Annotated in this window: 46 protein-coding genes; 28 read left to right on the top strand and 18 right to left on the bottom strand. The window is 66.0% G+C overall.

Features of this window, described 5'->3' with window-relative positions; genetic code table 11:
• Positions 1-148 precede the first annotated feature (148 nt).
• The 5 genes from VFC51_00515 to VFC51_00495 all read right to left on the bottom strand — a co-directional run bounded on the left by VFC51_00515 (position 149) and on the right by VFC51_00495 (position 4,695).
• Positions 149-916 (bottom strand): SRPBCC family protein, encoded by a 768-nt coding sequence (locus VFC51_00515; GenBank protein HZT05488.1) that lies wholly within the window; start codon positions 914-916, stop codon positions 149-151.
• 309 nt (positions 917-1,225) lie between these two features.
• Positions 1,226-1,936: a hypothetical protein gene (locus VFC51_00510; GenBank protein HZT05487.1), complete on the bottom strand. Its 711-nt coding sequence runs from the start codon at positions 1,934-1,936 to the stop codon at positions 1,226-1,228.
• A 157-nt stretch (positions 1,937-2,093) separates the two neighbouring features.
• A complete protein-coding gene (locus VFC51_00505) occupies positions 2,094-2,288 on the bottom strand; it encodes a hypothetical protein (protein HZT05486.1) in 195 nt (64 codons plus the stop codon).
• 72 nt (positions 2,289-2,360) lie between these two features.
• Entirely contained in the window at positions 2,361-2,885 is a 525-nt protein-coding gene (locus VFC51_00500; protein ID HZT05485.1) for a cupin domain-containing protein, read from the bottom strand.
• 100 nt (positions 2,886-2,985) lie between these two features.
• Positions 2,986-4,695: an ABC transporter substrate-binding protein gene (locus VFC51_00495; protein ID HZT05484.1), complete on the bottom strand. Its 1,710-nt coding sequence runs from the start codon at positions 4,693-4,695 to the stop codon at positions 2,986-2,988.
• A gap of 572 nt (positions 4,696-5,267) precedes the next feature.
• Between VFC51_00495 and VFC51_00490 the strand changes: the two genes are divergently transcribed.
• From VFC51_00490 to VFC51_00470, 5 genes are all read left to right on the top strand, one after another.
• Positions 5,268-6,275, top strand: coding sequence for a hypothetical protein (locus VFC51_00490; protein ID HZT05483.1), 1,008 nt, complete (start codon positions 5,268-5,270; stop codon positions 6,273-6,275).
• Positions 6,276-6,386: 111 nt separating this feature from the next.
• On the top strand, positions 6,387-6,773 hold the full coding sequence (locus VFC51_00485; protein HZT05482.1) for a hypothetical protein: 387 nt from the start codon (positions 6,387-6,389) through the stop codon (positions 6,771-6,773).
• A 74-nt stretch (positions 6,774-6,847) separates the two neighbouring features.
• Entirely contained in the window at positions 6,848-7,204 is a 357-nt protein-coding gene (locus VFC51_00480; GenBank protein ID HZT05481.1) for a hypothetical protein, read from the top strand.
• 534 nt (positions 7,205-7,738) lie between these two features.
• A complete protein-coding gene (locus VFC51_00475; GenBank protein ID HZT05480.1) occupies positions 7,739-9,289 on the top strand; it encodes an ABC transporter substrate-binding protein in 1,551 nt (516 codons plus the stop codon).
• 9 nt (positions 9,290-9,298) lie between these two features.
• A complete protein-coding gene (locus VFC51_00470; protein HZT05479.1) occupies positions 9,299-10,492 on the top strand; it encodes a Rieske 2Fe-2S domain-containing protein in 1,194 nt (397 codons plus the stop codon).
• Positions 10,493-10,569: 77 nt separating this feature from the next.
• Here VFC51_00470 and VFC51_00465 read toward each other — a convergent pair whose 3' ends face one another.
• Complete coding sequence (locus VFC51_00465) at positions 10,570-11,529, bottom strand: heme-binding protein (GenBank protein HZT05478.1); 960 nt, start codon at positions 11,527-11,529, stop codon at positions 10,570-10,572.
• A 316-nt stretch (positions 11,530-11,845) separates the two neighbouring features.
• Here VFC51_00465 and VFC51_00460 point away from each other — a divergent pair, with 316 nt between their 5' ends.
• The gene (locus VFC51_00460; GenBank protein HZT05477.1) at positions 11,846-12,418 is read left to right on the top strand and encodes a VOC family protein; all 573 of its coding nucleotides are present in this window, start codon (positions 11,846-11,848) and stop codon (positions 12,416-12,418) included.
• 2 nt (positions 12,419-12,420) lie between these two features.
• Positions 12,421-12,987 carry a VOC family protein gene (locus VFC51_00455; GenBank protein HZT05476.1) on the top strand — a complete coding sequence of 189 codons (567 nt, stop codon included), beginning with the start codon at positions 12,421-12,423 and terminating at the stop codon, positions 12,985-12,987.
• Positions 12,988-13,273: 286 nt separating this feature from the next.
• Here the strand turns inward: VFC51_00455 and VFC51_00450 are convergent, their stop codons facing one another.
• Positions 13,274-13,969 (bottom strand): dienelactone hydrolase family protein, encoded by a 696-nt coding sequence (locus VFC51_00450; GenBank protein ID HZT05475.1) that lies wholly within the window; start codon positions 13,967-13,969, stop codon positions 13,274-13,276.
• 160 nt (positions 13,970-14,129) lie between these two features.
• On the opposite strand from VFC51_00450, the gene VFC51_00445 reads away from it, so the two are divergent.
• Positions 14,130-14,486, top strand: a complete 357-nt coding sequence (locus VFC51_00445; protein HZT05474.1) for a hypothetical protein — start codon at positions 14,130-14,132, stop codon at positions 14,484-14,486.
• Positions 14,487-15,312: 826 nt separating this feature from the next.
• On the opposite strand, the gene VFC51_00440 is transcribed toward VFC51_00445, so the two are convergent.
• The gene (locus VFC51_00440) at positions 15,313-15,990 is read right to left on the bottom strand and encodes a TetR/AcrR family transcriptional regulator (protein HZT05473.1); all 678 of its coding nucleotides are present in this window, start codon (positions 15,988-15,990) and stop codon (positions 15,313-15,315) included.
• A gap of 51 nt (positions 15,991-16,041) precedes the next feature.
• On the opposite strand from VFC51_00440, the gene VFC51_00435 reads away from it, so the two are divergent.
• Positions 16,042-16,470, top strand: coding sequence for a nuclear transport factor 2 family protein (locus VFC51_00435; GenBank protein HZT05472.1), 429 nt, complete (start codon positions 16,042-16,044; stop codon positions 16,468-16,470).
• 63 nt (positions 16,471-16,533) lie between these two features.
• On the opposite strand, the gene VFC51_00430 is transcribed toward VFC51_00435, so the two are convergent.
• On the bottom strand, positions 16,534-18,270 hold the full coding sequence (locus VFC51_00430) for a peptide ABC transporter substrate-binding protein (GenBank protein ID HZT05471.1): 1,737 nt from the start codon (positions 18,268-18,270) through the stop codon (positions 16,534-16,536).
• Between the two features lie 146 nt (positions 18,271-18,416).
• On the opposite strand from VFC51_00430, the gene VFC51_00425 reads away from it, so the two are divergent.
• The 4 genes from VFC51_00425 (at position 18,417) to VFC51_00410 (ending at position 23,783) form a co-directional block, all read left to right on the top strand.
• Positions 18,417-19,172: a glucose 1-dehydrogenase gene (locus VFC51_00425; protein ID HZT05470.1), complete on the top strand. Its 756-nt coding sequence runs from the start codon at positions 18,417-18,419 to the stop codon at positions 19,170-19,172.
• Between the two features lie 130 nt (positions 19,173-19,302).
• Positions 19,303-21,009 carry an ABC transporter substrate-binding protein gene (locus tag VFC51_00420; GenBank protein HZT05469.1) on the top strand — a complete coding sequence of 569 codons (1,707 nt, stop codon included), beginning with the start codon at positions 19,303-19,305 and terminating at the stop codon, positions 21,007-21,009.
• 200 nt (positions 21,010-21,209) lie between these two features.
• On the top strand, positions 21,210-21,731 hold the full coding sequence (locus VFC51_00415) for a CoA-binding protein (protein ID HZT05468.1): 522 nt from the start codon (positions 21,210-21,212) through the stop codon (positions 21,729-21,731).
• 306 nt (positions 21,732-22,037) lie between these two features.
• On the top strand, positions 22,038-23,783 hold the full coding sequence (locus tag VFC51_00410) for a peptide ABC transporter substrate-binding protein (protein ID HZT05467.1): 1,746 nt from the start codon (positions 22,038-22,040) through the stop codon (positions 23,781-23,783).
• Positions 23,784-23,949: 166 nt separating this feature from the next.
• Here the strand turns inward: VFC51_00410 and VFC51_00405 are convergent, their stop codons facing one another.
• On the bottom strand, positions 23,950-24,465 hold the full coding sequence (locus VFC51_00405) for a YceI family protein (protein HZT05466.1): 516 nt from the start codon (positions 24,463-24,465) through the stop codon (positions 23,950-23,952).
• A 208-nt stretch (positions 24,466-24,673) separates the two neighbouring features.
• Between VFC51_00405 and VFC51_00400 the strand changes: the two genes are divergently transcribed.
• Both VFC51_00400 and VFC51_00395 read left to right on the top strand, forming a co-directional pair.
• On the top strand, positions 24,674-25,300 hold the full coding sequence (locus tag VFC51_00400; GenBank protein ID HZT05465.1) for a hypothetical protein: 627 nt from the start codon (positions 24,674-24,676) through the stop codon (positions 25,298-25,300).
• 166 nt (positions 25,301-25,466) lie between these two features.
• The gene (locus tag VFC51_00395) at positions 25,467-25,976 is read left to right on the top strand and encodes a DUF3500 domain-containing protein (protein HZT05464.1); all 510 of its coding nucleotides are present in this window, start codon (positions 25,467-25,469) and stop codon (positions 25,974-25,976) included.
• 28 nt (positions 25,977-26,004) lie between these two features.
• Here VFC51_00395 and VFC51_00390 read toward each other — a convergent pair whose 3' ends face one another.
• On the bottom strand, positions 26,005-26,910 hold the full coding sequence (locus VFC51_00390; GenBank protein HZT05463.1) for a hypothetical protein: 906 nt from the start codon (positions 26,908-26,910) through the stop codon (positions 26,005-26,007).
• 387 nt (positions 26,911-27,297) lie between these two features.
• Between VFC51_00390 and VFC51_00385 the strand changes: the two genes are divergently transcribed.
• Positions 27,298-27,522: a PspC domain-containing protein gene (locus VFC51_00385; GenBank protein ID HZT05462.1), complete on the top strand. Its 225-nt coding sequence runs from the start codon at positions 27,298-27,300 to the stop codon at positions 27,520-27,522.
• Between the two features lie 83 nt (positions 27,523-27,605).
• Positions 27,606-28,028: a nitroreductase family deazaflavin-dependent oxidoreductase gene (locus VFC51_00380; protein ID HZT05461.1), complete on the top strand. Its 423-nt coding sequence runs from the start codon at positions 27,606-27,608 to the stop codon at positions 28,026-28,028.
• A gap of 61 nt (positions 28,029-28,089) precedes the next feature.
• Here VFC51_00380 and VFC51_00375 read toward each other — a convergent pair whose 3' ends face one another.
• Positions 28,090-28,353 carry a hypothetical protein gene (locus tag VFC51_00375; protein ID HZT05460.1) on the bottom strand — a complete coding sequence of 88 codons (264 nt, stop codon included), beginning with the start codon at positions 28,351-28,353 and terminating at the stop codon, positions 28,090-28,092.
• A 338-nt stretch (positions 28,354-28,691) separates the two neighbouring features.
• Here VFC51_00375 and VFC51_00370 point away from each other — a divergent pair, with 338 nt between their 5' ends.
• The 3 genes from VFC51_00370 to VFC51_00360 all read left to right on the top strand — a co-directional run bounded on the left by VFC51_00370 (position 28,692) and on the right by VFC51_00360 (position 30,604).
• The gene (locus tag VFC51_00370) at positions 28,692-29,159 is read left to right on the top strand and encodes a CHRD domain-containing protein (protein HZT05459.1); all 468 of its coding nucleotides are present in this window, start codon (positions 28,692-28,694) and stop codon (positions 29,157-29,159) included.
• A gap of 127 nt (positions 29,160-29,286) precedes the next feature.
• Positions 29,287-29,730, top strand: a complete 444-nt coding sequence (locus VFC51_00365; protein ID HZT05458.1) for a VOC family protein — start codon at positions 29,287-29,289, stop codon at positions 29,728-29,730.
• 103 nt (positions 29,731-29,833) lie between these two features.
• Positions 29,834-30,604, top strand: a complete 771-nt coding sequence (locus VFC51_00360; protein ID HZT05457.1) for a VOC family protein — start codon at positions 29,834-29,836, stop codon at positions 30,602-30,604.
• On the opposite strand, the gene VFC51_00355 is transcribed toward VFC51_00360, so the two are convergent.
• On the bottom strand, positions 30,605-31,015 hold the full coding sequence (locus VFC51_00355; protein ID HZT05456.1) for a hypothetical protein: 411 nt from the start codon (positions 31,013-31,015) through the stop codon (positions 30,605-30,607).
• Positions 31,016-31,125: 110 nt separating this feature from the next.
• Here VFC51_00355 and VFC51_00350 point away from each other — a divergent pair, with 110 nt between their 5' ends.
• Entirely contained in the window at positions 31,126-32,313 is a 1,188-nt protein-coding gene (locus VFC51_00350) for a M24 family metallopeptidase (GenBank protein HZT05455.1), read from the top strand.
• Positions 32,314-32,356: 43 nt separating this feature from the next.
• On the opposite strand, the gene VFC51_00345 is transcribed toward VFC51_00350, so the two are convergent.
• Both VFC51_00345 and VFC51_00340 read right to left on the bottom strand, forming a co-directional pair.
• The gene (locus VFC51_00345) at positions 32,357-34,066 is read right to left on the bottom strand and encodes an ABC transporter substrate-binding protein (GenBank protein HZT05454.1); all 1,710 of its coding nucleotides are present in this window, start codon (positions 34,064-34,066) and stop codon (positions 32,357-32,359) included.
• 68 nt (positions 34,067-34,134) lie between these two features.
• The gene (locus VFC51_00340; protein HZT05453.1) at positions 34,135-35,886 is read right to left on the bottom strand and encodes an ABC transporter substrate-binding protein; all 1,752 of its coding nucleotides are present in this window, start codon (positions 35,884-35,886) and stop codon (positions 34,135-34,137) included.
• A 185-nt stretch (positions 35,887-36,071) separates the two neighbouring features.
• Between VFC51_00340 and VFC51_00335 the strand changes: the two genes are divergently transcribed.
• Positions 36,072-37,790: an ABC transporter substrate-binding protein gene (locus VFC51_00335; GenBank protein ID HZT05452.1), complete on the top strand. Its 1,719-nt coding sequence runs from the start codon at positions 36,072-36,074 to the stop codon at positions 37,788-37,790.
• A 46-nt stretch (positions 37,791-37,836) separates the two neighbouring features.
• Here the strand turns inward: VFC51_00335 and VFC51_00330 are convergent, their stop codons facing one another.
• Both VFC51_00330 and VFC51_00325 read right to left on the bottom strand, forming a co-directional pair.
• Positions 37,837-38,259, bottom strand: a complete 423-nt coding sequence (locus VFC51_00330) for a cupin domain-containing protein (GenBank protein HZT05451.1) — start codon at positions 38,257-38,259, stop codon at positions 37,837-37,839.
• A 146-nt stretch (positions 38,260-38,405) separates the two neighbouring features.
• Positions 38,406-39,614, bottom strand: a complete 1,209-nt coding sequence (locus VFC51_00325) for a CaiB/BaiF CoA-transferase family protein (GenBank protein HZT05450.1) — start codon at positions 39,612-39,614, stop codon at positions 38,406-38,408.
• 128 nt (positions 39,615-39,742) lie between these two features.
• On the opposite strand from VFC51_00325, the gene VFC51_00320 reads away from it, so the two are divergent.
• Genes VFC51_00320 through VFC51_00305 form a run of 4 tightly spaced genes read left to right on the top strand, consistent with a single transcriptional unit; the run spans position 39,743 to position 44,654 of the window.
• Positions 39,743-40,900, top strand: coding sequence for an acyl-CoA dehydrogenase family protein (locus tag VFC51_00320; GenBank protein HZT05449.1), 1,158 nt, complete (start codon positions 39,743-39,745; stop codon positions 40,898-40,900).
• A gap of 60 nt (positions 40,901-40,960) precedes the next feature.
• On the top strand, positions 40,961-42,076 hold the full coding sequence (locus tag VFC51_00315; GenBank protein ID HZT05448.1) for an extradiol ring-cleavage dioxygenase: 1,116 nt from the start codon (positions 40,961-40,963) through the stop codon (positions 42,074-42,076).
• A gap of 38 nt (positions 42,077-42,114) precedes the next feature.
• The gene (locus VFC51_00310) at positions 42,115-43,404 is read left to right on the top strand and encodes an aromatic ring-hydroxylating dioxygenase subunit alpha (protein HZT05447.1); all 1,290 of its coding nucleotides are present in this window, start codon (positions 42,115-42,117) and stop codon (positions 43,402-43,404) included.
• Positions 43,405-43,451: 47 nt separating this feature from the next.
• Positions 43,452-44,654 carry a Gfo/Idh/MocA family oxidoreductase gene (locus VFC51_00305; protein HZT05446.1) on the top strand — a complete coding sequence of 401 codons (1,203 nt, stop codon included), beginning with the start codon at positions 43,452-43,454 and terminating at the stop codon, positions 44,652-44,654.
• A gap of 51 nt (positions 44,655-44,705) precedes the next feature.
• On the opposite strand, the gene VFC51_00300 is transcribed toward VFC51_00305, so the two are convergent.
• Positions 44,706-45,200 (bottom strand): Lrp/AsnC family transcriptional regulator, encoded by a 495-nt coding sequence (locus VFC51_00300; GenBank protein HZT05445.1) that lies wholly within the window; start codon positions 45,198-45,200, stop codon positions 44,706-44,708.
• Between the two features lie 146 nt (positions 45,201-45,346).
• Here VFC51_00300 and VFC51_00295 point away from each other — a divergent pair, with 146 nt between their 5' ends.
• Together VFC51_00295 and VFC51_00290 are read left to right on the top strand one after the other, a co-directional pair.
• On the top strand, positions 45,347-46,528 hold the full coding sequence (locus VFC51_00295; protein HZT05444.1) for a citrate synthase: 1,182 nt from the start codon (positions 45,347-45,349) through the stop codon (positions 46,526-46,528).
• 94 nt (positions 46,529-46,622) lie between these two features.
• Positions 46,623-47,319 (top strand): thiamine pyrophosphate-binding protein (locus tag VFC51_00290; GenBank protein HZT05443.1); only part of this gene is annotated, 697 nt, incomplete at its 3' end.

Here is a 47,319-nt window from a genome sequence, read left to right as displayed (position 1 = left end):
GGTGGGCAGGTCGTCGATGGGGAGCTGGCCGATCTGGACATCCGCGGTTCGTCGCATTCGCCATCCCTGCGGTCCTCTGGCGGACGACACCAAGGCGCATGTCCCCATAGGGACAGCGCCTTCGTTCAGGTGGCTGCTGCGAGAATCATCAAGGCCTGGTCAGCGAGTGTGCCTCCATGTCCCGCAGTCCGCCGGCGCGCCAGCCCTGCTCAGCACGGGCGCGGATGCCACGCAGCATGGCCCGCTCCATCACGAAGTGCGGCACCTCCATCACCAGCATATAGGCCAGCCCCACCAGCCAGCGCGGCCGGCCCCCGATCCGGAACCGCTGGATTAGTCGGGTACGTGTCGCACCCTCCGGCTCCAGCACGAACGCCCACGTGGCAGACGCTGGTTGCCGGGTGCGCGGGTCCAGAATCTGCCAGAGGAGCAGGCGTCCTGGCTCAACTCCCGCCACGACAAGCGTATCCTGCCCCGGGGCGAATCGTACGATGTCTCCTATCGCCACAGCCTGCCATTCGGGATGGATGCGATCAGCGTTGTGGAACTCCAACCCGGCCAGGTTCTCCAGCCAAGTGTAGCTATAGAGTCCGCCCCGATCCTGGCCCATTTGCGCCAGCCACGGCCACACGGCCTCCACCGGTGCACCGATTCTGATCGCGCGCGTCGATACCCAGGCCGGCTCGGGCACCAATTCGTCCCCCGGCAGCGCACGGGCGACCTCATCCCCCGAGGCTCCCCAGTGCAACACCCAGGACCGCGCCAGGATCAGATAGAGCCACGGCGCCAGCGCGGCGAGCACCTCGGGCCCCGGTCGCCGACGGCCGCCTCTGTCACACGTGAGGAGCCGCCGCGCCATAGCAACAGTTGACGCCACGGCCACGGCGTCTGCCACCAGAGCGGGACCCATGGTCACGAGTGCGCTTCGGAAAACGGATGGAGGGCGAGGGAAGGAGACGGATTCGGCCGCCATAGTCGCCTCACATAGACAGTCGCTTCGTACCAGTCGTGGCCTACCGGGAGGTCGCTGCGATGCAAAAGGACAGGAGGTGGTTCACTCCCACCCCCCGTCTGCGCTGCCGGGCCAGGCGTGGATTTACTCGACCAAGTCCCACTCGTGGGCGTTACGACTGTAGGTACCATACGCCCAGCCAGCATCGCCGCCGCCAGCGAGGTCGTCGAAGTCCACCACGTCCCGCCGGGCCACCACCGCCGACACCCGATACTACAGCAGCTCGATCCGCAGATCGTCCAGCATGAGATCCTGAAGCCTGGCGACGATCGGGCCTCGATCCTGCTCGCGGAGCGTGGCGCGGACCTGGCCCGCGAGGCGGTCGAATTCGGGATCGCACCAGTGACCACGGTTGTTGCCACTGAACGAGTTATCTTTCGTGGGGGCCAGCGAACACCCCAACCGAGTGAGTGTTCCCGGCGGCTGGCCAATCCAACTATCGCCCGCTTCGGTCCGCTGCTGCCGCCCGGGCGTCCATACGGTCTGCTCCCCGGCCATGACGGAACAGGACTCCCAGCCCGGGTGAGCGTGCACGCCAACACCCTGAGTTGCGCCGACCGTGACGCCTGGCGCCGTCGTTCGGTAATTGACGAGCAACTGATACGCCTCTGCCGACGGCACTTCGAGCGGGCCGATTTCGGCGAGAAGTGTGCCGCCCGAGGGTGCTTCGCCAGCGCGCCCGAGGGTAAAGAGCCAGACCAGCCCCTCGGCCTCGCCGACGAGGCCCGTCTCCCCGGCTGCTTCCTCGGCTGCGTCGCGCGAGTCGAAGGTCTGCGCGGCCCAGTACAGGGGACCGTCTGGAAGCTGATCGACGTGCGCTGAACGGTCCCAGGGTTGATTTGGAGCCGACGACTGTGCGCCGCTCACCGTAGGCATCGCAACGCACAAGAGGGCAGTCGCCACGAGGAGTCGTACCCAGAACACCGCCACCTCCATGGTGCAAGCGATTCCCTACGTTTCCTGGAATCCGAAGTGGACGCCGTTATTGCCTCGGCACAACGACGCATACCTGGTCGCGGTGCGTTCACGCAGCGACCACGCTCCAGATCCACAGCGCCGGGTTGCGCGCCAAGATCCGGGCCTAAGCGGCGGGAGAGAAGCCGGTCTCGGCAACGAGGACGGCATCAATCAAAATGGAGATCCCGATGGCGCCAGCGGCCCAGCCCAGCGCACGCAGATAGGCCGACCCACGCGCCATCGCAGCGCCGACCAGGACCACCGCGTACCCCAGGGTTAGCCTGAAGACCGCGTTCACCCCATCCTCGAGCCAGCGCATCATCTTCGCCGCGGGCGTACGACGGTGAACCATCCCCCTGGCCGCGGCGCGAGCGTTGCGTCGATCGCCGTGCTAGCGCGGCGCTTCGCCCCGCGCCTCCCGCTCCGCTACGTCGCGCTTGCCTCGCGCGGACTCGGTCCAGAGAACCGTGTGGCGCTTGGGCCGGTTCGGCTTGGTCGGCTGGAAGTTGACGTAGATCGCCGGCTCCGGCCCGGGGTTGTGCAGCTTGTAGTAGTAGCCGCCGGCGATGTGGACCACCTGGCCCGGCTCGGCGATGAAATCCTCACCGTTCTCGACGCCCGTGATGTGGAGCTTGCCGCGCCAGATCAGGAAGGCGTGGTCGCCACCCGGGTGGCAGTGCATCTCGTCGTGGGCGCCCGGAGCGTAGCAGTTCATCGCGACTTCGCAGTCCTCGAATTTGGTGACGGTAATGCGTTTGACGCCTGTCGGGCTCGTGAAGTCGGCGGCCTTCTCGACGTCGCCGATCTGCCAGCCCTCGTTTTCGAAGAGCAGCTTGCTCTTGTAGTCGCTGTTGGATACCTGCACGTACTCCTTGTCGCCGGTCCGAATCGTGTGGCTCTCCTGCGTCGCCGCCATGTCAGCCTCCTCGGAATGGTGCGCCTACCAGTATAGACCCGGCCCGTGCCGACATTGGAGCGCACAGCGACCGCATTTCCGCGCCGGGCGTGCATTCGCCCTACGAGACCCAGGTCCAATCCTGCATGTTCCACTTGGGAAGCGTGTTCGGCGAACCTATGTCAGGGCCTCGGAGCGCCGAGGTAAACGCGCGGACCCGGATGTTCGGGTAGAACACGAAAATCGGCAGCTGGTCGCTCACAAGCTTGGCCAGCTCGACCCAGGATCGTGTCCGCTCGTCCGGATCGAGAGTCGAATTGAACGCTTCATAGAGTCGGTCGGCCTCCGGACTTGACCAGCCGCCGCGGTTGCTCCCGCGCCAACGATTTGCCGCGGTCCCGATCTGCGAGCTGATGAACGCGCTCACCGCGTCGTCGCGGGAGCTGAGGCCGATCTGCGTCAGCCCGGGAAATGTCGCGCGCACCTCGTTGTCCCGCCCTGCCGTGAGGGGCAACACGGAGAGCGCGTTATCGATGCCTGCACGCTGCCACGTGTCCGAGATGATGGCCCCCGCGCGCTCAGACTGCGTGCCCGCCGTGATCCAGTAGTCGGGTCGGAAACGCTCGCCGTTCTTGGCGAACAGGCCGTCAGCGTCCTTGACGAGCCCGGCCTCGTTCATGAGCTGCTCCGCGCGGCGCGGGTCGAAGGGATACTTCGTGATCGCTCGATCAACCAACGAGAAGGTCGGGTGTTGCGGCATAACGTACGTTTCCGAGATGGAGCCCTTCCCGCTGAAGACGCCTTGGTTGATCGCCTCGCGATCGATCGCATAGGCCATCGCTTGCCGGACGCGAAGGTCGAGCAGAGGCGCGCTCTTCTGGAACTCGGGGCGGAACTGCACGGCCTGGTTGCTTGTGGCGTCGGGAAAGACCAGCGCGACGCCCCGGCCACTCGGGACCCAATCCTGCTCCAGGACCTGCGCGTGCTCGAACTGGAGGACGAAGCCCTCCGCGTAGTCCTCGTCCCCCGCCAAGAGCGCGGTGAGCGCCGCGTTTTCGTCGTTCATGATGCGAGCGACGATTCGCTCGATCCTCGGCTTGCCGAGCGCATGGCCGTCGAAGGCGGCGCCCTCCATTTCATAGCCCGCTTCCCAGCGGGTGAGGCGATATGGTCCCGCCCCTACATAGTCGGTGGTCCAGAACGTGCTGGTGACAAACGCATCGCGACCGGACGGATCGTCGATTCGAGCAGCCAGACCGTCGAGAAGGTGGTGTGGAAGCGGAGGCAAAAGGTCGTTGTCGAGGGAGCCAGCCTGGGGATACGTCGCGTTCCAGTCGATGGCAACGGTGAGCGCGTCGGGCGCGCTCACCTGGTCGATCAGGGTCTGTGGCGTTGGGGTGAACATCCCAAGCGCGGGCGAGGCGTAGAGTTGCCATGCGAACACGAAGTCCTCGGCGGTGAGCGGTGCGCCGTCGTGCCAGGTGAGGCCGGGCCGCAACCGATAGGTCGTCTCCATGCGACCGTCGGGAAAGACCTGCCAGCTCGGCGTATTGAGCACGGGAATCGATTCCGCGAGATACGGCCGCACGATTCCTTGCCCGTCGTACTGGACAAGCTCGGCGTTGAACATTCGCCGCGTCCGCTCGGGAGCGTTCGGTCCGATGACCTTCACGGCCAGGTTGTCGACCTCATTCCGCAACATGATGCGCAGGGCTCGGCCCTGGAGGGTTGCTGCCGTGTCTCTGCTCGCCGGCTGGGGCGTTTCAGTCGGTCCACAGGCGACCAGGCCGAGACAGAAAGTGACGAGGACGGCCAATACGTGTCGACTCATGAGCTTTTGTCCGGCCATTCAGCGAATCTGCCCCGGCGTTCGGTGGCGGTGCTGTTATATGAGCCGAAAGACCCCGAATCAAATACGCGATTGCGTTTCACCCCCAGCTACAGCACAGCGCGCCAGGCGATGACCGTCGCCAGCACGGCGCACGCGGGATTGTTCCTCGTGTTCCCCCTCCGGCAGATGGCGTTGGCGTTTGGGGGCGGCTGTACAGCGCCTTCGCTGTTGATCGCTTCGGTCCCGCTGTTCGCGCGCTGGGTGCTGTACGCGATCCTCGACGCAAGGCGAAGGGCTCTCTCAGCCGGAACACGGTCCCGGACGTCCCTGCCCAGTCCGTCTTCGGCGGGAAGGGCGTGACGGGGAAGGAGGGACTGTTGGTGAGGGGAGGGGTGCAATGGCGAATACGCTGAAGGACCGGGAGCGAGCCCGAGCCAGGTCGACGATGCCACGACGCCGTGTCGCGTCGCGGCTCATTTCCATCGCAAACGCCGGGGTAGAGGAAATGGCAGTCGGGCAAACCCTGGAGTATCCTTGCGCCCGGCACGCTACTCTCGAACCGGAGGGGCTCCATGATCGGATCCCAAGGCTTTGCCGTTTCCGCATCCGTGGGCGCCGCGCTCATCGCGATCCTGGGGACAGGACCACTGACGGTGAGCGCCCCGGTGGCCGCCCAAACCGGCTCGCTTCGGACTGAGTTCGTTGCACCCACGCAAATCGATCCCGCCTCCAGCGCGGCCCTCGCGCCGCACTACGTCGCGTTCGACCCAGCCGCAGCCCCACGTGGCGAGCTCTTCGTGTTCCTCCAGGGTTTCCTCGCCACTCCCGCTGATGCAACGCTGATCGTCGACGAGGCCGCGACTCAGGGCTTTCACGCCATCGGGCTTGCCTACGCCAAACCCGCCAATGTCCCGCCGCTTTGTCAGGTGAACCCGGACGAATCCTGCTTCGAGTCGGTGCGGCGGGCAGTGATCTACGGGGATGCGAGCCCGTTCGCGGAGGTCGCCCCGGCCGACTCGATGGTGAACCAGCTCGGCAAGCTCCTCGCGTCGCTCGCTGCTCAGCACCCCGATGAGGGTTGGGGAGCGTATCTCGACGACGGAGCGCCCGAGTGGTCGGCCATCCGGCTGGGTGGGCATTCCGAGGGCGGCACCCATGCGACGCTGATCGCCCGAGACCACGACCTCGCGAGACTCTGCGTGTTCGAATCGCCCGTGGACTTGGTCGGACCACCGAATGGCCTGCGGCATCTCGCCCCTTGGATCTCGGCCCGCGGCGCGACCCCCGCGGATCGAATCTACGGATTCCGACACGTCCACACGTCCTCCACCTCTTGGCCGGCGTTCGAGGGCGCGTGGGGCCTGCTCGGGCTTGACACATTTGGGCCGTTAGTGGACGTGGATACCGTTGCGCCCCCGTACAACGGCTCGCATCATCTCACCACCGACGCCGCGCCGGCCGTCAGCGACGATACCCCGAACCTCACGCATCGGAGCGTTGTGGAAGATCGGCTCACGCCGAAGACCGCGTCGGGCGCGCCGCTGTTCGCCCCGGTCTGGCAGTACGCCTGCTTGAGCTGAGCGCCCACGACGTGCGGTGGTGACCGGTCGCTTCCCGCATCTCATTTGGCGGGGCCTGTCATCAGACGGGCATTGCGATTGGCAAGATGTGGGGGGAGAGGACCGAAGCGGATGGATCGCCCGAACACTCGTGCTGAATGGCTGATCACCGCCGTCAAGGCGGTGCATTCGGCCATCTTCTTGAGTATCGCCGTCTCCATTCTCCATGTCTTCTTCGCGGGCCTGCGTGGTCGACCCTCTCATTGGACCGGCCTTGCTCTCACCGTAGCTCTCGGTGAGTCCGCCGTGTTCGCCCTCAACCGGTTCCGGTGTCCGTTGACCGAGGTTGTGCGAGATCTGACCGGCGCGGATGTTCGGGTGACCGACATCTTTTTGCCTCGCTGGTTCGCCGATCGCATTCCGTTCATCTTCACCCCTCCACTCGTTATCGGTCTCATTGGTCTCGCACGGGGTGGGTGGCTGCGATCCCGAGGGCCAGAATTGTTCAGGCGGGATTAGCCGCGGCGAGGACCGTTCAACAGGATTCAAGATCGGCCGGAACGGGGGATAATTGCAGTGAGGGGGTTCTCACCATGCGAGGCCTGCGTTTGACCGTGATCGCGCTCGCTGCCTTTGTCCTGATGTGGAACGTAGCCGTCTCTGCCGGTGTCGCCACTGCGGCATCACTGTGTCTGTATCCTGGCATCCCGCAGACGTGGACCACTGACACCGCCGTCGGCACGGTCACCTTCACCCTCGGCGCCGACGAGCGTGGCAGGCCGGTCGTGAACGTCCAGGCGCCAGACGGCAGCGTCGCGACCGAGACCATCGCGCCGTGCGGACCGGACACAGGGTACGCCGCGGCATTCCCGCCTGTCGCTCCACCGGCGATCAGCAGCATCTTCCCGAACGCCCATCCTCACCACCACCATCACGGGCACGACCGGTAGCACAGTCCGGGCGAGCGGTTTTTCAGCATCCTGCAAGGACGCCGATCTACGGGTTGAGATAGCCGTACACTCCCGCTCGTGATCCACTCATCAGCTCACGACACCGACCGTCAAGGCGACCGCGGGGCGCCGCGAGGGCAGGCCGTCTGACGCCCAGCCGGCGGGCTGACCGACGGATCCTGGAGCGCGATCCGGGAATCGCGGCTGATCCGGCTGTGAGGATAAGGCTCCGCGCAGGGAATGCTTCCCGCATACAATGGGTTGCCCTATCGCCGCACCGCGATACAGTCTGAATGGCAACACCAAAGAGGTCCGCACATGATGCGCGCGAGTCGTACCCACTGGCTGGGCTCGGCTGTCGTCATTTCGGCAGCGCTGATCAGCGCTTGCTCTCCCCCTGCTAGCCAGCAATCCAATCGCGCTACGCAACCGGAAGCCCAGACACCGCGTCAGACGAAGACCTTGACGATCGGAGTCACTGGAACGGTCTCCGCGTTGAGCATCGCGGGCGGGTCATCACCGGTTGGCGGCTGGGTGGCCTTAACCGAGATCCACACGGATGGTCTGATCACCGCCGATAGAGACGCGCACAAGCAGGTCGGCCGGCTCGCCGAGAAGGTCCCGTCTCTGGACGACGGGACCATCGCCGTTCTGCCCGACGGCAGGATGCGAGTCGAATTCGGTCTACGGAAAGGCGTCACCTGGCAGGATGGGGCCCCTTTCACGGCGCAGGACCTCGTGTTTTCTTACGACATTGGCGGTCCTTCGGGACTCCCAACGAGCCTCAACGACGCTATGGAGTACGTGTCGGGCGTGGAAGCTCCAGACGATCTCACGTTCGTGATCTACTACAAGCAGCCTTACTTCTTGGGCACAGCGCTCGGCCCGCTCATGTTCTGGCCGCTTCCGCAGCACCTCCTGGGAGACGCGTACGCCCGCTATAGAGAAAGCGGGAATTTGGACGACATCCTCAGCGATCCCTACTGGACCTCCGGCTACGTGAACACGGGCGCGTTTCGCCTCACGTCGTTCGACCCGGGGTCGGGGATGGACTTCCAAGCGTATGACGGCTACTACCTCGGGCGGCCAAAGATCGATGTCGTCTATGTCCGCATCTTCAATGACGACAGCGCCCTCGAATCGAGCCTGCTCGCGGGCGCGGTGGACCTCACGCCAGAGCTGGCGTTGCGCCAGGCGACGGGGGTACCGCTGAAGGAGCGGTGGCAGGCGAGCGGCGAAGGGACTGTCCACGTGATTCCCAATGCGATCCGCTTCCTGGAGCCACAGTGGCGGCCCACGTTGCAGATGGAGCCAACAGTTACGGGGAGCGCCAGCGTGCGCAAGGCGCTGCGCTACGCCTTGGACATCGAGGCGTTATCCGACGCAGTGAACGGAGGCAATCCCCAGCTTGCCGCGTGGTCGATCTTGCCGGCCACCGACCCTCTGTATGAGGTCACGAGAGATTCGCTCCGCGAATTCGCCTACAACCCCGAGAAAGCGCAGGCGGCTCTTCGCGACGCCGGGTGGACGCTCGGTTCTGACGGCAAGCTGCGCAATGACACCGATGGCCGCCCCTTCCGCACGGCCATTTGGGGCAGCCTTGGGACTGACCAGGAGATCGCCGCCTGCGCCGCTTATTGGCGCGCGGTCGGCCTCGACGTCGATGAGCACGTCGGGAGCGCAGCGGAGTCCCGCGACCGTGCTGCCCGGGCTCAATTTCCCGGATTCGAATTGTATAGCGGCGAGATCACGACAGAGATCGGACAACCGGCGGGCACTGCCCAGAATCGCTGGACAGGCAACCGCAATGGTTTCGAGGACGCGGAGGGGCAGCGCCTCGCCGCCGCGTTCCAGTCCAGTCTCACCCTCTCCGACCGTAAAAAGGCGATGGGGGCGATCAACAACTACGTCGTCGGCAATATGCTCATTCTGCCGACGTTCTACCAAGCGGCATACATGGCGGCCCGCAAAGGAGTGAAGGCGTACGACGACATCAACGGCGGATTCGGCGCGCACGTGGGCGCAAATGGGTACTGGGGAAGCTACTATCGGAACGCGTATCTATGGGATGTCGACGAGCGTTAGGAGAGAGACATGACCACACAGCAACGCCGCGCGTGGACAGAAGCTGACTGGACGGACTTCGTGCATACGGGGCCGGACACGCTCGCCGGGCAGTATCTGCGCTTGTTCTGGCACCCGATCATGCGCTCCGACGACCTGCCGACTGGTCGCGCCAAGCCCATTCGCATCATGAGTGAGGACCTCACCCTGTACCGCGGGGAGGACGGCACGCCGCACTGCGTCGCCTTCCGGTGCGCGCATCGAGGCACCCAGCTCTCGACTGGCTGGGTCGAGGGGAACAACATCCGCTGCTTCTATCACGGCTGGATGTACGGTCCGGATGGCCAGTGCGTCGAGCAGCCCGCAGAGCCAGAGCCGTTCTGCCAGCGAATCAAGATCCGGAGCTATCCCGCCGAGGAGTACATCGGGCTGATCTTCCTCTACATGGGCGACGGCGACCCGCCGCCCATGTACCGCTTCCCGCAGCTCGACGATGGGAAATACCTCGAAGTGAACCGTTTCCCCATCTGGCCGTGTAGCTTCTGGAACCGGCAAGAGAACGACCCCGTGCACGTGGCCTTCGTCCATCGGGAAGGTCCCCACGGCCAGATCGGGCTGGTCGAGCCGCCTCGGGTCTGGGCAGAAGAGACACCGTACGGCATGGCGGTCCACGAGATCACGCCGGGCGGCATTGAAAGCACGGGCCATCGCCTCATGCCCGCTATGACGCAGTTCATTGCGCCCGACGGCTCGCAGAACGTTGGCTGGAAAGTCCCCATCGACGACACGCACTGCATCCATCCGGTGGTGCGAGCCATCCCGCTGGACAAGCTCGAGGCGTACCAGACCCGTCGGGGCAATCAGCGGTCCGGTCAGGGCATGGTGTCACCGACGGAGGTCGGCGAGGCGGTCCTCCGCGGGGAGAAGGACGTGCACGACCCGAGCCTCAGCGAGATCACGAACATCGTGAACGTGCAGGACTACGCGTCGATGGTCGGCCAGGGCTCAATTCCCGATTTCGCGCACGAGCACCTGGGACAGTCCGACAACTCGATGATCTTCTGGCGACGACTGTGGGCGCGGGAGCTCCGGGCTCTGGCCGAGGGACGCCCGCTGAAGCAGTGGACGCAGTCGATCCATCTGACCAGCGAGCGGCACTTCACGGACGCATCGAGAGGCGATGTTCCTACAACGACCGGCCTGGGGGTTCTGGGGGCACGCTAGATCGGACCTGCTGAGCGAGGACGACCAGGAGAGCGCTGGCCAGCCGCCCAGGACGACGCCCCGGGCCACGGATCGAGTTAGCCTGCCGCCGCCGCCCGCGCGAGCGCATCGGCGTCTACATCGCTGATCGCGCCAAACACCCCCACTGCGCCCACAATCCGCCCTTCGCGGACGATGGGCGCTCCGCCGCCGCCGTCCAAAATCTGGAAATGGACGATCTCGTTCACGCGCGCGAGGCGATGGGGCGGGGTGGTCCTGGTGACCTCCAGGGAAGGGCGCTGAAAGACGAGCGCCGTGGCCGCTCGCGCTTCCGCGAGGTCCGGGGAGCCGGGCGGCGCGCCGTCCATCCGGTCCATCTGCATCACGAGGCCCGTCTCGTCCACCACGGCGACACCGAGCGCAAATCCCTGTTGCTGGGCGAGCCCCAGCGCGCGATCCGCGTAGCGTCGGGCGACGTCAAGCGAGTGGGGGAGGTCGTCGCGGCACTCATTTCCGGGCCGTCCCCGAAGCGGTCCTTCCCTCGCGGGACGATCGGTGGTTCTGGTGTGCTGGTCCGTGTAGGGAATACCGAGCGCATAAGCGATGACTACGTCTTCGGCGTTCCCCCGCACGCCATCATGCTCGAACTCGCCCGGATCGACGCCGGGGATCTCATCGTACGGGCCAATGCCCTCACCCGTGGCAATGGCACCAATCGCACGGCCATCCCGGCGGATGAGCATCCCCCCTTCGCCCGGGAAGACAGGCTCCTGCACCATGCGCGCCCAGTTTGGATTATTGAACGGCCGCTCGTGCCATCGAATGCTGGTTTCGGTGAGATTCACCCGACGGGCGGCCGTGAGGTATGCCTTTCCGCGCGCGATCCAGGCGCTGGCCGGGGAAGTGCTCATCCGGGATAGACAAACGAGATTGGCTCCCAGGTCCATAATGACGATCGTTCCGGCTAGCTTGAATCGTCGAGTCCGCTCGATCGCCCGGTCCATGATGGCGCGGGCCTCGGTAAGGGTCAGATCGGGACCCGGCTGCAGCGCCTTCATACGTCCCTCCACTACGCGGAGCTGGCGAACGCGGTTGCGCTGAACAGCCATTGCCAGCGCGGAAGGCATGGTATCACGCATGGTAGCCGGCGGTTCCACGGGCCGTGGCCAAGCCTGGCGCGGATCTCCTCGCACACGGTGAAACCGTGGATCGGGGAGAGCCAAGGTCCGCTCATCCGCGCATTTTCGGACTTCGTCGTCGACGAGGGATGACGCCGCGCGCAGGCGTTGCGCGACGGCGGTATCAGCCATCGCGGTTCCGCCTCGCCTGTTTGGCGGGCGTATACTGCGCCAAACAGGAGCGCTGGAGGTCGCCATGCCTGATACCCAGCCTCGGACCGCCGCGGAGCGTGATCTCCGTCTTTTGCGTCTGGACCATTTCAATGTCCCGGTTCGTGACCTCGAAGTCGCGCGCAAGTTCTATTGCGAGGTGCTCGGCGGGGAAGTCGTCGTCGAGGCCACCTGGGCAGGGCACAACGCGGGCCGCGTGCGTGGCGCGCACCTGGACATCCAGCTCTTCGAGGGCGAGGCGAACCTGAACGCCTACTGGCAGCCATGGGGTTTCCCTGCCACCGACCAGGTGTTTCCCCACCGCGCTTTCCGCGTGGCAACCGCGGCCAGGCTCGATGAGATCATCGCGCGACTGGAAAAGGCCCGGGTCCCCATCATCGCGGCGACGCCGGCCGGCGCTGGCGAGGGAACGCTGGTGCCCGTTTCGGTCTACTTCCGAGACCCGGATGGAAACCAGCTGGAGCTGCGGTGCGAGGCGTATCCGTTCCGCAAGGACATTCAGGTAGGCTCGTTCGATCCGAGCACGCAGTACTACCCGTGGCGAGCGTGGCGTGCGGCCGTGCCCGACGGCGGGTCCCCACCCAGCGAGGGCCGATAACCATGCCGCGAGCGAATCCCCGCGCCACAAAGGCCCTCGATCTGGATGGCGTCGACCGCTTCACCCTCCCCGTTCGCGACCTCGCACGAGCCGAGCTCTTCTACACGCACGTGCTGGGCGGGGATGTCGTAGCACGCGGCATAACCGAGATGAGTCAGGTGGACCATCCAGCGGTGCGAGTTCGCATCTGCGAAGGCGTCGACGTGGTGCTCGTGCGACAGTATTACGGATGGAATCCCGTCGACAGCACGAATCCCCACTGGGGTTTCGCCATCCCCGGCGCAGAGGTCGATGCCTGGGTCGAGCATCTCAAGGAGTGGGAGGTTCCCCACGCTCTGCTCTTCAGAGAAGCTGACCAAGAGGCGATGGGCGTGCCCACACGAGTGGAGCTGCACTTCCTCGACCCGGACGGCAACCAGCTCGAGCTGGTTGCATGGGACTACCCGATGAACGACCGTGCGTGGATGGGGCAGTATGATCCCTGGACACTCGTCTACAGCCCACGGACCTGGCCGCCGGCATCGGCGTCGCATCTGCTCGAATCCCAACGCGCGCGCGCCAGGGACTGACCGGCAAGCCGACCGCGCGTCGTAGCGCGAGCATTGCACGGTCTCGGCTCCTCATCAAGCCGGTCTATCGTGTAAACAGAGGCACGTCACAGAGCGTCGCTGCGAGCAGCCACATCTCACCGCCAACCTTCACCAGGCAGCCGTAAGAGGCTTCGCGAAACAGCCCTGGAGACGTGGGCGAAAAATGACCGGTCATGGTGAGCGAAGCGAAGGATCTACGCAGTAACGATCACTTCTCGCGAGATTCTTCGACTGCCGGCTCAGAATGACAGTTCGGTGCGGCCCTCTAGCGGCGGGCCGTTGCGTGAGCCACGCGAAGGGTCCTGTTGAAGAGATCGAACGTGCGTGCAAAGGCGTCGTTCGCCGCCTCCGCACGATAGGCGCGCGGGTCCGTGTGTCGCGCGAAGCCGTGCGGTGCGCCCGGGTAGAGCTTCATGTCCAGGCTCTTGCCCAGCTTCATCATCTCGGGCCAGAATTGCTGCCCCGCCCACGTGCTGATCCCCGTATCCTCTGCGCCGAAGTTCCCGATGACGGGATGCTGCAGGTTCTGGAGCAGACCGAGGTCGCCGATGCGGCCATAGAACATCGAGCACGCACGGAGGTCGTCAGGGAACAGACAGGCGGCCCACAGCGCAAATCCGCCGCCCATGCAGAACCCGGTCACGCCCAGGTCGCCCGTGCAGTAGGGGCGAGTCTTCAGGTACTCGATCCCAGCCCCGATCTTCTCGCGGAACACCGCGCCGGTAACCTTCTCCCTCAGCGGCGCGCCATCCTCCATCCCCTGGGCGGTCTTCCCCTCGTAAAGGTCCACGGCCAGTGCGACGAAGTTCTGCTTGGCGAAGGTATTGGCCACCTCTTTGATGTAGTCGTTGAGGCCAGTCACCTCGTGAACGATGATTACGCCCGGCTGCGGATCGACCGTATCGGGTCGCGCCTCAAACCCCACCGTGTTCTGATTGAGCTGTACCGTCGCCTCTGGCATCGTCCTTCTCCCCTACGTGTCGCTGCCGCGGTTGGATGACTCGGCGCCGATGCTATCACTCGTGGCGCGGCACATCAATGGTGGGAGCCGGTAACGGTCGCAGCCGCGCTGCTAAACTCGAAGAGCAAGGCAAGACAGCACAGCCGTTGGAGAGCTACTCGTGCGCGACTGGTACTCCGGGCTGGGCCCGGGCGCGCAACGCCTCACGCTGGCCCTCGCCTTGGTTTGTCTCGCGTCGCTTCCGCTCTACCTCGTCGGGTTCTCGCGGCTTGCGACCCTGACCACACCAACCCCGGCGCAGACCGACGTCGCTGGCGATGCGGCCGCGCCGCCGGAGCCCGCGGTACCCGTCGCGACGCCTACTCCGTCCCCCGCGGCGAGTGCCGAGCTACCGCGGCCGACCTCGGCCGCGAAGCCAGCGCAGCTCGCGCCCCCGCCTCCGCGCGCGGGCCCACCGGGCCACGAGCCGGGCGCCAGGCCCGGGGAGAAGAAGCGCCGCCACCGGCCGGATCACTGAGGTCTGTCATGCCGAGCGCGGCGAGGCATCTCGCGCCCGGGAGATCCCTCGGGCTGTGCCCTCGGGATGACCGTTCGGTCGTCATGCCGAGCGCGGCGAGGCATCTCGCGCCCGGGAGATCCCTCGGGCTGGGCCCTCGGGATGACCGTTCGGTCGTCATGCCGAGCGCAGCGAGGCATCTCGCGCCCGGGAGATCCCTCGGGCTGGGCCCTCGGGATGACCGTTCGGTCGTCATGCCGAGCGCAGCGAGGCATCTCGCGCTCGGGAGATCCCTCGGGCTGGGCCCTCGGGATGACCGTTCGGTCGTCATGCCGAGCGCGGCGAGGCATCTCGCGCTCGGGAGATCCCTCGGGCTGTGCCCTCGGGATGACCGTTCGGTCGTCATGCCGAGCGCAGCGAGGCATCTCGCGCCCGGGAGATCCCTCGGGCTGTGCCCTCGGGATGACGGTTCGGTCGTCATGCCGAGCGCAGCGAGGCATCTCGCGCCCGGGAGATCCCTCGGGCTGTGCCCTCGGGATGACGGTTAACCGGACGCTAGCAGCATCCCTCCCGGTATCCGCAATTCCTGCAGGGCGACTTGCCGCCGGCGAGATTGGAGATCGGATATCCGCACCGCGGACACTCTTGCTCAAAAGGCGTCAAAGTCGCCGAACCCCGCACGTTCTCCGGTTCGCATTGCGAGCGCTCGAGTTTTGGGTCCACGGCAATCCTCGTCATCCGGCGCGCTGGGATTGGCGGCTTCCCTGTGTGCTGAGCGAACCAGACCTCGTGCGCATGGTTCGGCGTCCCGATCTCGTGGGCCATGAGTCCGCGTCAACGGCGCCGGTCACGATTGTACCTGGCCGTCGGCGCTTGATTGCCCGTCGGCCTCCGCCACCGCTGCGTCGAGGATGGCGAGCGCCGCCCAGCGGAGCACGGCCAGCGCCTCGGCGTTGTCCAGGCCGCAGACGTCCTTCAGGATGACGAGGCTGTCGATGCCCATGGTCAGGGCGAGGGCGTTCTTCAGCCGGGTTAGTCGTTTGGGCGGAAGGGTCGTCCGCAGCGGAGCGAGAGTTTCGTCCAGCCAGCGTCGGCGCCGCCCAGCGCGCACCGCGGGTGCCGCCTCGCCCGCCTTGCGCGCGGCAAACCACGTGTCGAGATAGACGCGAAGGGCCGCCCGGTAACGGCTCTCCTCGTCGACGACGATGCGATTGAAGACGTCGAGGAGCCGGCCGAGGCGCCGGCGGGGATCGGCAGTGTCCAGACGCCGCACGGCCTCATCCACCGGCTCGGTGCTCGGGGTGATGTCCATGATCTCGCTCAGGAGGGCGTCCTGGGTGGGGAAGTAACGGTAGGCTGTCGGCCGGGACACCTTCGCGGCCTCGGCTGCCGTCGATACGGTTGGGGTGACTCCTTCCCGCAGGAGGGAGCGCGCCGCGTCGACGATCGCCGCGCGCGTCCGCTCCTTCTGATTCCTGCGGGGGTCTTGACGCGAGATGTCCATGCCCTTTATGATACGCTGCATCTCATGATACTACAAGTATCATCGAGAGACACAAAGTCTGAGGAGGGTGCCGTGAGCGCGACCCCAGCCCAGCTCGACCAGATCATCAACGACCATTTCCGCTTCGAAGCGACCGATGACGTCGATGCCGTCGTGGACAGCCTCGCCCAGAGGATCGAGCACGAGGTCGTCCCGTCGCCCATGGGCGCCTCGACCGACAAGGCGCGCATCCGCTCGTATTACGAGATGCTCTTCGCCAACGTCGAGGGCGAGCGCGTCACGCCGATTCGCCGTTACTACGGCGACAACTTCGTGATCGACGAGACGATGTGGCACGGGCGCGTCAAGGACGGGCGCCCCTTCCTCTGCGAAGGGAAGAGCGGACCGGTGAGCTTTCGCCTCCTCCACGTCTTCGAGGTTGAGGACGGCAAGATCACGCGCGAGCAGGCCTGGTGCGACCTGGCCGCCATCCAGCAGCAGCTCGGCTGCACGCTGGCGTGAGCCCCCGGGGCCGCGAGCCGACCGCCTACGCGGCGCCTCCGCTCGCAGCCCCGGGCATTTGGCCTACGTCGTCTGCCATTCCTCGGCGTTCCACGGCACGGCGTCGCCGATGGGCGGCACGTTCAGCACGCGGCTGCTCACCAGGTTCAAGGATGGGTCCCAGAACAGCGGCATGACGACGAGCTGGTCGGTGACCTGGTGCAGAATCTGGCCCGCGACCTGCAACCGCTCCCGCCGCGGAACCGTGGCATAGAATCGCTCGACCAGGCCGTCCATCTCCGGATCCGCGTATCGCGACCAGTTGAGGCCCCCTCCGGGTCCCCGAGCGATGAAGTTGTTCTCGGGGAGCCGGGCGGCGAGGCTGTGGAACCCGCCCGCCGCGTTCGTGAATACGTCCGAGGGATACCGAAGGATCTGAAATCCGGGGAAGCTGGACCGGGAGGCCGGATCGGCTGCTCGCTGCGTGGGCACCACGTTCGGCTCGACTCCCACGCCGACCCGCTGCCAGCTATCCGCCACCGTCAGCAGCGTGCGCTGGTTGATCTCGGGGAGCGCGATCGTCATGATCTCCACCGAGAGCGGGAGGCCGGCGCTATCACGCCAGGTTCCGTCGGGCCCCATACTGAAGCCCAACGCTTGAATCTCTTGCCTGGACCGGGCCGGGTCGTACTCATACCGTACGAGCGACTGCGCAACGTCGGCATACTCCGGCAGGCTTGGCGTGATCCAGCCGTCCGCGACGTAGGACAGGCCCCCTTCGATCGTTTCCGCCATGGTCTGGCGATCGAGCGCGGCATAGAGCGCACGCCTGAACCGCACGTCGCTCACGACCTGGGGCCTGGGATTGACGAACTGCGGCCAGACGTTCAGCGCGAGGGTCAAACGCCCCACGTCGACCCTTCCGCCCTGCCATTGCTGCCGGAGGAGGGCGGCTTGCTCGGGCGAGACGTTGCGCCCCAGCGAGACGTCGACCTCGCCCGAGAGCACGTTCGAGACCAGAACGTTGGTATCGATAATGACGCGGATCTCGATCTCGTCGATCTTCGGCCGGCCGAGGAGGTAGCCGTCGAATGCCTCGACGACGAGGTGGCTGCCCGCCTCCCAATCCTTGAGCCGAAATGGCCCGTTGCCGACGAACCCGTGGCTCCAGTACGGCTGGTCGGTGAACGTGGCCTTGCTATCTGAATACGCGCTCTCGAGAAGATGGCGCGGGATTGGCATTGCGAGGGTGCCAAACATCTGGTCGGCGTAGATGTATGGCCGGCTCCACGAAACAACGACGGTCCGTTCGTCCACAGGGCGTACGTCAGCGATGGCCCGGAGCGCGGGGTCGCCAAATGCCGGCAGATCGGGGTCGCGGACAACCTGGGACGTGAAGACCAGGTCATCCGCGTCGAGGGGAATGCCATCGTGCCACTGCGCGCCCGAGCGGATCTTCCAGGTGGTCTCCATCGTGCCATCAGGGGAGACGATCCAGAGGCCGTTCTCCACGGAAGGTAGCGACTCGGCCAGACGGGGCCGCGCCACGCCCGCCTGGTCCTGGATCGACAGTCCCACGTTCACCAGCGCCTCGATCGCGCTCACTCCCGCGATGGCCGGGTCCGCCAGCTTGCTGTACAGCACGGGCGGGTCCCCGCTCACCACGGCCATAATGCGCGACGGCGCTGAAGGCTGCGAGGCCGGCGACGAAGGCCGCGACGGGCTGCTTGGTGCGCAGCTGACGAGCAGCAGCATCGAGACCACGAAGAGAACCGATGCTCCCGTTCGGGCGCGGCTGAGGCTGATCGAGAGGCGGACCATGAGCTACTCCGTCACACAGAACGCTGCGCTAGCTTACCACCGGTCACCGATCAAAGAGCGCCTGCCTCGCGTTCCCCGGGTTAGGGCGTGTCATGGTAGAAAGGCGACGTCGCGGGAGAAACGCGCACCGACGAACGGAGATCTCTGTGCAACGGAAGGCGCACGTGGCCATCGTGACTGGCGCGGGACGAAATATCGGCGAGGCGATCGCGCGGCAGCTCGCGGACGACGGATTGGCCGTCGCCGTCGTCGACCGAGATGGAGATCGCGCTCAGCGGGTGAGCGCTGACATCTGCGTGGCCCATGGGGACCGAGCGATGGCCATCCAGGCCGACGTGACCGTCAGCGCGGACGTCGAGCGGATGGTCGCCCAAACGGTCGGCCGATTCGGCGCGGTGGACGTGCTGGTCAACAACGTCGGCGTGGTGGACCGCACCAACATCCTGGAGCTGCCGGAATCCGAGTGGGACCGGATCATCGACATTTCGCTGAAGAGCGTTTACCTCTGTACCCGGTGCGTCGCCCAAACCATGGTGGACGCAGGCCGGGGAGGGCGCATCGTCAACATCGCATCGACCTCGGCGCACCAGGCCCGGACCGACGCGACGGCATATCCGGCCGCGAAGGCGGCCGTCCTTCACTTGACCGAGTGCCTGGCGGCGCAGCTCGCACCCTACGGCATCCGCGTCAACGCGGTGACGCCGAACCGTGTTGCCACGACCGTCGAGGCAGGCGAGGTGCCGCGCAACTGGACCGTCCGGAACCTCATCGGCCGCCAGATCACGCCAGGAGACGTCGCGCAGGCCGTCGCGTTTCTTGCATCAGACCATGCCGACGCGATCACCGGCGTCGAGCTGCTCGTGGACGGGGGCGCGCTCCGCGTCCTCCCCCCGCGCGACTGACGCGCGGCCTCCGGAAGCACCGGCCGCGTGGTAGCATGGACCGATGGTGCGTTTCGGCAAACCGGGTATCGCGTCGCGCGGCAAACGCGGCCGGCTTGAACAACACCGACGACCAGCGGGAGGCTGATCCGTGTCGAAATCCATCGTGCCCATCGTTTTGGCCCTCACGGTAATAGCGACGGCCTGCGCCACCCCTCCGACGCGGCAGACGACCGGCGCCGATCGGGGCGCAGCCTCCACCGCGCCCAAACGCATCGTCGTCGCCATCATGGCGGACCCGCCTATCGTCGCGAAGATCCTGAATCCGGGCTCCCACTGGCGCGGCGTCGAGCACCTCGAGGCCTTGCTTGACGCGGGTCTCACTCGCGGAGGCGGCGGCGACCGCCATGCAGAGCTGGCGGAAGCTGTCCCCACGGTCGAGAACGGCCTGTGGAAGGTGAACCCGGACGGCACGATGGAGATGCGCTGGACGCTCAAGGATGGGGTCCAGTGGCAGGACGGCTCGCCCTTTACCACTGCCGACCTCATCTTCACAATGCAGGTCGGAATGGACCAGGATGTCCCGCTTTTTAGTACCGATCCGCTCTTTGACCACGTGGCCAGCTACGAGGCGCCCGACGCCCGAACGATGGTCGTGCGCTGGAAAGATCCGTATATTGAAGCGGACACCCTCTTCGGCGCTGGCGACCAGGACGGCGGTCTCCCGCTTCCCAAACACCTCCTCGAGACGACCTACAACAGCGACAAACAAGCCCTCCCGGACGATCCCTACTTCAACCAGGCGCACATTGGCGCCGGACCATTCAAGCTGAAGAATTGGGAACAGGGCAGCCACCTGACCATGACGGCATACGATCACTACGTGCTCGGCCGCCCGAAGATCGACGAGATCGAGGTTCGATTCATCGAAGACGCGAGCACCCTCCAGGCGAACCTCCTGGCAGGCGCGGTCGATATGACCCTCGGCCGAAACCTGTCCGGGCCCCAAACTCTGGAGGTCAAGCAGCGATGGACCGACGGCGATACGTACCTTGACTACAGCAGCGCTAGCATCATCGATACCTTCGTTCAGCTTCGCGACCCCGACCCAGCCATCATGACCGACGTAACGTTCCGTCGCGCCGCCCTCACGGCGCTAGACCGACAATCGATGGTTGAGGCGCTCGCCCCGGGTCAGAGCGACGTAGCCAACAGCTTCATCGCTCCAAACCAACCCCAATATCGCGCCATCCAGGACCGATACACGGTGAAGTACCCCTACGACCCGAAAAAGGCCGTCGAGATGATGCGGGGCATCGGATACACGATGGCAGCGGACAACACCATGCGCGATGGCGCCGGCCAGCCGCTGGGTTGGCAGGTCCGGACGACGGGAGGCGACGATCTGCGCGAGAAGATCATGCTCACTTCGGCCGACAACTGGAAGCAGGTCGGCATGACCGTAAACACCTACGTCATTCCGCGGCAGCAGGCCAGCGATCGGGAGTACCGCGCGAACTTCTCAGCGATGGAGATCGTGCGCCAGCCGGCCGACGTGCGCGGACTCAAGAACCTCCATAGCCGGACCACCTCTCTCCCGGAGAACGACTACGCTGGCACGGGCAATCGCTCTCGCTACTTCAATCCGCAGCTCGACGACCTGATTGACAAGGTATTCGTCACGATCCCGCTGGACCAGCGGCGGGAGATGATGGGCCAGATCGATCACATCCTGACGACCGACTTGCCGTTCTTCATGATCATGTACGGTGGCGGAACGTACCTGGTGAATCACCGCATCAAGAACTTCCAGTCGGACGGCCCCTGGAACGCGTACCAATGGGAGCTGGCGAGCTAAGGGGCCGGACGGACCCCGTCCTCTGCCGAATTGCGCCGCCCCCGATGCGCATGGCCGTGGGAAGCGACCCGGGAAGGGCCCGACCCGCTGAATCTCCCCACCCGGGCGCTGCGGCGCGACCCACCCTCGGGTATGGGGCGGGTCGCGCGTGATGGACGTACGCTCTCCGGAGGAGCGTGGGCTCCGTTCGGAGGAACGTCATGGCTCAACCCGCATCTCGCACGCCCGAGATCCACGCGGTCCGTCCATCCCCCCCGCTTGATGCCAGGATCGCGGATTTCCTCGCCCAGCGGAGGATCGCGGTAACTGGCGTATCCGCGAAGCGGTCGACGACCGGCAACGTCATCTACCGGAAGCTGAAGAGCGCGGGCTACCAGGTGTTCGCGGTCAATCCGACGATCAGCACGTTCGAAGGAGAGGTCTGCTACCCGGACCTGCGCTCCATTCCCGGCGGGGTGGACGGCGTCGTCGTCGTCAACCGTCCTGCCGTAACCGAGGTCATCGCGCGCCAATGCGTGGAGGCCGGGGTCCCGCGGATCTGGATGCACCAGTCGCTCATTCGGGCCGGGACGAGCGTCTCGGAGGAGGCCGTCGGATTCTGCCGAGAGCACGGCATTACCGTGATTCCGGGAGCGTGTCCGATGATGTACGTCCGTGGCGCCGATTTCGGACACCGGTGCATGCGTTGGATGCTGCGCGTCACCGGCGGCTTGCCGGCATAGCGTCGAACTCTCGCCGGCGCTTCGTCTTGCCGACCCACGGACGGCGATGGATCGTTGAGGGCCGGTCTCAGCGCGCAACGGTGGAGATCGCTCGGCAGATGCCGGACGCGTTCGTCCCTTCCAGCGTCTGGACCCGATTCGTCCTCTCATAGCGCGGGTGTGACGCGGACCATACACCGGCGCGACGATCGCGCAACCTTCGCTCAGCCCGCGCGCGGGATCCTCGCGGGATTGGAGACGGGCCGTGACGCGCCGCGACGGCCAGTATAATCGGGCGCTCCGTGGAGCACCAGGACGGGAGGGCACATGGCCTGCACACGGTCGTCCGTCACCGCGCGATGGGCGGGGTGGCTCAAGCGCGGCGCGAGCGCGAATGTGGCCGCGCTCGTGGTCATCGCGACGGGGTGCGTGGGCGGTCCCTCGGGGCGCGCGGCGCCTGGAGCCCAGGCGCCGGCCACCGAGACCTCTCCGAAGTCGATTACCATCGCATTCCCCATCGACCCTACGGCTCTGGCAGGCAGCATGTCCGGGCTCGGCGCCGCCGCGGTTCCCAGCCGCTACTTCCGCGAGTTCACGAACGCGTATCTCACGACCCACGACGCTCGGGATGAGCTGGTGCCCTGGCTCGTCACGGACCTTCCGTCGCTCGATGATGGGACGTGGAAGGTCCTGGACGATGATCGCATGGAGGTTACCTGGAAGCTCCGGCACGGCATCACGTGGCAGGACGGCGCCGAGCTGACCTCCGACGATCTGAAATTCAGCTGGGAGGTCAGCAAAGATCCGACGACCACGCTGGCCCCCCAAGGGATCGCACGATATGTGGAGTCGGTAGAGACTCCCGATCCGTACACGGCGACCTTCATCTGGGGTCAGGTGAGCCAACTGGGCATTCAGGCCGGCGTGCGCGAGTTCGACGTGCTGCCGCGCCACGTCCTCGGGGATGTGGAACGGGCCGGATTCTCAGACAACGCGTACTTCACCGATCCCGGGGTGTTCGTCGGCAGCGGCCCGTTTCGTGCCGTGGCGTGGGACCGCGGCAGCTCCATCACCCTCCAAGCGAACGACGCATACTTCCTCGGCCGACCAAAGATCGATCGCGTGACGTTCACGATTATTCGCGACACGCAGGCTGCTCTCGCGAATATGCTCGCCGGGCGGATTGACATCGCGTACTGGACCATCTCCAACGAGGGTGCACGGATCATCGCGCAAGAATGGTCCAAGGCGGGCGGCGGCACCGTGGAGATGCAGCCAAACAACGCGAGGCACCTGCTGCCGCAGCTGCGGCCCGACTACGCGACGCCTCGCGACCTTACCGACGTTCGCGTGCGCAAGGCGCTCATGTACGCGATGGACCGGGCGGAGCTTGCCGAAACCGCCGCGCCCGGTGCAGCTGAGGTTGTGAACAGCACCACGTATCCGGACAGCGCCTTGGGGAAGGTCGTCGAGGAGCGGGCGATCCACTATGACCCGGATCCGGCCCGGGCGCAGGCGCTGTTCGCCGAAACAGGCTGGCAGAAAGGCCCTGACGGGATGCTGACGAAGCTCGGCGAGCGCTTCCAGCTCAGTCTTCGCACGGGAAACGCGTCCAGCGACGCCGGCATGATTTTCCCCGTGCTCCAGCAACAATACCGCGCCATCGGTATCGACCTGGCGCTGGACACCTCCGTGCCCGCCGACGTGCAGGCGGAGGCGACCTTCTCGGGTGTTTGGTTCACGGCGCTTCCCGACAATCAGACTGGATTCCTCAGTCGGTTCAACAGCGCCCTCATCGCGGGCCCCCAGAATCGCTGGGCGGGGACCGACCGCAATGGCTATGCCAATCCTGCGGCGGACGAGCTGCTCCGTCGCGTGGACCGCACGCTCCGCCGCGACGAGCGCATCGAAGTCTGGGCTGAGGCCAATCGCGTCCTCGTAGACGACGTGGCCTTCATGCCCCTGTACAACTACCCCTATCCGTACGTGGTGGCCGGGCGCGTTGTGGGCGCTACGCCGGGCAACCCCATCAATCCACCGTCCTACTTCCCCCACACTTGGGACGTCCGATAGGCGGCCGAGCTCAGACGGCGGCGGGCTCGGTGTGGTGCTTCCCATTGAAGGTGCGAATGGACGGCTGCGTGATCACCTCGCAGCCGCGGCCACTCCTGAAGGAGAAGCCACGGCGGTTGTCGTCGGAGTTGATCTGGCCATGGGCGGATTGCTCTGTCCGTTGCCGCTAGTCTGCCTTATTGGCGACGACGTCGATGCTGACGCGGATCTCTTCCCCGGCCACGGAGCGATCGCCAACCATGCCGCTTCGAATCCCGAAATCGCTCCGCCGGAGCGTCGCCCGTGCGCTGAAGCCCCGCTTCGTCCGCCCGCGCGCGTCAGTCGCCTCGCCCCCATAGGAACCCTCGAGCGCCACTTCGCGCGTCACCCCGTGCAGCGTCAGCGAGCCGATCATGCGATACGCGTCGGCCGTGCGCTCGACCCGCGCGGTCTTGAACGCGATGGTCGGGAAGGTGTCGACGTCGAGGAAGTCGCTGCTGCGCACGTGGTCATCCATCGCTTGGTGCCCGGAAAAGAGGCTCGCGGCGTCGATGGTCGCATCGACCGACCAGTTGCACGGATCGGGATCATCCACATTCAGCCTTGCCTGCACCTTGGTGAATCGGCCCTTGATGGTGGCGATCCCGAGATAGCCAACCGCCCATTCCACTTTCGAAAGGTTCGGGTCATACTCCCACGCCATCTTGCACTCCCACGAAATGTGGTCGCAATGATAAGGCAGCAGGTCGGGTGTGTCTCCGCGTGGAACACGAATTCTTCCAAGAGTTCGGGTTCCGTTCGTCCGCTCGGACCGAGAATTCGTGGCGGCAATCGCACTCAGGACATACGGTTCCTGCGGCCGCGGCGGACGCGAGCCGCCGCGAACCGGTAAGCCGGAAAGGAGGCGCGCCGTGTACACCCAGCGAATCGTCCACGTCCCAGCCCTCGGAAAGAGCGCCGAGCTTCGTGCCGCGCTGGAGGAGCGCAACAACTCACCCAGCACGGTTCCCCACGCCCTCGCCGCGAATATGTTCTCGCCCCAGGTCGCCTACGTCCACGCGCTGCGGTTCGAGGATCTGGCGGCCATAGAGGCTTATCAAAACAGACCGCTCGACGCGACGTTCCAGGCGCAAGGTCAGAAGATCAACCAGTGCCTTGCGCAAGAGCGCATCACCTTCCTGTACGAGCAGCTCGCGACGACGGGCCCGCTGTCGGTCCGGCCCAAGTTCGCAATCCGCAATCGCCAGGCACCGGCCGCGGGCAAGGGCCCAGAGCTGCGCGCGATGCTCGATGAGCGGATACACACGAAGAGGCCGGGAGTGGCCGGCGCCCGGCTGGAGCGTCAGATTGGTTCGATTGCGGGTCCAGCCTTCACCGTCACGCTGCTATTCGGCAGCATGGCGGACATGGATACGTTCTTCGCGGCCAACGAGGCCGATACGTCCTTCCCGACATACGTCAAAAAGATTGCCTCGCTCACCCGCACGCCCCTGCAGCAGCGAATCCAGCGCATCATCGCTCCGTTCCCAGCGCAATGAGCGAGTATCGCGTCTCCGGCGACTCGTCGGACCGAGCGAGGGGGATTGCCGTGCAATAATCGCGCTCAGCGCCGTGAAGCATCTCCAGCAGGCGAGGGCATCCGGGGTTTCCCATCAGGACGGCGGTGCATCCGGACGGGCTTGATCGGCGCAGAGGAGGATCGCGATGGCAGGCGAATCCGCCGCCTATCGACCGCGCCCCCGCCCGCCGGGGACCGCCGCCCGCCACATCGCCTCTCCCGCGCCACGCTTGCGAGAACGAGCACAAGCGGCGGTGGCAGAGCCCTTCGTCGGCGTCACCGCGGACGGCCGCGACGAGCCTGGCCTCTTCCCGATCCGCGCGACCGGAGCCTCGACGGAGCCGATGTGGCGCGCTGCCGAGGCGTACCTCGGCAGCCTCAGCGCCGAGCAGCGGGGCGCGCGTAAAGCTGGACGAGGTACGGGAACACCTGTCCAAAGCTTCTTCGCATGGGCTGGCGAATGCGGGGACGAGAGCGTCTCCTCCTATCGGGTTCAGAGCCCAGTCTTGCTGATCGAATTCGATCACCAGGCCGGCATCGCTCTCGACAATGACGTGCCCACGCGAACGCACATCCACACCGTGGTCCGCACCCCGAACGGAAACGACTCTGGCCGCGACATTCTTCGCCAGCACGTCGCCGCGCGCGAGACTTGACCGAAGCTCCCTTCGCGCCGCGTGGCGATTATGAGCCGGGTGGCCCCGGGCGAACGGCGACCAGACGGCCTTCGTGGAGGTGGCCCAGAAACGCGACGCCAAGGACAAGGCCTGCGCCGGCCACGAGTGCCAGCCCCACTGCCGGCCCCGCGGCACCGGACGAAGAGGCGCCTTCGATGACCACCGCCGCTGCGGCGGAGGTCCCGACGAAGACCACCATCGGGAGGAGCGCCCCCGCGAGAAGGTAACCGGTCGGCTTGCCCTGCCACAACCGGACTCCCGCGATCCAGAGGATCGGGAGGAAGAACGCCAGGTCGAGGACGTGGACGGGATCGGTGGGAATCCCCGCGGCGCGGACGCCCGCCGGGGTGACGCCACTGACGAGCGCTTGGATATCCTGGCGGACCCAGAGAGCGAACGTCGCGCTCGCGACGACGACCAGGTACCCGGCGACGAGCCGCCTCGGCATCCCCTCCCGCCGCCGTCCGTACACGACGCTCGGATGGACCTGCGGGAGGAGTGTCACGAGCGCCCAGAATACGAGTCCGAGCGCCGCCACGTAGACGAGAAATAGCTCGTTGAACGCCACATCGAACGCATAGATCGCATACGCATAGAGGAGATAGCCGAGCGCGCCTAGCCAGACGAGCTGCCCCCGGATCGAGCCACGTCTGGCGAGGATCATCGACGCCGCGAGGGTGGGCAGCGCCATCACGAGGTTGACGAGGTCCGACCCTCGTGCGGCGGCCGCCCAGACCGGGGCGTCGCGATAGACCCCCGGGATGAAAAAGCCGGCCGCGGAACCTATCAGCGAGAGGGCCATGGCGGCGATTGAGAGCAGCACCGGGGCGCGCGACGGCCAGCCCCGGGCCGTACGCATGGCCTCGATGCCACTGAACGAGTCTGGCGGGGCGACAAGCGTGAGCCTGCGCACGAGAGAGCCTACCCCCTTCCGCAAACAGCGCCTCGCTGGCGCCGGCCCACCCGGACCGGTGGACGCGTCCGTCTCCTGCCGCGACTTACGCCGCCGACAGAGAAACGGTACGCGCCCTTCGCCGGGGGTGCACACGGCCGCACGGGTGGTTCGCGAAGCCCCGCCGAGGGAGGAGACGACTACCCGTCCGCGCGGGCCAACGCTTCTGGGCTCACCGTCAGAATCACCCTTGGTTTCGACGTCATTGCCCCGCACCTCGGGGTGTATAGGATCTGTCGGTCCCCGCACATCGGCCGCTTGACCGCTGGCTGCCTGAGAGGCAGAGTAGAGAAAGAGCGACGTCGAAGGACGCGGTGACTGGGGTCGCAGTACGCAGGAGGTCGTCTCGTGCAACCGGAGGGTGGACCCGCGCGACGCCTGTACCGCTCCCGAAAGAACCGCATGCTCGCCGGGGTCGTAGGCGGAATCGCGGAGTACATCGGGGTCGATCCCACGATCGCGCGGGTCGTCTGGGTCATTGTCAGCATATTCCTACCGCCGATGCTGGCGCTCGATGTCCTCCTGTACGTTGCCCTTGCGCTCATCATTCCGCCGAGCCCTGAAGACCCCTGACCAAGCGAGCCTCGACGAGCGGTGCAGGTCCACTCGGTATCGGCGCCCAGGTCCAATCGACAAGGGCAGGAAAGGAGGAGAAGGTGCAGGACCCGCGCGAGCGCAATCGGCGCGTTATCGAGGAGTTCCGGGCCAACCGAGGAATCGTCGGCGGCCAGCAAGCGGGGCGGCCGCTGCTGCTTCTCACCACGATTGGCGCGAAGAGCCACAAGCCCTACACGACGCCGGTCATGTACCTGCGCGACGGCGACCGGCTCGCGATATTCGCAACCCACGGCGGTTCGCCGACTCACCCCGACTGGTACCACAACTTGGTGGCCAACCCGATGGTGACGGTCGAAATCGGCGCGGAACGGTACTCGGCGCGAGCGACCGTCGCCAGTGGGACAGACCGCGACGCTCTCTACGCTCGCCAGGCACAACTCTTCCCACAATTTGCCGACTATCAGCGAAAGACGTCCAGAATCATCCCGGTCGTCATCTTGCAGCGAACGGAGGAGGCCTAAGTCCGCGACCGGGTGCGCTCGGCGCGCCATGTCTCAGCGGCGCTCAAACGGACTGTCGCGCTCAGAAGAGCCAACCTTCCGGGACACGAGACGTCACGTAGAGGTAACCCAGCACGATCGCGACGGCGATGATCAGGCAGGCGGCCAGCAGCTCGAACCCGATCAAGAGCAGCCACCAACTCGGGTATGCTTTTTCCTCTTTGATCTCACGGGCTTCGATCAGCAGCTCCACGGGCGGCTGGTATGAGTCTTCCTCGCGCTGCTCTTCGTCGTGTGTTGCGCCTACGCGCTCGGCAAAGGTCTGGGGTCTCGATCGCTGCCGCATGGCTCATCCTAACCCCGCCGATCCTGCCCGGCTGCCGGGTCGCGCTCCTTGCCTCTCCCATGACCATAAGTGGGCCAAGCGCGCGTGCTCCAGACCCATGGGGGTAGCGCGTTTGCCATCTGCCGGGGTGGTGCCGGGGAGCAGCGGATGCTGGCGCGAGAGCCCGTCGGAAACGGTCATTCACGGCCAGCGGGCGAAGAAGGATGGATGACCTTGCCAATTTGAAACGCGTAGACGACAATCCGCGGTTGGACGTCTCACGTAGAACTAATCGGGCTCGAGCAGGATGTGCCAAGATCGGCTCGCAGCTCACGATCGAGATTCGAGGAGGATGTTCCGTGAAGCGGTTCGTGGCACCGGTGCTCTTCGTCGTCCTGACCCTAGTTCTCGTTGGTTCCGTGGCGGCAAAGGGCGGCCCCGTCTCCGGCGGCCCATCGTTCGGCGTCACGCTGAGCGGCGCGGCAGAGCCCAGCGGGGGTGACCCCACCGGCAGCGGGACCGCGCTGATCACCCTCGATTCTGCCGCGGGTGCGATCTGCGTGGAGGCGAGCTATGCGATTGGCTCGCTGCCCGTCACGGGCGCGCACATCCACCGGGGCGTCGCCGGTGAAGATGGCCCCATCGTCGTGGGTTTCGTGGGCGGCGGTGGTGACCTGCCGAGGCCGACGACGAATTCATTCGCCGGGTGCACCCAGGTGGAAGCGGGCCTGCTTCAGTCCATCGCTGAGAACCCGAGCGGTTACTACTTTAATATCCATGATGGGGACTTCCCCGGCGGCGCCATCCGAGGCCAGCTCGCGCCCTAGCGCCGATCTGTCCGGTCCGACCGATCGTGGTGATCGGCCGGGCACCGCCCATGGAGAACGGTTCCGCGGACCCGCTGGGTCGGCACGCATGCTACCATCTGTCATCAAGACCCCGGAGAGAAGCGCCATGGCAGTCAACATCCAGGCTCCGCCCGTTGAGCGCATCGACCACTGGACCCTGGTCTCGAGCGACATCGAGCGCACCAAGCGCTTCTACACGGAGGTTCTCGGCGCGCAATCGCGGGAGCGCTCGCGGGCCGGCGGCGGACCGGTCGCCGTTCGGCTCGCCAACACGACCATCGATTTCTTCGAGCCCGACGACCATCAGCGCCCATCTCCCGGCGGTGAGGGCCAGCACCATGCCTACGTTATCCGGTACGAGGACTTCGACACGTGGGTTGAGCGCTTTCGATCCTTTGGCATCCCGTTGCGCTTTGGGAATTTCGGCACACGCATGTCAATCATGTTTGACGATCCCGACGGGTACCACTTCGAATTCACGGTCCCCATGGAGAGCCGCGAGCGCGCGCGCCAGGAGCTGACCCGGCGCGGATTCCCCTTCGAGGACTGACCCCCGGCCGGGGGCGCGAATAACCGGCGCGACGGGCTAAGATGATTGTGTGCCCCTCATCCCTTCGACATCGAACTCGCAGACCGCTCGCCGGGAGGAAACAATGCCGATCACGAACGGGACCTTTGTTTGGTATGAGCTGCTGACGACGGATCTGCCCGCGGCGCGCGATTTCTACAGCCGCGTGGTAGGTTGGGAGCCGATGGACGCGCAAACACCCGGAATGGAGTATTGGGTGTTCAAGGCCGGCGGCGAGCACGTGGCGGGGCTCATGACACTCCCCGAGCCAGCGCGGCGAATGGGTGCTCCCCCAAACTGGCTGGGCTACGTAGCCGTGGCGGACGTCGACGCGACCGCCAATCAGGCCACCGCCAGTGGAGGACGCGTGCTCAACCCGCCGATGGACATTCCGAACGTCGGGCGCTTTACGCCCATCGCGGACCCCGGCGGTTCCGTTATCGGAATCTACACCCCGGCAAATCCGGACTCCGAATCGACCGTGCAGCAAATGGAGCGAGGACACATCGGGTGGAACGAGCTCTACGCCAGCGACGTGGAAGCAGGCTTCGCGTTCTACTCGCGCCTGTTCGGATGGGTAAAGAAGGAAGCGATGGACATGGGGCCAATGGGCGTTTATCAGATCTTCGGCACCGACGACGTGACTCTCGGCGGGATGATGACCAAGCCGCCCCAGGCACCCACCGGCTACTGGACGTACTACATCAACGTGGCCAGCATCGACGGCGCGGTCGAGCGGGTCCGAACGGCCGGCGGACAGATCGTCAATGGTCCCATGGAGGTCCCCGGGGGGATGTGGATCGTGCAGGGAACGGATCCCCAGCACGCCCTGTTCGCGCTTATCGGAGCGCGGTAGTTACTTCCACTCCCAGATCGTTGTCTTCGTCCTCCCCTGTTCGTCCACGTCGTGCTCGCCGACGACAAGGACTTCGTTGAGCCGCGAGAGCGAGCCGCCCGGGCCGGCCTGGAAGGCGATGGAGAATCGGAAAGCCGCGCGCATGCCAGCCATCATCTTGCTGACGCCGTGACCAGTCCAGATTGCGCCCTGGCCGTCGGATGTCTCCAAAATGCCCTGCCCTGAGCCATAGAGCTGGCCCGGGACCCGCTCGAACACGGTGTATGTGCCGATGTTTCGCGCGTCGACACCGAAGACCTTGCCGGATTCGTCAACCGTGATCTCCATCTTGATGAAGCGGTAGTCATCGCCGGGTAGGACTCGCATTCCCGTCACGCGGCCGGTCATTTCGCCGATTTTCTCACCCAGCACGTCCCATCCTCCAGCATGAACCTCGTTCTTCTGACTAATCGCGCGAGCACGGAGTCAGACTCCATTCTAGGCATGCTAGACTCGGGCGGCAAACTGGGAGGCGAACCGCCATGGCCGAATTGATCGATCTGCCACGGTTGACAATCGCGGAGCGCGATCGGCGCTGGGCACGGGTTCGACGCGCTATGGACGAGCGCGATCTGGCGTGCATCATCACACCGCCCCATACCGGTCACTGGGAGCTGTACGCCGCGGACACGCGCTACCTCACGCATATCGGCGGCAATTGCTCGGAGACCGCGTGCGTCTTTCCGCGCCAAGGTGATGTCACCGCCATCGTCCTCAATCGCCCTGAGTTCTGGTCGCGCGCTCAGGAATGGGTCGGCGATCTCCGCACGCCAAAGCGCCACACCTGGTCCGCCCCCATGATCGACCGCATGCGCGAGTTGAAGCTGGACCGTGCGCAAATTGGGGTTGTCGGCCTGGAGGGCGGGGTGCGGACCCCGGAGGGCACGATCCCTCACCGATTTTTCGAGGCGTTTCGCGCGGCCTTCCCCAACGCGACGTTTGTGGACGTCACCGTGATGATGGCGGAGCTGCGCGCGGTCAAGAGCCCCGAAGAGCTATCCGTCATGGAGCGCGCGGCGGCCATTGCCGAAGAGGCGATCCGCGGCTTCGTCGACGCAGCGCGACCGGGCGTCCCCGACTACCAGGTGTACGCCGCTCTGTACCACAGGATGCTCATGGCGGGCGGAGAGGTCCCGACTATGGTTCTCTGGGGGACCGGATCCGGGCAGGTGCGCGACGCCTTTCTTCCGACGCGCCGGCCGCTCCAGCCCGGCGACCGGCTCGACAACGAGATCGACGGCAAGTACATGGGATACGTGGCTCAGCGCGTCCAGCCCGCCGTGCTGGGCGACGCGCCGGCGCCGTTGCGCGATGCGATGGAGATGCAGCGCACCGTGTTCAACGCCGCGTTGGAGCGCATGACGCCGGGCACGCGATTTGGGGAGATCGCGAGCGCCATCGACGACGTGGCGCAGGAGATCGGCTGTAAAGCCACCCTCACCATGCACGGCCGCGGGCTCGGCGAGGACCGGCCACTCCTCGTGGGCGGGGAGATGACGCCGGAGATCGCGAATTTTGTCCTGCAAGAAGGGAACGCCTTCATCGTGAAGCCAAACGTCCGGCGCGAGGGCGGACCCGGCATCACCTGGGGGGACACCGTCGCCGTGACTGCCTCAGGGGGAAGGCGTCTGGGCACGCAGCCTCACGACCTGATCGTCATTCCGTGTTGATCGTGGGGGGAGCCCCGGGCTGGGGAGATTCCAGCGGTCAGGTTCACGAGCCCCATTCCCACGTCTCGATGCGGTAGATCTCCGCGGGCGCGTCCGGCGACGTTCGGGCCACTGGACCCTTGAGCTGCGATGACCAGGCTGTGACCACGTCGGTGAAATAGTGGGGAATGATGCCCACGTCCGCGTTGAGGATGTGCTCCATCTGTGCAATATCCTGAATTCGTTCCGACGGGGCGAGGGTCGTGTTCCACGCTTGCCAGAATCGATCATAGTCGGGATTGCTCCAGCCGCCGCGGTTTGTGCCGGTCCAGTGGTTCTCCGGCCGCGGAATGCTGTTGCTGGTAAACGGGGTCAGCCGATCGCTCCCGAGCCCGCCGGTGAAGAGACCGCCGATGAGGGCTCGCGCCTTCTCGTCGCGCAGGCGCGCGGGCCCAAGGGTTCGCGGATTGGCGTCGATTCCCGCCTTGCGCAGACTGTCGGCGAAGACCCGGTTCTCCCGCTCAAAGGTACCACCCGTATTCCACAGATCGATCTGCAGCGGCTCACCGTTGGACCCAGCATAGAAGCCGTCGGCGCCCCGCTCCAACCCGAATTCTTCGAGTAGCTGCTGTGCCCGCCGGGGATCATATTTTCGCTCGGTGATGGCCTTCTGAATCTCGGGATAGTAGTCCGCTTTCGGCCAGCTCAGTGAGTATGTAATGAGTCCCTTGCTGCCTGTGAACGCTTCGACCGCTCCCGGGGTGTCGAAGGCATGAGCGAGCGCTCTGCGGAAGCGTACGTCGAGCACAGCCTTTGGATCAGCGTACTCCGGCCGCAGCTGGATCTGCGTGAAGCGAAAGAGGACCGGGGCGAACACAACGGTCCCCGCGTTGTCCCCCGCCCACTGTTCGTCGAGCGTTGCACCGTCCTGGTGTCCGAGGACGTAGTCGGCGACGTATTGGGCTTCGCCGCTCAGCATCTTGGCGAGCGCAGTGTTGGAATCGGACACGAACTCCAGCTTCACGCGGTCAATCTTTGGTCGGCCCAGGGCATGTCCGGCAAAGGCATCGGCCTCGAGGTAGTCCCCGGCCTCCCAGGTTCCCACCTTGTAGGGCCCGAGCCCGATGTAGTCGGTGGTCCAGAACGAATCGTTGACGAAAGCCGACCAGTCCCCTTGGTCGTACGAGCGCTGAAGGAGGTGTCGAGGAAGCGGTTGGAACGATGTGTCCAGCTGGTCAGCCTCAGGGAATGGCTGACGCCACCGGATGACCACGGTCCGGGGATCCTTTGCGACCACCTCCGCCATTTGCTTGATCGGCTTCGTGCCGCCCGCGCCGAGCTCGGGAGTCGCGAACACCTGCCACCCAAAGACGAAATCGTCCGCGGTAAGCACTTGTCCATCGTGCCAAGTCAGGTTCGGGCGAAGGATATGGGTTGTCTCCATGGTTCCATCGGGCGCGACTCGCCAGCTGTCTGTGTTGAGCCTTGGCAGCTCCTGTTCGAGATACGGGTGGGAAACGTCGTTTTCATCGAGCTCGTCGAGAGTAGCGTTGAACAAGCGCAACGGGGGGTTGAGAGACCCGGAATAGCCCACGAGCGGCTTTGCGGCGAGACTGGGTGGTTCGCCCCGCGCGATGATGACCAGCGTTCGCTGAGGTGAAACCGGAGTTTGATCGGTGGTCTGACCGGACGTCCGCCCGGATGGAGGAGCAGCGCAATTTGCCAGCAGCACGGCGATCGAGATGGCAGGTACGAGCGCCGCAATTTTCCGCATCCTTCACCTCCCGCACTGGCCCGCCCCCCGTCGCGGAGGGCGACTATCCGATCGTGATCACCGGAGCACTACCGATACTCCCACTCGTGGATGTTCCAGTCGGCGCTGCCGTCCAGGCTCGTGATGCGGGGGCCAGTCACTCCGCGAGCGAAGGCCTGCGCGGCCAGCTTCCAGTAGAGATTGATGACCACGCAGTCGTCATTGAGAATCCGGTTCATCTGAATCACGGCCTGCGTGCGCTCGTCCTTCACCAGGCTCGTCTCCCACGTGTCCACGAGACGGTCGTACGCGGGCGTACCGGCCCACGCGCCCCGGTTGGTCCCGTTCCAGCGATTCGCGGCCGTCGGAATGCGATCGCTTCGATACTCCGTCAACGCGTTCTCGCCGGGCGGCGTGCTGGTTGTCGACAGACCGGGGAATGCGTTTCGAAACTCCCGGTCGCGGCCCTGCGACGGCGGCCAGTCTACCTCCTTCACGTCGAAGCCCAGCTTGCGCCACGTGTCGGCCATGATGTGCATCTCGTTGTCGCTGTCTGGAGACGCCAGGACGTTCGTCTCAAAGGACATCCGTCCGAACGCGGGATCGGGGCTATTCCACACGCCGTCCGATCCCTTGATGAAGCCCGCTGCGGACATGAGCTGCGCGACTTTGGACGGGTCGTACGGATAGTGCATGACGGCCTGGTCGAGCTGCCGGTAGTACGTGGCGGTCGGCGGTATGGGACCGATGGCCGCGGTCGTCTTGCCGCCCTGAACGGCTTCGTTCAAGGAGTCGAAGTCGACGCCGTAGTGCAGCGCCTGTCGAACCCGAAGATCGGTGAATGCCATCGTGCTGGCGAACTCCGGGCGGCGCTGGAACTGCACCATCCGGTACAGGTTGGGCGCATCGATCACGGTTCCGCGATCGCCCCATTGCGTTTCGAGCACCTCGCCGTCGTTGAAGCGGATAGAGTCACCCGCCGTGAGCTGCGCCTCTCCGGAGAGCATATTGGCGATGACGGTGTTGGGGTCTCCGATGAACAGCTCCCGGATCCTGGGAATCTTCGCCTTGCCCAGCACGTGCCCATCGAAGGCAGCCCCTTCGAGGAATGCGCCGGTCTCCCAGCGGTCGAGCTTGTACGGCCCGGCCCCAACGTAGTCGGTTGTCCAGAAGGTGGAAGCCATGAAGGCGTCGGGATCGGTCGACTGGAACGGTTGCCCGAGGATATGGCGCGGCAGCGGCGGAAACGCGTTATTTCCCGTGCCGCCGCTTCCTGCCTCCAGCTCGTTTGCGTACGGAAACGTTCGGTTCCAGTCGACCACGATGGTGTCCGGGGACGGCGCGGTCACCCCGGCCATGAAATTGACCGGCGGCGAGCCAGCCACTCCGAACGTGGGATTGCTGAAGACCTCAAAGGCAAAGACGAAATCGTCGGCTGTCAGCGGCTGGCCGTCATGCCAGGTCAGGTTGGGCTTGAGCTTGTACGTCGTCTGCATCGTCCCGTCGGGGTTGACCCGCCAAGCATCCGAGTTCACCTGGGGAACTGATTGGGCGAGGTAAGGCTGAGGATCGCCGTCGTCGTTGCGGATCACGAGGCCGGCATTGAACATGCGCCCAGAGAGATCGGACGTCAGGCCCAGAGAGCGGAACGGCTTCGGACTGAGGCTGGGTGGCTCCGCCCGGGTCGCCACCACCAGTGTTTTGCCCGGGCTTCCCGCCTCCTGCTGCGGTCGAGATGCGGACCCTTCACCGGGGCGTGAGCCGCTCGCCGTGGGGCCGGCGCACGACGCGAGCACGACAGCGACCATGGTCACCGGGAGGACGAATTGCCAGTGACGCATGGTCTTCCCTTCTCGATGGGACCGAAAACCTACCCGGAAACGGGGATCCGATGTACCCTTGACCGGGGTCTCCTGATAAGAGTTAGCTAAGAATCGCACAAGAGATCGATGCCGCGCAACGTCGCGTGTTCCGCGGCGAACGCGAGGGACGTCAACCTAAGGGTTAGCGGGACGAGGAGATAGCCATGACGGCGCAACGCTCGATGTTTGCGATAGGTATGCTCCTCGCCGCCATTGGCGTCGCCTGCGGGAGCCCGTCCGCGCCGGCGGGTCAGCGCATGTCCGGCGACCGGCCGGAGGGATCCAGCGGCCCCCAGCCGACCGTCGTATTCGCCGTTCGGGGCGAGCCGCCGAGCGTCGCGGCGAGGCCCGTCGCGTCGTTCTCGGGCCTGCTCACCCCGCCCAACGACCTGTTCAACGCGGAGCTGGACTACCGGGACGAGCGCGAGGCGCCGCATCCATACCTCGCGGAGGCGCTGCCCGAGCTGAATACGGACTCCTGGAAGGTGTTCCCCGACGGCACCATGGAGACGGCCTACAAGCTCAAGCCCAACCTGACCTGGCACGATGGACAGCCTCTCCTGGCCGAGGACTTCGCCTTCGCCTACCGCGTCTATGCCACCCCCGACCTGGGCCAGTCCTCTTCGGCCCCCATCGGTCAGATCCAGGCCGTTGACGCCCCGGACGCTCAGACGGTGGTGATACGCTGGAACCAGCTCTATGCTGACGCCGCGGTACTGGAAGACGGCTTCCCGGCCCTGCCAAGCCACTTGCTCGCCGACCCGTTCCGCACACTCGAGCCAGAGGCATTCACGGCCCTCCCGTATTGGAGCACGGACTACGTCGGCCTCGGGCCCTATCGGGTGACGGCGTGGGAGCCCGGCGCCTTCATCGAGGGGCAAGCGTTCGATGGCTTCGTATTTGGCAAGCCGAAGATCGAGCGGATCAAAGTCGCCTTTATCCCGGACGCCCAGACGGCTCTCGCGAACGTCCAGGCGGGCGAGGTTCACTACGTCAGCGACTACGTGCTCTCTGTCCCAGATGGGCTCGTCCTCGAGCAGCAGTGGGCGCAGGACAAAGGCGGCAGGGTGCTCTACACGCCGGTGACGCTCCGCTACACGTCGTTTCAGCTGCGGCCCGACTACGTCGAGACGCCGGCGCTGCTCGACGTGCGGATACGGAGGGCCGTGGCCTTTGCCATCGACGCCGCCACGGCCGTCAATGTGCTGACCGAAGGGAAGGGCGTCTCAACCGACACGTTGACCTCACCCCGGGTCGACTACTACGCGCAGATCGAAAGCGCGATCCAGAAGCACCCCTACGACCCGAAGCGGACGCAGCAGCTCATGGAAGAGGCGGGATTCGCCAAGGGCGCCGACGGATTCTTCGTGGGGCGGGACGGGCAGCGGCTGCAGTTCAGCGTGTCGTCGACGGCGGGCATCCGAAACGAGTCCGTTGCCGCGACGTACGTCGACAACCTTCGACGGTCGGGCTTTGACGTCAGTCAGGCTGTCGTTCCCCTGGCGCAGATGCGGCTGCCGGAAACGTCAGCTATCGTGCCGGGCCTCCAGGTCCGCGGCGGAAACAACTACTACGCCAACTACACGACGGATGCGATTCCGCGGCCGGACAACCGCTGGCACGGGTCGAACTATGGAGGCTGGAGCAGCCCCGAGTACGACCGGGCGTACGACGGGTGGCTCACAACCCTGGCCCAGCCCGAGCGAGTGAAGCGCGTCGCGGACATGGAACGTGTGATCAGCGAGCAGGTGCCGATCATCCCGCACTTCTTCGACGTGCAGGTCGACCCCGCGGTCGCGGCGCTTCAGGGGCCGGTGGCGCGCCAGACGCCGGAGTCCGGCGGCCCCTTCCTCTACGCGTACAAATGGGAGTGGCGACCGTAGCGAGCCATCGGGCGAGGCTTGCCAACCGGTGGCCCGCCCTCTACGCCTAGACGAGGATCGTGGTCGATTTCGGAGCCTCGCCCCTTCCGTTCTCCTGGCCGGGACGAATTAGCTCCTTCCGCGTTTCGTAGAGGATCGTCTTCATCTCCTGGCTTGGTCGCCCATGGTGGCCAAGAAGCACCATCGGCCCATCGCCCGAGTTGTGGAGCTGATAGAAGGACCCACCGGTGATCAGGCCTGCCATGCCGGGCTTCAGCACGGACTGGCCGCCATCCGGGAAGTGCATGGTGCACTCGCCCTCGATGACGTAGAAGGTGCCATCCGCGTTGTGGCAGTGCATCTCGTCCTTCTGTCCAGGCTCCAGGTAGATGTGAAAGAAGGCATTGAAGCTCGGGCCGTTCATGAGCGTCGTCCGCCGCGCGTCGGGCTTTCGCGCCATCTCCTTGAGATCGATGACCTTGATGGGCATCCGCGTCCTCCCCCTGCGATCTCGTACGCCAGGTCGGATTATATGCAGCGCGGCGACGTCACGCCGCGCTCCACAGCCGCCGAGGGTTGTCGGACAAGATCTTTTCCACGGCCGTCGACCCAGTTGGCCATTTCGGCTACTTCGCGTCACCGGATCGCCCCGCGCGTGCGAAGCCTGTCGATCTCGTCTCGCCCGAGCCCCAGCTCCGCGAGCACCTCGTCCGTGTGCTGTCCGAGGAGGGGCGGCGCTCGGCGCACCGTCGCCGGCGTCTCCGACAGCTTGAACGGTATCCCGGCCAGCTTCAGCTTGCCAATGGTTGGGTGCTCCACCTCCTCCACCATCCGGCGGTGCAGCACCTGGGGGTCGGCAAACACGTCCGGAATCTCGTTGATGGGTCCGCTCGGCACGCCGCGGGCGAGGAGCGCTCCCACCCAGTAGGCGGCGTCGCGCTGGGCGAACCGCTCGCTGAGCAGCCCGATGAGCTCGTCGCGGTTGGCGACGCGCGCCTCGTTCGTCGCGAACCGCGCATCGGCCGCGAGCGAGGGCTCCCCCACGATCTCGCAGAGAGCCGCGAACTGCCCATCGTTCCCGACGGCCAGCGTGAAGTGCCGATCGCGCGCCCGGAACACCTGGTAGGGGACGATGCTGGGGTGGGCGTTACCGAGTCGGCGGGGACGGCTTCCCGCCGCCAGGTAGTTCGACCCCAGGTTCACGAGCCATCCGACGACCGACTCCAGCAGGGAGACGTCGACGCGCTGGCCGACGCCGCTCGTCTCGCGGGCATGTAGTGCCGCGAGGATCGCCGAGCAGAGATACAGACCCGTCGTGACGTCCGCGATGGCGACGCCGACCTTCATCGGCTCGCCGTCCGGCTCGCCGGTCACGCTCATGATCCCGCCCATGCCTTCCGCGATGAGGTCGTACCCGGGCCGGTCGGCGTACGGCCCGTCCGGCCCGTAGCCGCTGATCCGGCCGTAAACCAGCCTCGGGTTCGCAACGTGAAGTCGCTCGTAGCCCAGGCCCCACCGCTCCATCGTGCCCAGCTTGAAATTCTCGATCGCCACGTCGGCGCCGCGGAGCATACGGAACAGCAGCTGGCGGGCGCTCTCGTCGCGCAGGTCCAGGGCGACGCTGCGCTTGTTGCGATTGATGGCGAGGAAGTACGCACTCTCGCCGGCCACGAAGGGCGGGCCCCAGGTGCGGGTCTCATCGCCCCTGGTCGGCTCCTCGATCTTGATGACGTCGGCGCCGAGATCGGCCAGGAGCATGGCGCAGTACGGGCCAGCCAGCACGCGCGACAGGTCCACGATCCGGACGCCGGCGAGCGGGCCGGGCCCTGCACCGTCGTCTCGCACGTCGCCCTCCGACTTGCCCGCGGAACCTCCGGCGGCCTCTTCCGACCCGCCTCAGGCGGAAATCCGCTACGTCGCTTACACGCCCTTTGGACGCCGCTTTTCCGGGAGTAGTAGCATCTCCGGCAGCCATGCTGAATTTCGCCGACTGGGAGCTGTCTCCCGAGCAGCAGATGATACAGGGCGTGGTCCGCGAATTCGTGGAGCGCGAGGCCATGCCCCTCATGCCCGCCTGCTTCGAGGAGGGCCGATTCCCAACGGAGCTGATCCCGGGGCTCGCGAAGCTGGGCCTCCTCGGCGCCACCATTCCGGAGTACGGCTCCGACATCGACTACACCAGCTACGGCCTCATTTGTCAGGAGCTGGAGCGTGGAGACACCGCGCTCCGCTCGTTCGTCTCCGTCCAGGGCGGACTCTGCATGTATCCCGTCTCGAAGTACGGATCGGAGAAGCAGAAGGAGCGATACCTCCCCAAGATGCACCGCGGCGAGATCATCGGCTGCTTCGGGCTCACCGAGCCCGACCACGGGAGCGACCCGGCGAGCATGGAGACGCGCGCTGTGCGCGATAGCGACGGCTCGTGGGTGCTCAACGGCACGAAGATGTGGATCACCAACGGAACGATGGCCCACCTCGCCCTCATCTGGGCGAAGGCGACGGACGATCAGGGTGAGACCATCCGGGGCTTCCTCGTGGAGACGGATCGACCGGGATTCACCGCGAATCCGGTGCGCCACCGACTCTCCATGCGGGCATCCGCCACCTCGGAGCTGGTGCTCCAGGACTGTCGCGTGCCGGGCGATGCGATCCTACCGGGCGTCCGCGGGATGCGGGGCCCGCTTTCCTGTCTCGACCACTCTCGATTCGCCATCGCCTTCGGCGTGGTCGGAGCAGCGATGGCGTGCTACGAGACAGCGCTGGAGTACGCGAAAACGCGCGTACAGTGGGGACGCCCCATCGCCGGCTTCCAGCTCGTCCAGGAGCGTCTGGTCGACGCCCTGCAGGCCATCACGCAGGGCCAGCTGCTCGCGTATCAGCTCGGGCGCCTGCAGGACTGCGGCCGCCTCCGCCCTGCGCAGATCAGCCTCGCGAAGCGCGCCAACTGCGCCATGGCGCTCGAGGTCGCGCGCTCGATGCGCAGCGTCCTCGGCGGAAACGGCATCAGCCTCGAGTATCCCATCATCCGCCACATGGCGAACCTCGAATCCGTCTACACCTATGAAGGAACCCACGAGATCCACACGCTCGTCGTGGGCTCCGACGTGACCGGGCTTCCCGCCTTCCGCTAGCGGAGTACACTAGGCTCATCGTCGACGTCCGGTTCTTCTTCGATGGTCGGAGGTTGGCCCATGGGCGAGCTACTCGGCATCGGCTGTCCGCACGGTCCACAGCCGCGCTTCACCGACGAGACGATGGCGAACAACTACTTCCGCCACAATCTCCAGAGCGAGAAGACGCCGCCGCTCTGGAAAGACCCATCCGCCTGGCCGGAGGCCATGCGGCAGGAGTGGGGTGACGACGAGGGGGTGGCGGCCGCCCGGCGCCACCGCGATCAGGTGATCGGCGCGTACCGCCGCGCGCGCGCAGCGCTCGACGCGTTCCATCCGGATTTTGTCGTGATGTTCGGCGACGACCAGTACGAGAACTTCAAGGACGACGTCCTCCCGCCGTTCTGCGTGTACGCGGCGGATGAATTCAGCCTCGGCGGCCACGGGTCCCGGGTGCGGCGGGCGCCCAACGGGCTCGACTACGGAGTCCCGATGGAGCGGGAGCCGGGCCCGACGACCGTGGCAGGAAGCAAGCGCTTCGGCACGCACCTGGCGGGCGAGCTGATCCGGCGAGGGTTCGACGTCGCGTGCTCCTGGCGGCTCCACCACCTGGAATCGCTGGGGCATGCTTTCGCCTTCACCATCGACTATCTCGACTGGGACCGACGCGGGTTTCCGTACCCGCTTATCCCGTTCCACGTGAGCGCGTATGGGGAGGACATGCGCATGCCCTTGCCCGGCGTGGAGGCCGCGACGGGTCGGCTGCCCGAAAGCATTCCACCCGACACGGTGCTGCCGCCGCCCTCGCCGCCCCCGTGGCGGTGCTACGACCTCGGGCGCGCCGTGGGCGAGGTCTGCGAGTCCTCACCGTACCGTGTCGCCATCATCGGGACCGCCAGCTGGTCCCACGCGTCGCTCACGAACATCCACGGCTTCGTCTGGGGTGACGTGGAGGAGGACCGCCGCCGGTTCGACGAGCTGAAAGAGGGCCACCAGCACCGCTGGCGCGAGATCGATGCGCGCCAGCTTCGGGCCTCCGGCCAGCACGAGATGCGGAACTGGATCTGCCTCGCTGGCGCTATGGCTGGGCGCACCCCGGAGATCCTGACGTACGCCGAGACGTATATCTTCAACTCGTCCAAGTGCGTCGCGCTGTTCCCCCCGCGGCCCGTCTCGGCTCGCGCGCAGGGCGGGTGAACGCCGACTCCGTCGCTGACCCGTCGAGGAGCATTGCCATGCTGACAAGTGAAGAAAACGAACGCATTACGCGCGTTGGCCCAGGGACCCCGTGCGGTGAGCTGCTCCGACGCTACTGGCACCCGGTCGCGGCGGCATCGGAGCTGACGCCCGAGCGGCCGATGAAGCGCGTGAAGATCCTCGGAGAGGAGCTGGTCCTGTTTCGGACCGCCTCCGGCGCGTACGGGTTGCTCGCCGAGCACTGCTCCCACCGGGGCACGTCGCTCTTCTACGGGTTTCACGAGGGCGAGAACCTCCGCTGCCCGTACCACGGCTGGCTCTACGACACCGAGGGCCGCTGCGTGGAGCAGCCCTTCGAGCCCGCCCAATCGTTGATGCGCCACACCCTTCGGCACCCGGCCTACCCGGTGGAGCGGCTCGCCGGCCTGCTCTTTGCCTACATGGGCCCGCCAGAGAAGCGGCCGCTCCTTCCGCGCTGGGACATCCTGGTCTGGAAGCACGGAACGCGGAGGCTGCAGATCCGTCCGGTCCTGAGCTGCAACTGGCTCCAGGCCGAGGAGAACACCGCCGACTTCGTCCATACTTTTTTCCTGCACGGATGGATGGCGCGTCTCCAGGGCCGCGGGGACGAGGTCGGCTTCTTTACGCGTCCCTTTGCCCGGTACGGCTTCCAGCCGTGTCCGTGGGGCATCATCAAGTCCTGGGAGTACGAGGGGGAGAAGGCAGGGTCGGGCTGGGGAAACATGGTGCTGTTCCCCAACATGTTGCGCCAGACGGACACGATGAGCACGCTGCACTGGCGCGTCCCCATCGACGACACGCACACGACGATCTTCCAGGTGCTCTTCCGCCCCACGCCCGGCGGCAACGTGGTGGACGAGGACCAGAATCCGCCGGTCGTGTACGACGATTCGTGGATGGGCGAGGACGGCGACTACCACCTGCGCACCTTCCCGAGCCAGGACGGCATGGCGTGGGAGACGCAGGGTCCACTGTACGATCGGCGCACCGAGCACCTGGGCCAATCCGACCGCGGGATCGCCATGCTGCGCCAGATGCTCCTCGAGCAGATCGCCGTCGTGGAGCGCGGCGGCGATCCCATGGGCCTCGTGTGGGACGCCGCCGAAAACGAGCTGATCAACCTCGAAGGATGGGCCTCCGAGCGGGACGTGCGGGCTGGTGCCGGCGTGAGCCCCCTTGGCATCGAACGCATACCGCGGGAGCGCATCTTCGACGACCGGTATGAGCTGGTCGAAGTGCCGTTCGGCTCGGCGCGACCAGCGCCAGGATCCATGGCTGGCGCAGCCAGCGAGCGGCGCCGTCGCTGAGACAGGCGCAAGCAGAAGCAAGTCAAAAATCGTGGGGGGTTGAGTCTGTGGCGTACGAGCTGAAGGTCGGCCTCGCAGGTCTGGGGGCGGCGGCCCGCATCGTTCTGCCGGGCCTGGAAGTCCTGTCGCAATCGCGTCTGACCGCTGTGGCGGACATCCGCCGAGACGAGGTCGAGCGCTTTGCCCAGCGATTCGAGGCGGAGGGGTTCAACAGCGTCGAGGAGATGTGCGCCAAGGGCGACGTCAACGTGGTCTACGTGGCGACGCCCAACGAGCTGCACGCCGAGCACACCATCATGGCCGCCGAATACGGCAAGCACGTCATCTGCGAGAAGCCGATGGCCATCACGATGGACGAGGCGAACCGCATGATCGACGCGGTCGAGCGCAACGGCGTGCAGTACGTGCAGGGGCACAGCAAGATCTTCCGCCCGATCTTTCGGAAGATGGCGGAGATCATCAACAGCGGCCGGTTGGGGCGCGTGCTCCAGATCAACACGTGGAACTACAACGACTGGATGCGGCGGCCCATGCTGGCCTCGGAGGTCGACGAAAAGAAGGGCGGGGGCGTCGTGTTTCGGCAGGGGCCGCACCAGTTCGACATCAGCCGCTTCCTGGGCGGCGGAATGATCCGCAGTATCCGGGGGACCGTGAATCGAGCGTTTCCCGTGTTCGACATCGAGAGCAACTACTCGGCGTTTGCCTTCTTCGAGGGAGGCGCCACGGCCCTCATCGGCTTCAACGGCCTGGGCCATCTGGACATCGCGGAGATGACCTGGGCCATCGGGGAGGGCGGCGGCGTCCATACGGAGCGGGCGATGTACGGCGAGCGGCTCAAGCCCACGGGCCCGGTCTCGGTGGAGGACCGCTACGCGATGCCGCAATATCAGTTCGGCGCGGCGGCCGGGCACGGGCCGCGGCCCGAGCGCCACCAGGACTTTTTCGGCATCACCATCGTGAGCTGCGAGCGCGGCGACATTCGGCAGTCGCCCGACGGCCTGTACGTGTACACGGAGGACGGGCGCGAGGAGGTCGCCGTCGAGCCCGACGTCAACACGCGCGGCTTCTCCGAGCTGCGCGAGCTGCGCGCGGCGATGGACGAAGGCCGACCCGTGTTCCCAAACCACCTCTGGGGACGGGCGAGTCTCGAGGCGTGCATGGCGGTGATCCAGTCGTCGCGCGAGAATCGGGAGATCGAGCTGCGGTACCAGGTGCCATCGCCGGTCCTCACCGCTCCAGCTCCTGCCTGAGATCGGAGGCACCAGCGCGCCGCGCCGACGTTGCGCGGAAGTACAGAAACGCTAGTCTGCGCCGTGATAGAAGACGGCGCGAGGTCCCGACGGGCGCGGCAGGAGGCGATGGACGCGCTTCACCTCCCGAAGGACCACTGAGCTGCGGACCCGACTGAACCCGCGCATTCGATCCAGTACGTCTTGAAGGGCCGGGATGTCCGCCACGGTGGCCTTGACCAGGTACTGGTCCTCCCCGCTGATCCGATAACACGCTTCGACGCCCTCAACCTCCTGGACCTGGCCCTCGAAGCGTGCGCCCCCGTGGTCGTCGAATGGCATGCCGAGGGTGATGAAGGCGCGCACCGCGAGACCCATCCCCTCGGGATTCACTTCCGCATGGTAGCCGCGCAGGACGCCGCGGTCCTCGAGCCGGCGGACTCGATCCGTGACGGCAGGCCCGCTCAGGCCGACCGCCAGCCCCAACGCGCGCATGGTGATCCGGGCATCCTGCTGGAGCAGATCGAGGATCTGCAGGTCAACCGGGTCGAACATCGCCGCATCCATAATGTTCTCCATCGTTCGCATACACGATAGTTGTATCAGCAGAATCCCGTAATCGCTTTCAGAACGAATGTAACCCCGTTGCCACGCCGCTCTATCATCCCTTACAGACTCGACAGGGAACGCATCGTTTATCAGGAGGGACCAGCGTGGCACAGATCCAGATCGCCCACGGGCTCGAGGGGGTCGTCTCCCACGCGACGCGTCTCAGCGAAGTTGACGGCGCCGCGGGCCGGCTCATCATCCGCGGCTACGACATCGGCGACCTCGTCGGCCAGGTGTGCTTCGAAGAGGCCGTGTATCTGCTCTGGCACGGGGACCTACCGGACCGGGCGCAGCTCGACGGGCTTCGCGCGGAGATGGTCCGGGCGCGCCGGCTCCCCCAGCCCGTGCTGACATGGCTTCAAGGGCCCGGCCGTCAGACCGAGGGAATGCACGCCCTCCGGATAGGCATGGCGATGCTGACCCTCGACGAGCCGCGACCCGACGACGTCAGCCCCCAGGCGAATCTGCCCCGCGCGATCAGGCTGACGGCCCGGGTCCCGGAGCTGATCGCGCAGCACGCTCGCGCGCGCTCGGGACATGCGCCGGTCGAGACTCCCGACGACCTGGGCTTCGCCGCCGGCTACCTCTATGCCCTGGAAGGGCGACAGCCCGATCCGGTGCGCGTCGAGGCGCTCGATGCGTATCTGGTCACCGTGATCGAGCATGGAATGAACGCGTCGACCTTCGCTGCGCGCGTCATCGCATCGACCCAGTCGGACATGGTCTCGGCGCTCACGGGAGCCGTCGGCGCCCTGAAGGGCCCGCTCCACGGTGGCGTGCCCGGTCCGGTCCTCGCCATGGTGCAGGAGGTCCGGCAGCCGCAAAACGCGGAGCGCTGGGTGCGCGCCGCCCTCGCGCGCGGAGAACGCATCATGGGCTTCGGTCACCGGGTATACAGGGTTCGGGACCCGCGCGCGGAGGTGCTCGGCCGCGTGGCCGAGCACCTCGCGGGGGTGACGGGAGACCGCGGCCTGCTGGACCTCATCCGCGCCGTCGAAGAGTCCGCGGTGCGGGTGCTGGCGGAGACCAAGCCGGGGCGCGCCCTCTACGCCAACGTGGAGCTGTACGCCGCGCTCGTGCTCCACGAGGCAGGCATCCCGCCGGAGCTCTTCACCCCGACCTTCGCGGCCGCCCGCACGGCCGGCTGGACCGCGCACATCCTGGAGCAATACGCGGACAACCGCCTGATCCGACCTCAGTCCGTCTACGTCGGACCACGAGACCGCGCGGTGCTGCCGCTCGCAGCGCGACCCCCAGCCCACCCCGGCCGACTCCGGAGCTGCTGAGGGTCATCGACCAACCTTCGGGGCGGCTCCGGTGTACGATGCAAACCGACGAGTCGCCGTCGGGCGCGGGCCTCGGCGCTCGGAGGAGGTATGGATGGCGCGCGCGAGCATGACCGTCGACCAGGCCGTGTGCGAGACGCTCTCCCAGTACGGCGTCCAGTACGTTTTCGGCATGCGCATCTACACCGATCTCGACACGTCCCGCACTCGGCCCATCAACATCCACCACGAGTCCTCCGCCGAGCTCATGGCCTACGGGTATGCCCGCGTCAGCGGCAGACCGGGCGTGTGCGCCGTCAACCGCCCAGGGACCCCCAATGCGCTCATGGGCCTTGCCGAAGCCTACAACTCGTCGGTGCCCATCATCGTCCTGCTGGACGGCCTCCCCGTCGGTCTCGACGGCAAGAACGCCCTCTATTCCTACGATCAGGTGGCGCTGATGCGCCCCCTGGCGAAGTGGGTCGCCGAGGTCCCAAACCCGGCGCAGATGCCCGAGATGCTCCGCAAGGCGTTCCGAATCGCCACTTCTGGCCGCCCTGGGCCAGTCGTGCTGATCCCGCGCGGGATTGCCGATCGCGAGGTCCCCGGCGCGCGGATCTTCGCCGAGCCGCAGTTCGCCGAGTACCCCGCGACCCGGATCCCGCCCGATCCGGCGCTGATCCGGGAGGCGGTCCGCCTCATCGCGGAGGCGGAGCGGCCGTGCATCGTGGCGGGCGGAGGAGTAAACACGTCGCGCGCGTGGGACGAGCTGCGCGCCCTCGCCCACCTGACCCAGATGCCCGTGGCCACCA

It is taken from the genome of Chloroflexota bacterium (genome assembly GCA_035652535.1).
In the GTDB taxonomy this organism is placed as follows: Bacteria; Chloroflexota; UBA6077; order UBA6077; family SHYK01; genus DASRDP01.
The sequence above is the reverse complement of the archived record's forward strand: the minus strand, read 5'-3'. Positions and strand labels throughout refer to the sequence as shown.

Bases quoted from the DNA above. Each gene is read 5' to 3' on its own strand.
- VFC51_00505 (HZT05486.1), bottom strand. From the start codon at position 2,288: ATGCGCTGGCTCGAGGATGGGGTGAACGCGGTCTTCAGGCTAACCCTG.
- VFC51_00500 (HZT05485.1), bottom strand. From the start codon at position 2,885: ATGGCGGCGACGCAGGAGAGCCACACGATTCGGACCGGCGACAAGGAG.
- VFC51_00495 (HZT05484.1), bottom strand. From the start codon at position 4,695: ATGAGTCGACACGTATTGGCCGTCCTCGTCACTTTCTGTCTCGGCCTG.
- VFC51_00490 (HZT05483.1), top strand. From the start codon at position 5,268: ATGATCGGATCCCAAGGCTTTGCCGTTTCCGCATCCGTGGGCGCCGCG.
- VFC51_00485 (HZT05482.1), top strand. From the start codon at position 6,387: ATGGATCGCCCGAACACTCGTGCTGAATGGCTGATCACCGCCGTCAAG.
- VFC51_00480 (HZT05481.1), top strand. From the start codon at position 6,848: ATGCGAGGCCTGCGTTTGACCGTGATCGCGCTCGCTGCCTTTGTCCTG.
- VFC51_00470 (HZT05479.1), top strand. From the start codon at position 9,299: ATGACCACACAGCAACGCCGCGCGTGGACAGAAGCTGACTGGACGGAC.
- VFC51_00465 (HZT05478.1), bottom strand. From the start codon at position 11,529: ATGAAGGCGCTGCAGCCGGGTCCCGATCTGACCCTTACCGAGGCCCGC.
- VFC51_00460 (HZT05477.1), top strand. From the start codon at position 11,846: ATGCCTGATACCCAGCCTCGGACCGCCGCGGAGCGTGATCTCCGTCTT.
- VFC51_00455 (HZT05476.1), top strand. From the start codon at position 12,421: ATGCCGCGAGCGAATCCCCGCGCCACAAAGGCCCTCGATCTGGATGGC.
- VFC51_00450 (HZT05475.1), bottom strand. From the start codon at position 13,969: ATGCCAGAGGCGACGGTACAGCTCAATCAGAACACGGTGGGGTTTGAG.
- VFC51_00440 (HZT05473.1), bottom strand. From the start codon at position 15,990: ATGCAGCGTATCATAAAGGGCATGGACATCTCGCGTCAAGACCCCCGC.
- VFC51_00430 (HZT05471.1), bottom strand. From the start codon at position 18,270: ATGGTCCGCCTCTCGATCAGCCTCAGCCGCGCCCGAACGGGAGCATCG.
- VFC51_00415 (HZT05468.1), top strand. From the start codon at position 21,210: ATGGCTCAACCCGCATCTCGCACGCCCGAGATCCACGCGGTCCGTCCA.
- VFC51_00410 (HZT05467.1), top strand. From the start codon at position 22,038: ATGGCCTGCACACGGTCGTCCGTCACCGCGCGATGGGCGGGGTGGCTC.
- VFC51_00405 (HZT05466.1), bottom strand. From the start codon at position 24,465: ATGGCGTGGGAGTATGACCCGAACCTTTCGAAAGTGGAATGGGCGGTT.
- VFC51_00395 (HZT05464.1), top strand. From the start codon at position 25,467: ATGGCAGGCGAATCCGCCGCCTATCGACCGCGCCCCCGCCCGCCGGGG.
- VFC51_00375 (HZT05460.1), bottom strand. From the start codon at position 28,353: ATGCGGCAGCGATCGAGACCCCAGACCTTTGCCGAGCGCGTAGGCGCA.
- VFC51_00365 (HZT05458.1), top strand. From the start codon at position 29,287: ATGGCAGTCAACATCCAGGCTCCGCCCGTTGAGCGCATCGACCACTGG.
- VFC51_00360 (HZT05457.1), top strand. From the start codon at position 29,834: ATGCCGATCACGAACGGGACCTTTGTTTGGTATGAGCTGCTGACGACG.
- VFC51_00350 (HZT05455.1), top strand. From the start codon at position 31,126: ATGGCCGAATTGATCGATCTGCCACGGTTGACAATCGCGGAGCGCGAT.
- VFC51_00345 (HZT05454.1), bottom strand. From the start codon at position 34,066: ATGCGGAAAATTGCGGCGCTCGTACCTGCCATCTCGATCGCCGTGCTG.
- VFC51_00340 (HZT05453.1), bottom strand. From the start codon at position 35,886: ATGCGTCACTGGCAATTCGTCCTCCCGGTGACCATGGTCGCTGTCGTG.
- VFC51_00335 (HZT05452.1), top strand. From the start codon at position 36,072: ATGACGGCGCAACGCTCGATGTTTGCGATAGGTATGCTCCTCGCCGCC.
- VFC51_00330 (HZT05451.1), bottom strand. From the start codon at position 38,259: ATGCCCATCAAGGTCATCGATCTCAAGGAGATGGCGCGAAAGCCCGAC.
- VFC51_00320 (HZT05449.1), top strand. From the start codon at position 39,743: ATGCTGAATTTCGCCGACTGGGAGCTGTCTCCCGAGCAGCAGATGATA.
- VFC51_00315 (HZT05448.1), top strand. From the start codon at position 40,961: ATGGGCGAGCTACTCGGCATCGGCTGTCCGCACGGTCCACAGCCGCGC.
- VFC51_00310 (HZT05447.1), top strand. From the start codon at position 42,115: ATGCTGACAAGTGAAGAAAACGAACGCATTACGCGCGTTGGCCCAGGG.
- VFC51_00300 (HZT05445.1), bottom strand. From the start codon at position 45,200: ATGGATGCGGCGATGTTCGACCCGGTTGACCTGCAGATCCTCGATCTG.